The sequence below is a fragment of the Rhizobium sp. CFBP 8752 genome (assembly GCF_014842035.1).
GTDB classification, from domain to species: domain Bacteria; phylum Pseudomonadota; class Alphaproteobacteria; order Rhizobiales; family Rhizobiaceae; genus Neorhizobium; species Neorhizobium soli.
Map to the genome: position 1 here is coordinate 1 of NZ_JACYUZ010000006.1, position 57,671 is coordinate 57,671.

52 protein-coding genes (1 of these 52 running past the window's edge) are annotated in these 57,671 nt (G+C 60.8%); 27 read left to right on the plus strand and 25 right to left on the minus strand.

Annotated features, from left to right (window positions below; translation table 11 throughout):
* The first annotated feature begins 431 nt into the window (after positions 1-431).
* The 3 genes from hrpB (at position 432) to IFT59_RS22080 (ending at position 5,025) form a co-directional block, all read left to right on the plus strand.
* Positions 432-2,930, plus strand: coding sequence for an ATP-dependent helicase HrpB (gene hrpB / locus IFT59_RS22070; RefSeq protein ID WP_192088303.1), 2,499 nt, complete (start codon positions 432-434; stop codon positions 2,928-2,930).
* Between the two features lie 126 nt (positions 2,931-3,056).
* Positions 3,057-4,382, plus strand: a complete 1,326-nt coding sequence (locus tag IFT59_RS22075; protein WP_192088383.1) for an ActS/PrrB/RegB family redox-sensitive histidine kinase — start codon at positions 3,057-3,059, stop codon at positions 4,380-4,382.
* A gap of 67 nt (positions 4,383-4,449) precedes the next feature.
* On the plus strand, positions 4,450-5,025 hold the full coding sequence (locus IFT59_RS22080; protein WP_062463032.1) for an ActR/PrrA/RegA family redox response regulator transcription factor: 576 nt from the start codon (positions 4,450-4,452) through the stop codon (positions 5,023-5,025).
* Between the two features lie 10 nt (positions 5,026-5,035).
* Here the strand turns inward: IFT59_RS22080 and IFT59_RS22085 are convergent, their stop codons facing one another.
* A complete protein-coding gene (locus IFT59_RS22085; RefSeq protein WP_113109942.1) occupies positions 5,036-5,524 on the minus strand; it encodes an MmcB family DNA repair protein in 489 nt (162 codons plus the stop codon).
* A gap of 188 nt (positions 5,525-5,712) precedes the next feature.
* On the opposite strand from IFT59_RS22085, the gene IFT59_RS22090 reads away from it, so the two are divergent.
* Positions 5,713-6,396, plus strand: coding sequence for a L,D-transpeptidase (locus IFT59_RS22090; RefSeq protein WP_113167228.1), 684 nt, complete (start codon positions 5,713-5,715; stop codon positions 6,394-6,396).
* 75 nt (positions 6,397-6,471) lie between these two features.
* Here the strand turns inward: IFT59_RS22090 and IFT59_RS22095 are convergent, their stop codons facing one another.
* The 5 genes from IFT59_RS22095 to hslV all read right to left on the minus strand — a co-directional run bounded on the left by IFT59_RS22095 (position 6,472) and on the right by hslV (position 13,262).
* Entirely contained in the window at positions 6,472-8,646 is a 2,175-nt protein-coding gene (locus tag IFT59_RS22095; protein WP_192088304.1) for a malate synthase G, read from the minus strand.
* Positions 8,647-8,770: 124 nt separating this feature from the next.
* Positions 8,771-10,174, minus strand: coding sequence for a cytochrome P450 (locus IFT59_RS22100; protein ID WP_192088305.1), 1,404 nt, complete (start codon positions 10,172-10,174; stop codon positions 8,771-8,773).
* A gap of 43 nt (positions 10,175-10,217) precedes the next feature.
* A complete protein-coding gene (locus IFT59_RS22105; RefSeq protein WP_062463019.1) occupies positions 10,218-11,153 on the minus strand; it encodes a DUF1402 family protein in 936 nt (311 codons plus the stop codon).
* Between the two features lie 199 nt (positions 11,154-11,352).
* Positions 11,353-12,660, minus strand: coding sequence for an ATP-dependent protease ATPase subunit HslU (gene hslU / locus IFT59_RS22110; RefSeq protein ID WP_062577159.1), 1,308 nt, complete (start codon positions 12,658-12,660; stop codon positions 11,353-11,355).
* Between the two features lie 74 nt (positions 12,661-12,734).
* Positions 12,735-13,262, minus strand: coding sequence for an ATP-dependent protease subunit HslV (gene hslV, locus IFT59_RS22115; RefSeq protein ID WP_062463013.1), 528 nt, complete (start codon positions 13,260-13,262; stop codon positions 12,735-12,737).
* A 213-nt stretch (positions 13,263-13,475) separates the two neighbouring features.
* Here hslV and hisB point away from each other — a divergent pair, with 213 nt between their 5' ends.
* Genes hisB through coaA form a run of 7 tightly spaced genes read left to right on the plus strand, consistent with a single transcriptional unit; the run spans position 13,476 to position 18,107 of the window.
* Positions 13,476-14,084, plus strand: coding sequence for an imidazoleglycerol-phosphate dehydratase HisB (gene hisB, locus IFT59_RS22120; RefSeq protein WP_062577203.1), 609 nt, complete (start codon positions 13,476-13,478; stop codon positions 14,082-14,084).
* Positions 14,085-14,104: 20 nt separating this feature from the next.
* Positions 14,105-14,593: a DUF2628 domain-containing protein gene (locus tag IFT59_RS22125; protein WP_113167231.1), complete on the plus strand. Its 489-nt coding sequence runs from the start codon at positions 14,105-14,107 to the stop codon at positions 14,591-14,593.
* Positions 14,593-15,243 carry an imidazole glycerol phosphate synthase subunit HisH gene (gene hisH, locus IFT59_RS22130; RefSeq protein WP_113167232.1) on the plus strand — a complete coding sequence of 217 codons (651 nt, stop codon included), beginning with the start codon at positions 14,593-14,595 and terminating at the stop codon, positions 15,241-15,243. The genes IFT59_RS22125 and hisH overlap by 1 nt, the downstream gene beginning before the upstream one ends.
* Position 15,244: 1 nt before the next feature.
* Positions 15,245-15,988: a 1-(5-phosphoribosyl)-5-[(5-phosphoribosylamino)methylideneamino]imidazole-4-carboxamide isomerase gene (gene hisA, locus IFT59_RS22135; protein WP_192088306.1), complete on the plus strand. Its 744-nt coding sequence runs from the start codon at positions 15,245-15,247 to the stop codon at positions 15,986-15,988.
* The gene (hisF, locus tag IFT59_RS22140) at positions 15,985-16,761 is read left to right on the plus strand and encodes an imidazole glycerol phosphate synthase subunit HisF (RefSeq protein WP_062577152.1); all 777 of its coding nucleotides are present in this window, start codon (positions 15,985-15,987) and stop codon (positions 16,759-16,761) included. The genes hisA and hisF overlap by 4 nt, the downstream gene beginning before the upstream one ends.
* Positions 16,762-16,785: 24 nt before the next feature.
* Positions 16,786-17,109, plus strand: coding sequence for a phosphoribosyl-ATP diphosphatase (locus IFT59_RS22145; RefSeq protein WP_062577150.1), 324 nt, complete (start codon positions 16,786-16,788; stop codon positions 17,107-17,109).
* Entirely contained in the window at positions 17,106-18,107 is a 1,002-nt protein-coding gene (gene coaA, locus IFT59_RS22150) for a type I pantothenate kinase (RefSeq protein ID WP_192088307.1), read from the plus strand. Before IFT59_RS22145 ends, coaA begins: the two co-directional genes overlap by 4 nt.
* A gap of 40 nt (positions 18,108-18,147) precedes the next feature.
* Here the strand turns inward: coaA and IFT59_RS22155 are convergent, their stop codons facing one another.
* The 3 genes from IFT59_RS22155 to IFT59_RS22165 all read right to left on the minus strand — a co-directional run bounded on the left by IFT59_RS22155 (position 18,148) and on the right by IFT59_RS22165 (position 20,936).
* Positions 18,148-18,759 carry an alpha-ketoglutarate-dependent dioxygenase AlkB gene (locus IFT59_RS22155; RefSeq protein ID WP_192088308.1) on the minus strand — a complete coding sequence of 204 codons (612 nt, stop codon included), beginning with the start codon at positions 18,757-18,759 and terminating at the stop codon, positions 18,148-18,150.
* Between the two features lie 25 nt (positions 18,760-18,784).
* Entirely contained in the window at positions 18,785-19,219 is a 435-nt protein-coding gene (arfB, locus tag IFT59_RS22160; protein ID WP_062577144.1) for an alternative ribosome rescue aminoacyl-tRNA hydrolase ArfB, read from the minus strand.
* A gap of 106 nt (positions 19,220-19,325) precedes the next feature.
* Positions 19,326-20,936, minus strand: coding sequence for a phosphoenolpyruvate carboxykinase (locus tag IFT59_RS22165; protein WP_192088309.1), 1,611 nt, complete (start codon positions 20,934-20,936; stop codon positions 19,326-19,328).
* A 347-nt stretch (positions 20,937-21,283) separates the two neighbouring features.
* On the opposite strand from IFT59_RS22165, the gene IFT59_RS22170 reads away from it, so the two are divergent.
* The 12 genes from IFT59_RS22170 (at position 21,284) to trxA (ending at position 39,013) form a co-directional block, all read left to right on the plus strand.
* Entirely contained in the window at positions 21,284-22,009 is a 726-nt protein-coding gene (locus IFT59_RS22170; protein WP_092665285.1) for a response regulator transcription factor, read from the plus strand.
* A 112-nt stretch (positions 22,010-22,121) separates the two neighbouring features.
* Positions 22,122-23,912 (plus strand): stimulus-sensing domain-containing protein, encoded by a 1,791-nt coding sequence (locus IFT59_RS22175; RefSeq protein WP_425503250.1) that lies wholly within the window; start codon positions 22,122-22,124, stop codon positions 23,910-23,912.
* On the plus strand, positions 23,909-24,376 hold the full coding sequence (locus tag IFT59_RS22180) for an HPr kinase/phosphorylase (RefSeq protein WP_062577137.1): 468 nt from the start codon (positions 23,909-23,911) through the stop codon (positions 24,374-24,376). The genes IFT59_RS22175 and IFT59_RS22180 overlap by 4 nt, the downstream gene beginning before the upstream one ends.
* Positions 24,377-24,503: 127 nt before the next feature.
* Complete coding sequence (locus IFT59_RS22185) at positions 24,504-24,905, plus strand: PTS sugar transporter subunit IIA (protein WP_174197327.1); 402 nt, start codon at positions 24,504-24,506, stop codon at positions 24,903-24,905.
* A gap of 17 nt (positions 24,906-24,922) precedes the next feature.
* Positions 24,923-25,201, plus strand: a complete 279-nt coding sequence (locus tag IFT59_RS22190) for an HPr family phosphocarrier protein (RefSeq protein ID WP_062462974.1) — start codon at positions 24,923-24,925, stop codon at positions 25,199-25,201.
* A 160-nt stretch (positions 25,202-25,361) separates the two neighbouring features.
* On the plus strand, positions 25,362-26,762 hold the full coding sequence (ahcY, locus tag IFT59_RS22195) for an adenosylhomocysteinase (RefSeq protein WP_062462971.1): 1,401 nt from the start codon (positions 25,362-25,364) through the stop codon (positions 26,760-26,762).
* Between the two features lie 207 nt (positions 26,763-26,969).
* The gene (locus IFT59_RS22200) at positions 26,970-29,561 is read left to right on the plus strand and encodes a PAS domain-containing sensor histidine kinase (protein WP_192088310.1); all 2,592 of its coding nucleotides are present in this window, start codon (positions 26,970-26,972) and stop codon (positions 29,559-29,561) included.
* Complete coding sequence (gene tsaE / locus IFT59_RS22205) at positions 29,558-31,075, plus strand: tRNA (adenosine(37)-N6)-threonylcarbamoyltransferase complex ATPase subunit type 1 TsaE (RefSeq protein WP_192088311.1); 1,518 nt, start codon at positions 29,558-29,560, stop codon at positions 31,073-31,075. Before IFT59_RS22200 ends, tsaE begins: the two co-directional genes overlap by 4 nt.
* A gap of 16 nt (positions 31,076-31,091) precedes the next feature.
* The gene (locus IFT59_RS22210; RefSeq protein ID WP_192088312.1) at positions 31,092-31,832 is read left to right on the plus strand and encodes a nucleotidyltransferase family protein; all 741 of its coding nucleotides are present in this window, start codon (positions 31,092-31,094) and stop codon (positions 31,830-31,832) included.
* A gap of 4 nt (positions 31,833-31,836) precedes the next feature.
* Positions 31,837-35,040, plus strand: a complete 3,204-nt coding sequence (gene addB / locus IFT59_RS22215) for a double-strand break repair protein AddB (protein ID WP_192088313.1) — start codon at positions 31,837-31,839, stop codon at positions 35,038-35,040.
* Complete coding sequence (gene addA, locus IFT59_RS22220) at positions 35,033-38,623, plus strand: double-strand break repair helicase AddA (RefSeq protein ID WP_192088314.1); 3,591 nt, start codon at positions 35,033-35,035, stop codon at positions 38,621-38,623. Before addB ends, addA begins: the two co-directional genes overlap by 8 nt.
* Positions 38,624-38,692: 69 nt before the next feature.
* Positions 38,693-39,013: a thioredoxin gene (gene trxA / locus IFT59_RS22225; RefSeq protein WP_062462956.1), complete on the plus strand. Its 321-nt coding sequence runs from the start codon at positions 38,693-38,695 to the stop codon at positions 39,011-39,013.
* A gap of 85 nt (positions 39,014-39,098) precedes the next feature.
* Here the strand turns inward: trxA and IFT59_RS22230 are convergent, their stop codons facing one another.
* The 5 genes from IFT59_RS22230 to IFT59_RS22250 are packed head-to-tail and all read right to left on the minus strand — an operon-like array spanning position 39,099 to position 44,159.
* Positions 39,099-40,451 (minus strand): bifunctional folylpolyglutamate synthase/dihydrofolate synthase, encoded by a 1,353-nt coding sequence (locus IFT59_RS22230; protein WP_249407708.1) that lies wholly within the window; start codon positions 40,449-40,451, stop codon positions 39,099-39,101.
* A gap of 42 nt (positions 40,452-40,493) precedes the next feature.
* Positions 40,494-41,390, minus strand: a complete 897-nt coding sequence (gene accD / locus IFT59_RS22235) for an acetyl-CoA carboxylase, carboxyltransferase subunit beta (protein WP_062462950.1) — start codon at positions 41,388-41,390, stop codon at positions 40,494-40,496.
* 44 nt (positions 41,391-41,434) lie between these two features.
* Positions 41,435-42,274, minus strand: coding sequence for a tryptophan synthase subunit alpha (gene trpA, locus IFT59_RS22240; protein ID WP_192078916.1), 840 nt, complete (start codon positions 42,272-42,274; stop codon positions 41,435-41,437).
* Between the two features lie 2 nt (positions 42,275-42,276).
* Positions 42,277-43,497: a tryptophan synthase subunit beta gene (gene trpB, locus IFT59_RS22245; protein WP_192088315.1), complete on the minus strand. Its 1,221-nt coding sequence runs from the start codon at positions 43,495-43,497 to the stop codon at positions 42,277-42,279.
* Positions 43,498-43,508: 11 nt separating this feature from the next.
* Complete coding sequence (locus IFT59_RS22250) at positions 43,509-44,159, minus strand: phosphoribosylanthranilate isomerase (RefSeq protein ID WP_113167242.1); 651 nt, start codon at positions 44,157-44,159, stop codon at positions 43,509-43,511.
* A 306-nt stretch (positions 44,160-44,465) separates the two neighbouring features.
* Between IFT59_RS22250 and IFT59_RS22255 the strand changes: the two genes are divergently transcribed.
* Positions 44,466-45,443 carry a cell wall hydrolase gene (locus IFT59_RS22255; RefSeq protein WP_249407709.1) on the plus strand — a complete coding sequence of 326 codons (978 nt, stop codon included), beginning with the start codon at positions 44,466-44,468 and terminating at the stop codon, positions 45,441-45,443.
* 36 nt (positions 45,444-45,479) lie between these two features.
* On the opposite strand, the gene IFT59_RS22260 is transcribed toward IFT59_RS22255, so the two are convergent.
* The 4 genes from IFT59_RS22260 to IFT59_RS22275 all read right to left on the minus strand — a co-directional run bounded on the left by IFT59_RS22260 (position 45,480) and on the right by IFT59_RS22275 (position 49,251).
* Positions 45,480-46,241 carry a M48 family metallopeptidase gene (locus IFT59_RS22260; RefSeq protein WP_062577118.1) on the minus strand — a complete coding sequence of 254 codons (762 nt, stop codon included), beginning with the start codon at positions 46,239-46,241 and terminating at the stop codon, positions 45,480-45,482.
* Positions 46,242-46,339: 98 nt separating this feature from the next.
* Positions 46,340-46,780 carry a DUF2852 domain-containing protein gene (locus IFT59_RS22265; RefSeq protein ID WP_192088316.1) on the minus strand — a complete coding sequence of 147 codons (441 nt, stop codon included), beginning with the start codon at positions 46,778-46,780 and terminating at the stop codon, positions 46,340-46,342.
* 163 nt (positions 46,781-46,943) lie between these two features.
* Positions 46,944-48,236: a polyhydroxyalkanoate depolymerase gene (locus IFT59_RS22270; RefSeq protein WP_192088317.1), complete on the minus strand. Its 1,293-nt coding sequence runs from the start codon at positions 48,234-48,236 to the stop codon at positions 46,944-46,946.
* 172 nt (positions 48,237-48,408) lie between these two features.
* Positions 48,409-49,251: a fumarylacetoacetate hydrolase family protein gene (locus IFT59_RS22275; protein WP_192088318.1), complete on the minus strand. Its 843-nt coding sequence runs from the start codon at positions 49,249-49,251 to the stop codon at positions 48,409-48,411.
* Positions 49,252-49,391: 140 nt separating this feature from the next.
* Between IFT59_RS22275 and IFT59_RS22280 the strand changes: the two genes are divergently transcribed.
* Complete coding sequence (locus tag IFT59_RS22280; protein WP_092665198.1) at positions 49,392-49,991, plus strand: nitroreductase family protein; 600 nt, start codon at positions 49,392-49,394, stop codon at positions 49,989-49,991.
* A 112-nt stretch (positions 49,992-50,103) separates the two neighbouring features.
* Here IFT59_RS22280 and gyrB read toward each other — a convergent pair whose 3' ends face one another.
* From gyrB to IFT59_RS22305, 5 genes are all read right to left on the minus strand, one after another.
* Entirely contained in the window at positions 50,104-52,539 is a 2,436-nt protein-coding gene (gene gyrB, locus IFT59_RS22285) for a DNA topoisomerase (ATP-hydrolyzing) subunit B (protein WP_062577110.1), read from the minus strand.
* A 146-nt stretch (positions 52,540-52,685) separates the two neighbouring features.
* Positions 52,686-53,039, minus strand: a complete 354-nt coding sequence (locus IFT59_RS22290; RefSeq protein WP_092665195.1) for a helix-turn-helix domain-containing protein — start codon at positions 53,037-53,039, stop codon at positions 52,686-52,688.
* The gene (locus tag IFT59_RS22295) at positions 53,036-53,617 is read right to left on the minus strand and encodes a Smr/MutS family protein (RefSeq protein WP_082471708.1); all 582 of its coding nucleotides are present in this window, start codon (positions 53,615-53,617) and stop codon (positions 53,036-53,038) included. The genes IFT59_RS22290 and IFT59_RS22295 overlap by 4 nt, the downstream gene beginning before the upstream one ends.
* 10 nt (positions 53,618-53,627) lie before the next feature.
* Positions 53,628-54,764: a murein transglycosylase A gene (gene mltA, locus IFT59_RS22300; protein WP_192088319.1), complete on the minus strand. Its 1,137-nt coding sequence runs from the start codon at positions 54,762-54,764 to the stop codon at positions 53,628-53,630.
* Positions 54,761-55,459, minus strand: coding sequence for a Tim44/TimA family putative adaptor protein (locus tag IFT59_RS22305; protein ID WP_062462907.1), 699 nt, complete (start codon positions 55,457-55,459; stop codon positions 54,761-54,763). The genes mltA and IFT59_RS22305 overlap by 4 nt, the downstream gene beginning before the upstream one ends.
* A gap of 123 nt (positions 55,460-55,582) precedes the next feature.
* On the opposite strand from IFT59_RS22305, the gene IFT59_RS22310 reads away from it, so the two are divergent.
* Positions 55,583-56,122 carry an FxsA family protein gene (locus IFT59_RS22310; protein WP_092665268.1) on the plus strand — a complete coding sequence of 180 codons (540 nt, stop codon included), beginning with the start codon at positions 55,583-55,585 and terminating at the stop codon, positions 56,120-56,122.
* A 92-nt stretch (positions 56,123-56,214) separates the two neighbouring features.
* The gene (secB, locus tag IFT59_RS22315; RefSeq protein ID WP_062462904.1) at positions 56,215-56,691 is read left to right on the plus strand and encodes a protein-export chaperone SecB; all 477 of its coding nucleotides are present in this window, start codon (positions 56,215-56,217) and stop codon (positions 56,689-56,691) included.
* A gap of 71 nt (positions 56,692-56,762) precedes the next feature.
* Here the strand turns inward: secB and dnaQ are convergent, their stop codons facing one another.
* Complete coding sequence (gene dnaQ, locus IFT59_RS22320) at positions 56,763-57,467, minus strand: DNA polymerase III subunit epsilon (RefSeq protein ID WP_113109964.1); 705 nt, start codon at positions 57,465-57,467, stop codon at positions 56,763-56,765.
* A protein-coding gene (gene coaE, locus IFT59_RS22325) for a dephospho-CoA kinase (RefSeq protein ID WP_192088320.1) crosses the window boundary here: on the minus strand, positions 57,460-57,671 show its 3' portion. 397 nt of this gene lie beyond the right edge of the window; only the last 212 of its 609 coding nucleotides appear in the window; its start codon lies beyond the right edge, outside the window — the gene reads right to left on this strand; its stop codon occupies positions 57,460-57,462. Before coaE ends, dnaQ begins: the two co-directional genes overlap by 8 nt.

Genomic DNA, 57,671 nt, shown 5'->3' on the forward strand with positions numbered 1-57,671 from the left:
CTAAAACGTCACAAAACCCAAGAGCCAAACCGTAACCCGGCCCCAATCAGCATCCGCCAATCTTTTTAGGTTTTCACCGAAACGAAGAAGTCCGTCGCTAGCAGCGCCGCCGCCCTCATTCAGTGAGCGGGTTATAGATCCGAGGCCCCGAGCAAGTCAACAGGGGTTTTTCAAAAATGTCATTTTTCTTTCACAACCCCTCGGAAGCCACTGATGCGGCATAGAATTTGGGCAGTGATGACAAAGCGGGCAGTTGTGGTGGAGCATCCTCTCTTTGCGGAAGTGGCTATTCCTATGTCAGGACGGATTGCTAGAAGAGGTCCGTTCCAGCCCAACTTCCCTGGTTGCCCTATCCGGTCTTCGAGGGCTAGCTCCCGCGTCGTGGCGCGTATCTGTCTATATATAGAGAGCGTTCAAAAGCGAGTTCAGGAATGTCTGCGTCATCACCTTCTGCATCGTCAGGCGCGGCCCTCATCGCAGGGCTGCCGAAGCTTCCGGTATCGGATGTGCTTCCTCAGATCCTGTCGGCGCTCAGCAACGGCAACCGGGCTGTCATCTCCGCCCCGCCGGGCGCCGGCAAGACGACGCTGGTGCCGCTGGCACTTCTCTTTGAACCGTGGTGCGGGGGCAAGATCATCCTGCTTGAACCGCGGCGGCTTGCGGCGCGCGCCGCAGCAGCACGCATGGCGTCTCTTATAAGAGAAGAGGTGGGCGGTCGCGTCGGTTACCGGATGCGGCTCGACAACCGGGTGTCTTCGGCAACCCGGATCGAGGTAGTCACCGAAGGCGTGTTTGCACGCATGGTCCTCGACGATCCCGAACTTGCTGGCGTCTCCGCTGTCATCTTCGACGAATTCCACGAACGCTCGCTCGATGCGGATTTCGGGCTGGCGCTTGCGCTCGATGTCCAATCGGCGCTGCGGGAAGACCTTCGCATCCTCGTGATGTCGGCGACGCTAGATGTCGAGCGGGTCGCCGGGCTGCTTTCCGATCCGCCCGTTATAGTCAGCGAGGGACGAGGCCACCCGATCGAGATCCGCCATCAAGACAGGCCGGCGGGCGAGCGGATCGAGGATACGGTCTCGCGCGCGATCATTGAAGCGCACCGATCGGAAACCGGCTCCATCCTTGTCTTTCTGCCGGGCCAAGGGGAAATCCTGCGCACGGCTGAGCGGCTGCAGGGTCGCTTCGGCCCGGAAACGCTGGTCGTGCCGCTCTACGGCAATCTTTCTCAGCGCGATCAGGATCTGGCGATCCGGCCCTGCCCTGCCGGACAGCGCAAGATCGTGCTCGCGACCTCGATCGCCGAGACCTCGATCACCATCGACGGGGTGCGCCTCGTGATCGACAGCGGTTTGCAGCGGCTGCCGGTGTTCGAGCCCTCGACCGGCATTACCAGACTGGAGACCGTTCGGGCCTCGCGCGCTTCGGCCGATCAGCGTGCCGGGCGTGCGGGGCGAACCGAACCGGGTATCGCCATCCGTCTGTGGCATGCCGGCCAGACGGCGGCCCTGCCCGCATTCACACCACCGCAGATCCTTGCGAGCGATCTCTCTAGCCTCGTCCTCGACCTTGCCCATTGGGGCGTGGAGGATCCGGCATCGCTGGCGTTTCTCGATCCGCCGCCCGCCGCTGCCTTCAAGGAGGCGAAAAGCCTTCTCACTCAGCTTGGCGCCTTCAATGAGCAGGGGCGGCTGACGGCGCGGGGCAAGACCATGCGCGACATGGCGCTGCCGCCGCGGCTTGCGGCGATGACGATTTCGGCGGCAGACGACGGCCACGGAAGGCAGGCCTGCCTGCTTGCCGTGCTCCTGACCGAACAGGGTCTTGGCGGATCGGATGTGGATCTCGACGAGAGGCTGAGACGGTTTCGCAATGAAAAGGGCGAGCGCGCCGACGCCGCAAGGCGGCTTGCGGACCGGATCGCCTCAGGTCTCCCCCGCAAGGCGCAACCGGGTTTGCCAGCGACAGCCGGCCAGCTTCTGCTGCACGCCTATCCGGACCGGGTGGCGATCCAGCGCGGCGGGCGCGGGCGGTTCGTGATGGCAAACGGCCGCGGGGCGGAACTGCCCGAAACCGAGCGGCTTGCCGGTGCAACGATGCTTGTCATCGCCGATCTTTCGGGGCGGGCCGTCAAAGCGCGGATCCTTGCCGCGGCCGAAACCAGTCGTGCCGAGATCGAAGCCGAGCTCGACGATCTGATCGTTCGCCAGGACGAGACGGTGTTCGACCGCCAGAGCCTGAAGCTGCGGGCCCGAAAGGTGACCCGGCTTGGCGCCATCGTGTTCGAGGAAAAGCCCCTGCCCCGCAAAACGGGCGAAGCCGCTGCCTTGGCACTTGCCGAGGGTGTGCGGGAGCTTGGGCTTCAGGTCCTGCCGTTTTCCAAGGACGGCACGCAGCTGCGCGAGAGGCTGGGTTTCCTTTACCGGACGATCGGTGCGCCCTGGCCTGACATGGATGACGCAGCACTCCTTGATCGGCTTGCCGAATGGTTCGTTCCGTTTCAGGGCCAGGCCTCCGGCATCGACGCGATCCAGCCCGGCAGTCTTTCAGAAGGGCTGCGCTCGCTTGTTCCCTACGACATCCTGCAGGATATGGGACGCCTGGCGCCGACGCATTTCGAGGCGCCGACCGGACAGCGGCATCCGATCCGCTACGATGGAGACGAGCCGACCCTGTCGATCCGGGTTCAGGAACTGTTCGGGCTGAAGACCCATCCGGCTGTAGCGGGCGGGCGCCTGCCGCTGCTGCTCGAACTGACATCGCCCGCGCACCGGCCGATCCAGACGACAAGAGACCTCCCCGGTTTCTGGTCAGGATCGTGGAAGGATGTGCGCGCCGACATGCGAGGACGCTATCCGAAACATCCGTGGCCGGAAGATCCGGCAGAGGCTCTGCCCACGGCGCGGGCGAAACCGCGCGGGACATGATAGGCAGACGTGACAGAATGCCGCCTGCGACCACGAGATGCGGCGCGCTATGAAAAGCGTCGTGACAGTCGAAGCGGAAAGCGGGACATAGAAGAGATGGCGACCAGAGACATGTCCGGCGACGAGATGGCGACCAGCGAAAGCGGCGTCATCGCCCTTTCCGATGCGGTGCGCAGCCGATCCAGCCGGCGGATGCGCCTGCAGACGCTGGTGCGGCTGCGCTGGCTTGCGGTTGCCGGACAGACGGCAACGGTGGTGATCGTCGCGTTCGTGCTGCAGTTCCCGCTGCCCCTGATGGAGGCGGCAATCCTGATCGCGGCGCTTGCTGTGGCGAACCTTACCCTCTCGGCCTGGTTTCCAGCGACGCATCGGCTGGGACCGCGGTCCGTCATTGCGCTTCTGGGCTTCGATCTGCTGCAGATGGCCTCGCTGCTGTTTATCACCGGTGGCCTTGCCAATCCCTTCGCGCCGCTGATCTGCGTGCCGGTGATCATTTCGTTTGCCTCGCAACCCTTGCGCCATTCGATCATGCTGATCGTGTTTGCCCTGATCTGCACCACCACGATCGCCTTTTCGCCGTTCGATGTGCCCTGGTATGCGGGCCAGACGCTGGAGACGCAGCCGGTGATGCAGATCGGCGTCTGGTGCGCGATCGCCTCGATGATGATGTTTGCGGCCTTTTATGCCTATCGCGTCTCGAGCGAAGCGGCGCTGCTGGCGGATGCGCTGGCTGCAACCGAACTGGTGCTGGAGCGGGAAAAGCACCTGTCGCAGCTCGACGGACTGGCGGCAGCGGCAGCCCACGAGCTTGGAACGCCGCTTGCCACGATCAGCGTCGTTGCCAAGGAAATGCTGCGCGACCTTCGCGAAGACGACCGGTTTCGCGAAGACGTCCTTTTGCTGCGCAGCCAGAGCGAGCGCTGCCGCGATATCCTGCGCCGGCTCACATCGCTGTCGACCGAGAGCGAGGAGCATATGCGCCGTCTGCCGCTGTCGTCGCTGATCGAGGAGGTGATTGCGCCGCATCGGCAATTCGGCATCGATGTGGAACTCGTCGAAAAAAGCGATATTGCCGGCGAGCCGGTCGGCAACCGCAACCCGGCCATTCTCTATGGTCTCGGCAACCTCGTCGAGAATGCCGTCGATTATGCCAGGGACAAGGTCACGGTGACCACCGAACACACGGCGTCGCGGGTTGCCATCACCATCGAGGATGACGGGCCGGGCTATGCGCCTGACATTCTCGCCCATATCGGCGAGCCGTATATGACCACACGGTCGCGCGAAAACGAAAGTGCGGGCGGGCTCGGGCTCGGGCTCTTCATCGCCAAGACGCTGCTGGAGCGATCGGGGGCATCGCTCAAGTTCGGCAACCGCGATGCCGGCAAGGCAGGCGCCCGGATCCGGATCGAATGGCCGCGCAGCCTGATGGACCGGCCGGCGATAAAATGAGTGGCCGCTTTGCCAACGCGACCCATATTGAAGTGCAGCAACGGACCGTTGTCCGTGGAGACAGACGATGGATACGAATTCTGAAAACATGCCCGCCCTCGACGATGCCCAGCTCGGAGACGATCCTTTCCTGCTGCTCGTCGATGACGATGGCCCGTTCCTGCGGCGTCTGGCGCGCGCCATGGAAAGCCGCGGCTTTATCGTGGATGCAGCGGAATCGGTCGCCGAAGGGATCGCCAAGGCCGAAGCCCGGCCGCCGAAATATGCCGTGGTCGATTTGCGGCTGGGTGACGGCAACGGTCTCGACGTGATCGAAGCCATCCAGAAGTCCGGTTCGGACACCAAGATCGTGGTGCTGACCGGCTACGGCAATATCGCGACCGCGGTGACGGCTGTTAAGCTTGGAGCGCTCGACTATCTGTCCAAGCCTGCGGATGCGGACGATGTGTTCAACGCCTTGATGCAGCGCCCGGGCGAAAAGGCGGATGTGCCCGAGAACCCGATGTCTGCCGATCGGGTGCGCTGGGAACATATCCAGCGCGTCTACGAGGCATGCGAGCGCAATGTTTCGGAAACCGCAAGGCGGCTGAACATGCACCGGCGCACGCTGCAGCGGATACTTGCCAAGCGCGCACCGAAGTAAGTCTCGCCGGTCAGATGTCGTCGAAGCTTTTGCCGGTCGCCCATTCGGCCAGCATCAGCCTTCGCGCGGCGAGACGGGAGAAATTCAGCATGATCGATTTGCGCGATGCGGGCGCCAGCTTGTGTTCCGGTGCCTCGCGCATCTGGTGGGCGCCGTAGCCATCGGACAGGAACAGGCCGCAATCCTCCGGGAAGATATCGAGCGGAACGTCCTTGTGGGTGGCGAAGAACAGCCGGTCGCAGGAGGCGCGGTAATCTGGCCATTTGCGATCGACCCGGAAGTCCTCGATGGACGTCTTGATCTCGATGATCCAGATCTCGCCCTTCTCCGACACTGTAATCAGATCGGCGCGGCGACCATTTGAAAGCGCCATTTCCGGAAGAATGGCATGCCGCATGTCATGGAGCAGGATCTGCATGCCCCGGCGGACCATCATGGCCCGCGACGACTGACGGCCGTCGACCAGCGGGTTATTATTGGCAATATTCAATATCGTCATGCACTTGACCTGTCACAGCCCCTCCGGGGGGTTACGGATGTTGCAAAAAGGACATTGCCTTTTGCATTCGTGGAAGCGCGATCCCCTGGCTCACTGCTATCGCTTGCCAAGCGCTGCGCTATGGAAAATAACGGGTCCGAAGGCGCCTGAGCGCCCATTTCAATCGATTCGTACATCAAGAGACATCCATGCGCTTTCGCAACAGCATGCTCGCACTCGGCCTGTTGGCAACCTCTGCCCTGGCCGGCTGCTCCACTACGTCCGACACACCCCGGACGGTCGCCCAGGCCGAAGCTCCGGTCCGTATCGAGACGGCGCAGATCTTTACCGATTCGTATGGGTCGATCACCGATGCAGGTTACACCCTGCCGGCGATCCCGATCAACCGGGTGAAGCCGCAGTTCGTTCGCCAGGTCGTCAATTACGAGACGAATGAGCGGCCGGGAACGGTCATCGTCAACACCCGCGAGCGTCATCTCTATTTCATCCTGCCGGGTGGTCGTGCGATGCGCTATGGTATCGGCGTCGGCAAGCAGGGCTTCGCATGGTCGGGTACCGCCTATGTTGCCTGGAAGCAGGAATGGCCGAACTGGCATCCGCCGAAGGAAATGGCAGTGCGCAAGCCGGACATCGCCCGTTATGTCGAAAACGGCATGGGCCCCGGTCTGTCGAACCCGCTTGGTGCACGCGCCATGTATCTGTTCAACGAAAAGGGCCAGGACACACTGTTCCGCCTGCATGGAACGCCGGAATGGGCCTCGATTGGCACCGCCGCTTCGTCGGGCTGCATCCGTCTGATGAACCAGGACGTGATCGACCTCTACAGCCGCGTCCGTCCGGGCCGCAACACCAAGGTCGTCGTGATCCAGTAAGGGTTCAACGCCTGCAAATACAAAAGCCGCCGAGGATTTCCCGGCGCCTTTTTTGTGTCTGAGCGACGGGCTGGATCAGCCGGCTTGCGCTTTCAGTTCCAGTCTGCGGCGATGGAGCACCGGTTCGGTATAACCATTCGGCTGTTCGCGGCCCTTGAGGACCAGTTCGAGCGCTGCCTGGAAGGCGACCGAGGCGTCGAAGTTAGCTGCCATCGGTGTATAGAGCGGATCGCCTTCGTTCTGGCCATCGACCACAGCCGCCATCCGCTTCAGCGTCTCGACGATCTGCTCTTCGGTGACGAGCTTGTGGTGCAGCCAGTTGGCCATATGCTGCGACGAGATGCGCAATGTCGCCCGGTCTTCCATCAGCGCGATGTCGTTGATATCCGGCACCTTGGAGCAGCCGACGCCCTGGTCGATCCAGCGCACGACGTAGCCGAGAATGCCCTGCGCATTGTTGTCGAGTTCGCGCTGGATTTCTTCCGGCGTCCAATTCGGCCGCGAGGCGACCGGAACCGACAGGATATCGGAGAGCTTCGCACGGGTACGGGTCTTCAACCCCTTTTGGACCTCTGCCACATCAACCTTGTGATAGTGGGTGGCATGCAAAGTGGCGGCCGTCGGTGACGGGACCCAGGCGGTGTTGGCGCCCGCTTTCGGGTGACCGATCTTCTGCTCCAGCATCGCCGCCATCAGATCCGGCATCGCCCACATGCCCTTGCCGATCTGTGCATGGCCGGACAGCCCGCAGGCGAGACCGATATCGACATTCCAGTTCTCATAGGCCGCAATCCAGGCCGCCTGCTTCATGTCGCCCTTGCGGATCATCGGGCCGGCTTCCATCGAGGTGTGGATCTCGTCGCCGGTGCGGTCGAGGAAGCCGGTGTTGATAAACACGACGCGCTCCTTCGCGGCGCGGATCGCTTCCTTGAGGTTGATCGTGGTGCGGCGCTCTTCGTCCATGATGCCCATCTTCATGGCATTGTCGGCAAGGCCGAGCGCCTGTTCGACGCGCGTGAAGATCTCGGCTGCGAAGGCCACTTCTTCCGGCCCGTGCATCTTCGGCTTGACCACATACATGGAGCCGAGCTTCGAATTCTTGCGGCGGCCGGTGATGCCGCCATCCTTGCGACCGATGTCGTGGATGGCGATCAGCGCCGTGACGACAGCATCCATGATGCCTTCGGGCACTTCATGGCCGTCGCGGTCGAGAATGGCCGGGTTGGTCATGAGGTGGCCGACATTGCGGATCAGCGTCAGCGAGCGGGCTTTGACTTCGACGGTTGCGCCATTGGGCGCCGTATAGTCAAAATCCGGGTTGAGCGTGCGCAGGAAGTTCTTGCCACCCTTGGCAACCTCTTCCGCTAGATCGCCCTTCATCAGGCCGAGCCAGTTGCGATAGACGGCAACCTTATCCTCAGCGTCGACAGCCGCGACCGAATCTTCGCAGTCCATGATTGTGGTGATCGCCGATTCGATCCTGACATCGGAAATGTGAGCCGGATCGTCCTTGCCGATCGCGGTTGCCGGATCGATGACGATTTCGACATGTAGGTTGTTTCTGACGAGCAGGATCCGGTTCGGCTCGCCCAGATAGCCGGCAAACTGCGTCGGATCGGTCAGGCCTGTCACCTCGCCGTTCGACAGCGTCACGAACAGGGCCGAATCTTCCACCTTGAAGGAGGCTGCATCCTTCCAGCTGGCGCCGGAAAGCGGGGCCGACTGATCGAGGAAGTCGCGCACCCAGGCGATTACCTGTTTGCCGCGAACCGGATTGTAGCCCTTGCCCTTGTCGGCACCATCTGTTTCAGGGATGGCGTCCGTGCCGTAAAGCGCATCGTAGAGCGAACCCCAGCGCGCATTGGCTGCGTTCAGTGCATAGCGTGCATTCATCACGGGGACGACGAGCTGCGGGCCGGCGATGCCGGCAATTTCCGGATCGACGTTTTCCGTCGAGACCTGGAAATCGGGTCCTTCGGGAAGAAGATAGCCGATCTCGCGCAGGAATTCCTCGTAGGCAGCCAGGTCGTTCGGTGCACCGTGCTTGCGGTACCACTCGTCGATCTCGAGCTGAAACGCATCGCGCCTGGACAGAAGCGCCCGGTTCTTCGGCGCAAGGTCGTGAACGATCGCGGAAAACTCGGCGAAGAAATGGTCGGCATCAATACCGGTCTCGGGAAGCGCTTCCGTAACCAGAAAGTCGTGCAGCTTCTGATCGATCTGCAGTCCGTTTTTTTCGATGCGAGTCATGCCGCGCCTCCCGTATGATTTTTTGGTGACATGCAGATTGCCCGCAAGACCTTGTCTGTCAATCGCCGACGATGCCATCGACCATGAAATCATGGGCCGATATGGACCGCTTACAAGAGGTGTTTCACGTGGAGCGCCGCCGGGTGACCTTCATCGGTATTCCGTCCTGCGGCTGGGTGGTAAGCTTTTGAACCGGCCAGACTTTGGTGCCCGGCACCACATCGAACCGGTAACTCTTCATCAACACGGCAAGCGCGATCACCGCCTCCTGCATGGCAAAGACGGCACCGATGCAGGTCCGCGGCCCTGCCCCAAACGGCAGGTACTGGAAGCGATTGATATTGCCGCGGTTTTCCGGAAGGAAGCGTTCCGGCATGAAAGCACGCGGCTTTTCCCAATAGAGTTCATGCCGATGCAGCGTCCATGGCATGACGAGAACCGTCACGCCCGCATCGATGGTCACGGTCTCGCCCGTCGGGCTGGTCCAGCGATCGCCACGGATTGCCGCGCGGTTGATGGAGGGCGCCGGCGGATAGAGCCGCAGCGCTTCCTCGAAAGCGGCCCTCACCCAGGGCATTCTCTCCAGCCAGTCGACCGGTTCGGCCCCTTCGCTCAAGACCTGATCGATCTCCGTTTCCATCGCATCGCGCACATGCGGCGACTGGCCGACGCAATACAGCGTCCAGGCGAGCGCCCTCGCCGTCGTTTCGTGGCCGGCGCCGATGAAGGTCAGGATATTGTCTTCGATTTCCGCCATCGTCAGGCCGTCGGGCCCTTCGAGCTGCAGCAGCAATGTTAGAAAATCCTGCGGTACGGTATCCGGCGTCTCGCGGATCCGCTTCTGGCGCTGGATCATGGTATCGGCGACGACCTTGCGGAACTTGTCCAGCACGCGCTGGCCACCGATCCGCGTCACGCGCGGTACCCAAGGAGGGGCGCGCAGAAGATCCATCGGATCGACACGGCCCATGCGATGCAGCAGGCTGTCGACGTCATCGGAAAATTTCTCGCTCTCGGTGACGATCTCGCCGGAAAACAGTGTCTCGGAAAGGATGGCGAACGCAAGTTCCGTCATGTCGACCGAGATGTCGTGGACCGCGCCCGAAGGATGGTCGGCCGCATACTTCTCGACATACTCCTCCGACTTCGCCAGCATCTGGCCGGCAAAACCGCGGGAGTGGCGCGGCGTGAACACCGGTGCCATCGCCTTGCGCGAGCGCTTCCACACGGGCCCTTCCGCCGTCAGCAACCCGTCACGCAGGATCGGCCGCAGGATGAGCTGACGGATCTCCGACATCTCGTAATTGGCGGAATTATCGACAAGAATGTGCCGGATAAGGCCCGGATCGTTGACGATGAGGGTGCGTTCTTTCAGGAACTTCGTCTCGATCCAGGGAAGCGTGTAGGACGGCTTTCCCCACAGTTCGAGCGGATTGCGCATCACGGTGCGGATGACTTCCAGCCGCGACGGCGGGACGGTGCGCGGCTCCGGTGCCGGTGGCACGAAAGGTTCGGGGCGCATGTCCATATGAAGGGTCCTCATCTTTAAGAGATGAAGAACATATCAGAACTCAGAAGAGCGATTTCAACTCGGCGATCTTGTCGTTGACCAGCCAGCCGTAATAATTCTCTTCCGGCAAACCGCCGCGCGCCCTCAAGGCTGCCGCCCGTTGTGCCGAGCCGCCGGTGTTATAGAGAGTGGCTGTGATGCCGGGATTGCGGGAGATATCGACATTCGCAATCGTCTTGTAGTCGTCGATCGAACGGCGGATGTTCGCCGCCATGTAGGCGAGCGACTTGTCCGGGTCCATGATCGCGTCATAGACTTCCGATGCCTTGTTCTCGTCCAGCTTCGGGTAACCGGAAACGCGGGCGACGGTGTCTGAAAACATCATCGCCGTCAGCGGATTGAGCTGGCCGAGGCCGAAGGTCTGGCCGGCATAGAAGGGCTGGAAGAAGACCGCGCTGAAACGATTGTCCGGAAACGCCTTGCCATCGACCTTGCGGCCACGGAAAGCGTCTTCCCAGACATTTTCCCGGCAGGTCCAGAGACGGTAGGAGTCGAGCCCCGTGCTGCATTTTGCAAATTGCGGGCGGTCGAGAAAATCCTTGATCGATTCGTCGTCGTAGCCGAAGCGGAAACTGTTGCCGGCATAGGCGGCAGCCTTGATGTAATAGGTCTGCAACCGGTCATAGGCATCGACATTATAGGTGTGCTCGCCAACGATCGCGCCGACGATATGGATCGGATCGAAGCCGTAGGCCGCTGCCGCAGATCTGATCTTGCCGATCAGTTTCTTGTCGGTTGCGAGCAGATCGCGGATCTTTTCATACTTGTCGTCGAACGTGGTGCGGCCGGCGCGGGTTCGGCGCACGGAGGCACCCGGCACTTTCGGCTGCACCGTATTGCGGTTGCCTTCCGGCACGATGGTCACCGCGGCCGCGTAGGTCGTGGAAGCGGCCGTCCATGCGACGGTCATCAGAAATGCAAGCAGGAGGCGTTTCAAAATTGTCGTGTCCCAATTACGGTCTGCACTGATAACGCTCCAGACGCCGAAACAGTCAGGCGGGGGAGAGCGGCGCATCACGAAAGCGCGTCACCCTTACGTGAAGAGATGCTGTAATGTCGAGAGAGTGGCATTCAAAATAGCGTCACTGCCAAGGCGAGCAGCAGCCGGTCGTTGCCCGGCTGCCACGAATTCAAGGTCAGAGGATGTAACGCGACAGGTCGGTATCGTTGGCGAGATCGCCGACATGCTTGCGGACATATTCGGCATCGATCGTGATCGCCGTGCCGCCCTGATCGGGCGCGGTGAAGGAAATCTCGTCCAGCACGCGCTCCATCACCGTCTGCAACCGGCGAGCACCGATATTCTCGACGGTGGAGTTGAGATGCACCGCGACATCGGCCAGCGCGTCGAGCGCGTCATCGGTAAAGTCGAGCGCCAGATCTTCCGTGCCCATCAGCGCCTTGTACTGCCGGATCAGGCTTGCCTCGGTTTCCGTCAGGATGCGGCGGAAATCTTCCTTCGTCAGCGGCTTCAGTTCAACGCGGATCGGCAGGCGACCCTGAAGCTCCGGCAGAAGGTCAGACGGCTTCGACACGTGGAAGGCGCCGGAAGCGATGAACAGGATATGATCGGTCTTCACCGGTCCGTATTTGGTCGAGACCGTGGTGCCCTCGACAAGCGGCAACAGGTCGCGCTGCACGCCTTCACGTGAAACACCGGCGCCCATGCCGCCGTCACGGGCAGCGATCTTGTCGATCTCGTCGAGGAACACGATGCCGTCATTTTCGACCGAACGCACCGCTTCGCGCTGGATCACCTCGTTGTCGATCAGCTTGTCGGATTCGTCGCGCACCAGTTCGCCGTAGGACTTGGCAACGGTGGTCTTGACCTTCTTGGTGCGCCCACCCATCGCCTTACCGAACATGTCGGAGAGGTTGAGAACGCCGATATTGCCGCCCGGCATGCCGGGAATGTCGAAGCCGGGCATGCCCGAGCTGGTGTCGGCCACCTCGATCTCGATTTCCTTCTCGTCAAGCTCGCCGCTGCGCAGGCGCTTGCGGAAACTGTCGCGGGTGGCAGGAGAGGCCGTCGATCCGACGAGCGCATCGAGCACGCGCTCCTCGGCACTTGCCTGCGCCTTCGCCTGCACTTCGGTGCGTTTTTTCTCACGGATCAGGCCGATGCCGATCTCGACGAGATCGCGGATGATCTGTTCGACGTCACGCCCGACATAGCCGACCTCGGTGAACTTGGTGGCTTCCACCTTAATGAAGGGAGCGCCGGCTAGCTTTGCAAGGCGACGAGAGATCTCCGTCTTGCCGACGCCGGTCGGCCCGATCATCAGGATGTTCTTCGGCATGACTTCGTCACGCAGGCTTTCGTCCAGCTGATGACGGCGCCAACGGTTTCGAAGCGCAATGGCAACGGCGCGCTTGGCGTCGTGCTGGCCAATGATGTGGCGGTCGAGCTCGGAAACGATTTCCCGGGGAGAAAAATTGGTCATGAGTTCCTCTTGGCGTCCCTCGTCAACCGTCCTGTCAGGCCCGGCCCGTGAGAGATCCTCTGGCTTGGATGGCGTTATTCGGCGTCGAGCGTTTCGACGACGAGATTGTGATTGGTGTAGACGCAGATATCGGCCGCGATATCGAGCCCCTTGCGGGCAACCTCTTCGGCCGACATGTCCGTGTCCATCAGCGCGCGCGCCGCCGCATAGGCATAGTTTCCGCCAGAGCCGATGGCGATCGTGCCGTGTTCGGGCTCCAGCACATCGCCGTTGCCGGTGACGGCGAGCGTGATCGACTTGTCGGCAACCAGCATCATCGCTTCGAGATTGCGCAGATATTTGTCGGTGCGCCAGTCTTTGGCAAGTTCGACGGCGGCGCGCATCAGCTGGCCGGGATACTGTTCGAGCTTCTTTTCGAGGCGGTCGAGAAGCGTGAAGGCATCGGCCGTGGCGCCTGCGAAACCGGCAATCACATCGCCGGTCTTGCCGATGCGGCGCACCTTGCGGGCATTGCCCTTCATCACCGTCTGGCCGAGGCTCACCTGACCGTCACCGGCCATCACCACCTTGCCGCCCTTTCGGACCGTAATAATCGTTGTCATTCCATCTACCTCTAAAAGCCCCTGGAGGGCGCCTTCGATTGCGAGCCCCAGCGACGTTCATGGCGGCTCCGTTGTGACCTATGTAAGTGGGCATCCGCCGAATACAATCTTGCCGAAACAGCACAGCGTACCGGCCGCGCGTCGGCCGTGCTTTTGCTGGATATTTGATCTGCCGCCTGATATGGAGCGCGCAGAATAAGCATGGGTGACATGATGGTCGATACGACAGCCGCACGCACGGGAAGCGTTTCCCGCAAGACCAACGAGACCTCCGTTTCGGTTTCCGTCAATCTTGACGGCACCGGCACGTCAAAGATTTCGACGGGCGTCGGGTTTTTCGACCATATGCTGGACCAGCTTTCGCGCCATTCGTTGATCGACATGGAGATCGACGTGAAGGGCGACCTTCATGTCGACGATCACCATACGGTGGAAGATACAGGCATCGCGATTGGCCAGGCCATTTCCAAGGCGCTCGGCGACAGGCGCGGCATTGCCCGCTATGCCTCGCTCGATCTCGCCATGGACGAAACGATGACGAAGGCTGCGGTTGACGTGTCTGGCCGGCCTTTCCTGGTCTGGAACGTTTCGTTCTCGGCACCGAAGATCGGCACGTTCGATACGGAACTGGTGCGGGAATTCTTCAACGCGCTGGCCCAGAATGCCGGGATCACGCTGCATATCCTCAACCATTACGGCGCCAACAACCATCATATCGCCGAGACCTGCTTCAAATCCGTGGCGCGCGTGTTGCGCATCGCGACCGAAATCGATCCGCGGCAGGCCAATCGCGTTCCTTCGACCAAGGGTACGCTTGCCTGACGCTTCCAGGAGTTTCATCCTTGAGAAGCTATCTCGTTCTGACGCCGAAAAATGGCCCCGACAGGGAGCACCGTTCCACCATCATCATGCCGGACGGCTTTTCATGGCCGGCATTTCTGCTCTCCTGGATCTGGCTTTTCTGGCACCGGATGTGGATTGCCGGCGCGATTGCACTCGCCATCCAGATCGGCAGCGGCGTTCTTTCGACCATGCCGGGCTTTGCGATCGGTGGCTGGCTGCTCGGCTTTGCGATGAACCTCATCGTTGCGCTGGAAGGGCGGCATCTCTATTCGCAGTCCCTGCAGCGCCGCGGTTACACGCTTGAGACCGTCGTGTTTGCGCAGGACAGAAGCACGGCCGAGGAGATGTATTTCTCCAATCTGCCGCAGCCTGAACCGAGCGCCATGCCTACTCTTTCCGAATGGGCACCACAGACGAACACCCCTTCCCCCGCCGCTGCAGGATGGCAGAGTTCCGGCGCCGGACTTTTCGATCACGGAGGACGCTGATGCGCGTCGCAATCATCGACTACGGATCCGGCAATCTCCGATCCGCTACCAAAGCTTTCGAACGCGCCGCCCGCGAGGCCGGCATCGACGCTGAAATCGACCTCACCGACAAGCCCGATGCCGTGGCCACGGCCGATCGCATCGTTCTTCCAGGCGTCGGCGCCTATGCCGATTGCCGGGCGGGGCTCGATGCCGTTTCGGGGATGCACGAGGCGCTGATCGAGGCCGTCGAGACAAACGCACGCCCCTTCCTCGGGGTCTGCGTCGGCATGCAGCTGATGTCCTCGCGCGGACTTGAAAAGACCACGAGCGAAGGTTTCGGCTGGATCAAGGGCGACGTCGTCGAGATGACGCCGTCCGATCCAGGCCTGAAGATCCCGCAGATCGGCTGGAACACGCTGGAGCTCGCTAACCCGCATCCTTTGTTCGATGGCATTCCGACCGGGCCGGATGGGCTGCACGCCTATTTCGTGCATTCCTACCACCTTGCCGCCGCCAACCCTTCCGACGTCATCGCCACGACCGAATACGGTGGCGCCATGACTGCCTTCGTCGGACACGACAACATGGTGGGGGCACAATTCCATCCGGAAAAGAGCCAGACGCTCGGCCTCGCCCTGATTTCCAACTTCCTGCGCTGGAAGCCCTAACATGATTCTTTTCCCGGCTATCGACCTCAAGGACGGCCAGTGCGTGCGCCTCAAGCTTGGCGACATGGAACAGGCGACCGTCTACAATCCGGACCCGGCCGACCAGGCCAAGGCCTTTGAGGACCAGGGTTTCGAGTGGTTGCATGTGGTGGACCTCAACGGCGCCTTTGCCGGCGAAAGCGTCAACGGCGCGGCCGTCGATGCGATCCTGAAGGTAACGAAGAACCCGGTCCAGCTCGGCGGCGGCATCCGGACGCTCGAGCATATCGAGGCATGGCTTAGCCGCGGATTGGCGCGTGTCATTCTCGGGACCGTCGCGGTTCGAGATCCTGCTCTCGTCATCGAGGCATGCAAGAAGTTTCCGGGCCAGGTCGCCGTCGGCATCGATGCCAAGGGTGGCAAAGTGGCGGTGGAAGGCTGGGCGGAAGCGTCCGAGCTGGGCGTGATCGAGCTTGCCAAGAAATTTGAAGGCGCTGGTGTTTCGGCAATCATCTATACCGACATCGACCGCGACGGGATCCTCGCCGGCATCAACTGGGCCTCGACGCTGGAACTGGCGGATGCAGTTTCCATTCCCGTCATCGCGTCGGGCGGGCTTGCCTCGATGGACGATATCCACCGCATGCTGCAGCCGGATGCGGCCCGTCTCGAAGGCGCGATTTCCGGGCGAGCGCTCTATGACGGCCGGATCGATCCTGACGAAGCGCTTTCGCTGATTCGCGCCGCGAGAGGAGAAGCCGCATGACGCTCAAAGCCCGTGTCATTCCCTGCCTCGACGTGAAGGACGGCCGTGTCGTCAAGGGCGTCAATTTCGTGGACCTGATCGATGCCGGCGATCCGGTCGAGGCCGCAAAAGCCTATGACGCTGCCGGTGCCGACGAGCTCTGCTTCCTCGATATCACCGCGTCGTCCGATAATCGCGACACGATCTTCGATGTCGTGGCCCGCACCGCCGAACACTGCTTCATGCCGCTGACCGTTGGCGGCGGCGTTCGCGCCATTGCCGATATCCGCAAGCTGTTGCTGGCCGGGGCCGACAAGGTCTCGATCAACTCCGCTGCAGTGAACAATCCGGATTTCGTCTACGAAGCTGCCAACAAGTTCGGCAACCAGTGCATCGTCGTGTCGATCGATGCCAAGCGGGTGTCCGCATCAGGCGAGAGCGATCGCTGGGAGATCTTCACCCATGGCGGACGCACTGCGACCGGGATCGATGCTGTCGAGTTTGCGCGAAAGATGGTCGAGCGCGGCGCCGGCGAGTTGCTCGTGACCTCGATGGACCGCGACGGCACGAAGATCGGCTACGATCTGGCGCTGACCCGCACGATTGCCGATTCGGTTCGCGTTCCCGTCATCGCCTCGGGCGGCGTCGGCACGCTGGACGATCTCGTTGCGGGCGTGAAAGAGGGCCATGCGACCGCCGTTCTCGCCGCCTCGATTTTCCACTTCGGGACCTATTCGATTGGCGAGGCAAAGCGCTATATGGCCGACCATGGCATTGCCATGCGGCTCGACTGATATTCGGGACGGGAGGAGACGGTTTTGAGTGAATTCACCCTCGGCGATCTCGAGAGGATCGTTGCGCAGCGCGCGAAAGCCCCGCCTGAGGAATCCTGGACCGCCAAGCTCGTGGCGGCCGGGCAGACCAAGGCTGCCAAGAAGCTAGGCGAAGAGGCGGTGGAAACCGTGATCGCCGCGGTGGCGCAGGACCGGCACGATCTCGTGTCTGAAAGTGCGGACCTTCTCTATCATCTTATGGTCGTATTGAACATTGCCGACATCCCGTTGCAGGATGTGCTCGCCGAACTTCAGCGCAGGACAGGCCAGACAGGCCTGCAGGAAAAGGCGAGCCGAGCTCCTTCATGAACATCGTTTCGACGCCTGAAAAGCATGATGTGGATATCCCGGAGAGCGGTGTGAACGCGGAATACTACTCGCCCTACCACCACTTCACCGCCGAGGAATGGGCGAAGTTTCGGGCCGACACGCCACTGACGCTGAAGGCCGAGGAAATCGCCCGGCTGCGCTCGCTGGACGATCCGATCAACATCGACGAGGTCCGGCGCATCTATCTGTCGTTGTCGCGGCTTCTTTCGACCCATGTCGAAGCCTCGCAGCGGCTTTACCGGCAGCGCAACCGGTTTCTGACCCTTCCGGATGTATCAAAGACCCCGTTCATCATCGGCGTTGCCGGGTCGGTCGCGGTCGGCAAGTCGACCACCGCACGCGTGCTGAAGGAACTGCTTGCCCGCTGGCCAGCAAGCCCCAAGGTCGACCTGATCACGACCGACGGTTTTCTCTATCCAAATGCGGTTCTACAGCGTGAAAACCTGATGCAGCGCAAGGGTTTTCCCGAGAGCTACGATATCGGCCAGATCCTGCGGTTTCTTTCGGCGATCAAGGCCGGCGAGAAGAACGTCAAGGCGCCGCGCTACTCGCATCTGACCTATGACGTGCTTCCGGGCGAATATACGCTGGTGGACCGTCCCGACATCCTGATCTTCGAAGGCATCAATGTGCTGCAGTCGCGGGCACTGCCTGTTGACGGCAAGATCGTGCCGATCGTGTCTGACTTCTTCGACTTCTCGATCTATATCGACGCGGACGAGGAGCAGATCCACCAGTGGTACGTCCAGCGATTCATGAAACTGCGGCAGACGGCCTTTCGTGAGCCGACATCCTTCTTCAACAAGTATGCGGCAATCAGTGAGGCTGAGGCCCTTGCCGTTGCCGAAGGTCTCTGGGAAAACATCAACCTCAAGAACCTGCGCCAGAACATCATCCCGACGCGGCCGCGTGCGGATATCATTCTTCGCAAGGGTCGCGACCACTTCATCGAGACGGTGGCTTTGAGAAAACTGTAGGCTGTCCATCGAGACCCATCACACGATGGATCTTCGATCGTCAGCTATTGACCCTTCGCAGTGTCAGATTGATGCGACCGCCGTTCTTGAGAAGCGTCGACGTGCCGGGATAGATCCGGTCGACCCCGTGAAACGCCAGCCGCCCTTCCCCACCCAGGACCACGATATCGCCGCTCGAGAGCTTGAAGGAACCCGTCGGATCCTTCCGGTCGACCCCGCCGACCCGAAACAGGCAGGTATTGCCGAGCGAGATGGAAAGGACCGGCGCGTTCAGGTCTGATTCGTCCTTGTCCTGATGCAGGCCCATCTTTGCGTCGTCGGAATAGAAATTGACGAGGCAGGCCTCCGGCGGCTTGTCGTAGCCGGCAAGGGTTTCCCAGAGCTCCATCAGTTCCGAGGGAATGGCGGGCCACGGTCTGCCCGTCTGCGGATGGACCTCCTGGTAGCGGTAGCCGCGCTCCTTGTCCGTCACCCAGCCGAGCTTGCCGCAATTCGTCATCCGGACCGACATCGGTTTTCCGGTGCCCGGCATGGCTGGGACGTAGAGCGGGGCCTCGGCGACGATGGCGCGGATGACCTCGACCAGATGTTCCTGGGCGGCGCGGTTCAGATGGTCCGGCAGATGCCGGATGCCGTTTGCCAAAGTCGCCATATCGTTCCTCCCATCGACCTGCCCGTCAGTCGCCGTTCGGCTTGCCGCGCATCTTCTTGACATCAGAACGGCCGGATTTTGCCTTGAGCCGCCGCTCCACGGAGCCCTTGGTCGGCTTGGTCTTTCGGCGTGGCGGTGGTGGCGGTTCGGCAGCCTTGAGGATCAGTTCCTTCAGCCGGTCGCGCGCATCCTCGCGGTTGCGCTCCTGGCTTCGAAACCGGTTGGCCTCGATCATCAGCACGCCGTCCTTGGATACCTTCCGGCCGGCGAGCTTGATCGCGGCTTCCTTGATCCGTTCGGGCAGCGACGGCGAATTGACGAGATCGAAGAACAGCTGGACCGCCGTCGAGACCTTGTTGACGTTCTGGCCGCCCGGACCTCCTGCAAGCACGAACTGCTCGGTGAGCTCCCATCCGGCGATGGTGATGCGGGTGTTGATCTCGAGAGGATTGCTGGCCATGGCCGTATTTCCCACAAACCGAAGCAAAAGAAAACCGCCGGCTCAGAGGGAGCCGACGGTTGAAATGTTCCACGTGAATCCTTGAGGGCCGAAGTGGCCTTCAGAATTATTCGGCGGCGATCTTCAGGCCGGGCGCTGCGTCGCGGACCTTGCTGTCGACGTGGTCTTCGAACTTCTCGAAGCTCTTGATGAACATCGAGACCAGCTTGGCTGCCTGGTTGTCGTAGGCCTGTCCGTCGGACCAGGTCGAACGCGGATCGAGAATGGACGTTTCGACGCCATCGACGGCGACCGGAACGGCAAAGCCAAAATTGGCATCCGTGCGGAACTCGGCATCCTTGAGGCTACCGTTCAGGGCTGCGGAAAGAAGAGCGCGCGTCGCCTTGATCGGCATGCGGCGACCGGTGCCGTAGGCGCCGCCCGTCCAGCCCGTGTTGACCAGCCAGCAATCGACGCCATGCTTGGCGATCAGGTCCTTCAGGAGGTTGCCGTATTCAGCTGGATGGCGGGGCATGAATGGCGCGCCAAAGCAGGTCGAGAACGTCGCTTCCGGCTCCGTGACACCCTTTTCCGTGCCAGCCACCTTGGCGGTGTACCCGGACAGGAAGTGGTACATGGCCTGTTCCGGGGACAGCCTCGCGATCGGTGGCATCACGCCGAACGCATCTGCCGTCAGCATGATGATCGTCTTCGGGTGCGGCGCGAGACCGGTTTCCGATGCGTTCGGAATGAAATGCAGCGGATAGGCACTGCGGGTGTTTTCCGTCAGCGAATTGTCGTCGAAATCGGGAACGCGGTTGTCGTCGAGCACGACGTTTTCCAGGACCGTGCCGAAACGGCGGGTTGCCGCGTAGATTTCGGGTTCGGCTTCAGCGGAAAGCTTGATCGCCTTGGCGTAACAGCCGCCTTCGAAGTTGAAGACGCCGTTTTCGCCCCAGCCATGCTCGTCGTCACCGATCAGCGTGCGGGTCGGGTCGGCGGAAAGCGTGGTCTTGCCGGTGCCCGAGAGACCGAAGAACACGGCGGTATCGCCTTCGCTGCCAACATTGGCGGAGCAATGCATCGGCATCACGCCCTTGGCCGGCAGGAGATAGTTGAGAACGGTAAAGACCGACTTCTTGTTTTCGCCGGCATAGGACGTGCCGCCGATCAGCACGAGACCGTTTTCCAGATCGCAGGCGATCACGGTTTCGGAGCGGCAGCCGTGACGGGCCGGATCGGCCTTGAAGCTCGGCAGGTTGATGATCGTCAGCTTCTGTTCGAAACCTTCCAACGTATCGCGCTTGGGGCGGATGAGGAGGTTGCGGATGAACAGCGCATGCCAGGCAAGCTCTGTGACGACGCGGGTCGGAAGCGCGTTTGCTTCATCGGCGCCGCCGATCAGATCCTGGACGAACAGGGTCTTGCCGCTGGCATGGGCCAGCATGTCAGCCTTCAGCACGGCAAAGTGCTCGGGCGACATCGGCTTGTTGTTGTCCCACCAGATCTTGTCTTCGGTACCCGCGTCGCGGACGACGAATTTGTCCTTGGGCGACCGGCCGGTATGCTGTCCGGTGCGAGCCCTCAACGCGCCGTCGATCGTCAGATCGGCTTCGCCCCGGCGAATCGCTTCTTCGTAAAGCTCGACTTCGCTGAGATTGTAATTCACACGCGATGCATTGCCGAGACCGATGTCTGCGAGCCCGTTCGATGGGTTGTGAAGTCCAAACTGCTCCATACGCGCGCTCCTTTTTGTGGATTGAACCTGCGCGGAACCTAGAGCGGGTTTTTAAAAAGGGCAAGATAATTCTGAAATAGCGTAATAATATCAGTTATTTAATCGATTTAAAAAATTTTATTCTCGATTAAATCGGTTTACGAGGGTTTTCTGTTCGCCGTTTCTGAGGGTCTTTCACGACCTGCAGACTGTGTTTGGCTCATTGGGACAAAGGTCCCTACCGACCGTGCGCCTCTTGGCGTTGCCACAATTTGTTCCACCTTTATACTGAAGAAGCGCATGGCTTTCGCCAATTCTGGCTGGGGACATCCAGGAGATGCGCCTATATGACGATGGAGACGGAGAGAATGCAGACAATCGCGCTCGTAGATGACGACCGCAATATCCTGACTTCGGTGTCGATTGCACTGGAAGCCGAAGGGTATAAGGTCGAAACCTATACCGATGGCGCCTCCGCGCTCGACGGGCTGATCGCCCGCCCCCCGCACCTGGCCATCTTCGATATCAAAATGCCGCGCATGGACGGAATGGAGCTGTTGCGACGCCTGCGACAGAAATCCGATCTGCCTGTGATCTTCCTCACCTCCAAGGACGAAGAGATCGACGAGCTGTTCGGGCTCAAGATGGGCGCAGACGATTTCATCACCAAGCCGTTCTCGCAGCGATTGCTGGTCGAGCGCGTGAAGGCGATCCTGCGCCGCTCCAGCGCACGAGAAGCCCAGCAGGCAAGTGGCGGCGTCAAGCCGACCCCGGACCAGTTGGCGGCCCGCACACTGGAACGCGGCCAGCTGGCGATGGACCAGGAACGCCACACCTGCACCTGGAAGGGCGAAGCGGTAACCCTGACGGTGACGGAATTCCTGATCCTGCATTCGCTGGCGCAGCGTCCGGGCGTCGTGAAAAGCCGTGACGCGCTGATGGATGCCGCCTATGACGAACAGGTCTATGTGGACGACCGCACCATCGACAGCCACATCAAACGCCTGCGTAAGAAGTTCAAGATGGTTGACACGGATTTCGACATGATCGAGACGCTGTACGGCGTGGGCTACCGATTCCGCGAGGCTGCGTAACGGTTGCCAGCTCCGAGACCCGGGAGCCTCTAAGAATTCGATCGTGCGGATGCGTAACTTGAAGCCGCCGCGGCACAGGGCTTAGACTGTAAGCTCTCTGGAAGGACTGCACGTGGCAGACCGATTGCATGAAACCGGAACGACCAGACCCGCGAGTGCCGGAATACGCCGCGCCTCACGGCGCTTCTGGTCGCGACCGTTCACGCTCATTCGCCGGGTGTTCGGCCACGCGGTGTTTTCCAGCCTCACCCGCCGCATTCTGTTCTTCAACATCGCGGCGACCGTCGTTCTCGTCGCCGGCATCCTCTATCTCAACCAGTTTCGCGAGGGGTTGATCGATGCCCGCGTCGAGAGCCTGCTGACCCAGGGCGAAATCATTGCCGGCGCGATCTCCGCATCCGCCTCCGTCGATACCAATTCGATCACCATCGATCCGCAGAAGCTTCTCGAACTGCAGGCGGGCCAGAGCATCACGCCGGTGCCGAACGACGAGGACCTCGATTTCCCGATCGACCCCGAACGCGTGGCGCCCGTGCTGCGGCGGCTGATCTCGCCGACCCGCACCCGTGCCCGGCTATTCGATGCGGACGCAAATCTGCTGCTGGATTCCCGCCACCTCTATTCGCGCGGCCAGGTGCTGCGCTTCGATCTGCCGCCGGTTGAAGACCAGTCGCAGACCTGGAGCGAATGGGTTGCCGGCCTGTTCAACCGCATGCTGCAGCCCGGCAACCTGCCGACCTACAAGGAAGCGCCCGGCGGCGATGGCTCGATCTATCCGGAAGTGATGAACGCGCTCACCGGCGTTCGCGGCGCGGTGGTGCGCATTACCGATCGCGGCGAACTGATCGTTTCCGTCGCAGTCCCGGTCCAGAGGTTCCGTGCCGTGCTCGGCGTTCTGCTTCTGTCGACCCAAGCCGGCGACATTGACAAGATCGTGCATGCGGAGCGGCTGGCGATCATGCGCGTCTTCGGCGTCGCAACGCTTGTGAACATTCTGCTGTCGCTGCTTCTGTCGTCCACCATCGCCAATCCGCTGCGCCGGCTTGCGGCCGCTGCCGTTCGGGTGCGTCGCGGTGCCAAGCAGCGAGAAGAGATCCCGGATTTCTCATACCGCCAGGACGAGATCGGCAACCTCTCGATCGCCGTTCGCGACATGACCAACGCGCTCTACGACCGCATCGACGCGATCGAAAGTTTTGCAGCCGACGTGAGCCACGAGCTGAAGAACCCACTGACCTCGCTGCGCAGCGCCGTCGAGACACTGCCGCTCGCCAAGTCCGAGGCCTCGAAACAGAAGCTGACGGATATCATTTTCCACGACGTCCGCCGCCTCGACCGTCTGATCAGCGATATCTCCGATGCATCCCGGCTCGACGCGGAGCTTGCCCGGACCGATTCGGCACCTGTCGGCATGGATACCCTGCTCGGCAACCTCGTCGATATTTCCAGACAGATCCGCACCGGCCGCAAACCGGTCGAGATCGATCTGGTCATCGACGCGAAGGGCGGGCAGAAACCGAATTACCTCGTCAACGGCCACGACCTGCGGCTTGGCCAGATCATCACCAACCTTATCGAAAATGCCCGCTCCTTCGTGCCGGAAAAAGGTGGTCGCATTGCCATCCGCCTCGCCCGGGTCAAGGACAAGGTGGTCGTCACCGTGGATGACAACGGTCCGGGCATTCAGGCCGAAAACATCGATCGCATCTTCGAGCGGTTCTACACCGATCGCCCCGATGGCGAGAGCTTCGGCCAGAATTCGGGCCTGGGACTGTCGATCAGCCGTCAGATCGCCGTGGCGCATGGCGGCTCGCTACAGGCGGAAAACCTTGTCGATCCCCAGACGGAGACGCTCAAGGGTGCGCGCTTCACGCTGTCGCTTCCTTCGGGCGAAGAGCCATGAGCGATACGCAACGGGTCAATATCCATGCAACGGCGATCGTCGTCGGGACCCGCGGCATCCTCTTCACCGGTCCTTCCGGCAGCGGCAAATCCATGCTGGCGTTTGCCTGTCTGAGTGCCGCCAGACGCCAGGGCGTCTTTTCGGCGCTGGTGGCCGACGATCAGGTGTTCGTCTCGCGCGAGAATGATCGCCTCGTCGCACACCGGCCGCAGACGATCGCCGGCCTCATCGAATTGCGCGGCAGTGGCATTATCGAAGTAGACTCCGCCCCGTCAGCTGCCCTCGATCTTGCCGTGCGCGTCCTGTCGTCTCCGAACGACGAACGGTATCCGCCGGACAACGAACGCTTTGCGCTTTCGGGTCTCGGAGACATTCCACTGGTGAGATTATGGTCGCTCTTTCCGGAGCCACTTTCCGCGCTTTCCGGCCTTTTCCCGGCATTTCGAGGGGAGCGACCCTTCTGACCCAATCCGGCTCGCGATTTTTTAACTTGAACTTGATGCGGACATGGCGAAGATGGCTCCCCACCGCTGGACGCCTGTATTGCGTTGCGATATTGGCCGCAAGTTTCCATAGCAGGGGGCAGTTTTCATGATCGGAATTGTGCTTGTCACTCATGGCAAGCTGGCTGAGGAATTTCGACAGGCCGTCGAGCACGTCGTCGGACCTCAGAAATTCATCGAAACCATTTGCATCGGCCCCGAAGACGATATGGACCAGCGGAGGCAGGATATCGTCGATGCGGTCGCGAAGGCCGATGACGGATACGGCGTCATCATCCTCACCGACATGTTCGGCGGTACGCCGTCGAACCTTTCGATCTCGGTGATGGAAAGCGGCAAGACGGAGGTCATCGCTGGCATGAACCTGCCGATGCTGATCAAGCTTGCCGGCGTCCGAAGCGACAACAACATGGAGCGCTCGCTGATCGAGTCCTCCGAGGCCGGCCGCAAATATATCAACGTCGCAAGCCGCGTGCTCAGCGGAAAATAAGAAAGCACTGCAAACGCATGTCTCCCCTTGCCCCACGGCATTTCACAATCGTCAACAAGCGTGGTCTCCACGCGCGAGCATCAGCCAAGTTCGTGCAGATGGTGGAAAGTTTCGAAGCCGATGTGAAGGTTTCAAGGGATGGATCGACAGTCGGCGGCAATTCCATCATGGGCCTGATGATGCTAGCCGCCAGCACCGGCTGTTCGATCGAGGTTTCCGCAAGCGGCCCGCAGGCTGTTGAAGCGCTCGACGCTCTGGAGGCGCTCGTTGCCAACAAGTTCGGCGAAGAAGCTTGATAACCATAGCGACCGAACGGACATAAACATATAAAGACGTCTTTATGTGTTGGTTGCAAGTCGGCCCCAAGCCTGTTACACCGCTGGCGAGATTTTTCGTCGACGCCCGGATGAACGGAAATCCGTTCCCCTGCCATCGACACACCACGCGGAGAGCTTTATGAGCACTGACAAGGATTACATCGTCGCGGATATCGAACTTGCTGCCTACGGCCGAAAGGAGCTCGACATCGCCGAAACCGAAATGCCGGGCCTGATGTCGTGCCGCGAGGAATTCGGTGCATCGCAGCCGCTCAAGGGCGCCCGCATCTCCGGTTCGCTGCACATGACGATCCAGACGGCGGTTCTGATCGAGACGCTGAAGGAACTCGGCGCCGACATTCGCTGGGCCTCCTGCAACATCTTCTCGACCCAGGATCATGCCGCTGCTGCAATTGCAGCGTCCGGCATCCCGGTATTTGCCGTGAAGGGTGAATCGCTCACCGAGTACTGGGAATACACCGACAAGATCTTTCAGTGGACCGATGGCGGCTTCTCCAACATGATCCTCGATGATGGTGGCGACGCCACCATGTACATCCTGCTCGGCGCCCGCGCCGAAGCCGGTGAGGACGTTCTTTCCGTGCCCACATCGGAAGAAGAAGAGATCCTGTTCGCGCAGATCAAGAAGCGTCTTGCCGCTTCGCCAGGCTGGTTCACCAAGCAGCGCGATGCGATCAAGGGTGTGACCGAAGAGACCACCACAGGCGTTCACCGCCTTTATGATCTTTCCAAGAAGGGCCTCCTGCCCTTCCCGGCCATCAACGTCAACGACTCCGTCACCAAGTCGAAGTTCGACAACAAATACGGCTGCAAGGAATCGCTGGTCGACGGCATTCGCCGCGGCACCGACGTGATGATGGCCGGCAAGGTCGCCGTCGTCTGCGGTTACGGCGATGTCGGCAAGGGTTCGGCTGCTTCGCTTCAGGGCGCCGGTGCTCGCGTCAAGGTCACGGAAGTCGATCCGATCTGCGCCCTGCAGGCTGCCATGGACGGGTTTGAAGTCGTCGTGCTCGAAGACGTCGTTGCCTCGGCCGATATCTTCATCACCACGACGGGCAACAAGGACGTCATCCGCATCGAGCATATGCGCGAGATGAAGGATATGGCGATCGTCGGCAATATCGGCCATTTCGATAACGAGATCCAGGTTGCGGCGCTCAAGAACCTGAAGTGGACCAACGTGAAGCCGCAGGTCGACATGATCGAGTTCCCGAAGGGCAACCGGATGATCCTTCTGTCGGAGGGTCGCCTTCTCAACCTCGGAAATGCTACCGGCCATCCGTCCTTCGTCATGTCCGCCTCGTTCACCAACCAGACGCTGGCCCAGATCGAGTTGTTCACGAAGCAGGGCGAGTACAAGAACGAGGTCTATATCCTGCCCAAGCACCTCGACGAAAAAGTTGCCCGTCTTCACCTCGGAAGGCTCGGCGTGACGCTGACCAAACTTTCTGACGAACAGGCTGCTTATATCGGCGTCTCGTCGCAGGGTCCGTTCAAGGCTGAACACTACCGCTACTGATCCGTAGCCGAACAATCCACAACATCTTGTGGCCGCAGCCTTGACAAAGGCTGCGGCTTCTTTTTTGGCCCCGCGCCTTCCCGCTCTCTGCCGCGACAGGTATTGTTACAGCTCTTGATTCGTACTCGTTCGAGCCTCCGGCTTCGGGCAAGGTGCGATGTGGTATGTCTTGTCGATAAGCGGCAATTGGACGGAGACAGACCGGTCATGTCGGTAAGAAAAACGAGCCTGCGAAAGCAGGCCGATCTCATTTGTGGCGTGGCGATGAGCTGCGGCCTGGACGCTTGTAAAGAGGCGGCAAATGGGCGGTGGAAGAAAGACCTTGCCCGGCTTGCGCCGGTGAGCTTGGCACGTTCGGCTGCAGCGTTCCTGGCGGGGACGGTGCTCTCAGGCGTGGCTGGGATGGCGCATGCACAGGAGGCCGGCACGGTCGGTCCGCACATGTTCTCGTCGACCCAGGTGATCTGGTCGTCGCTGCTGCTTGGCGCGCTGGGGGCTGCCCTGCTGTCGGCCGTCTGGCTGGTTCGCCAACGCGGCAACATGGAAGCCGAAACCCAGGATATGCGCAGCGCGCTGTCGGATGCGCAGCAGCGGATTTCCAAGTACGAAGCGCTGATCGCCGACAAGAACCGCCGCATCGTGGTGTGGGAAAGCGGCTACTCCAAACCTGAGTTCCTGGGCCAGTTGCCGGCTGAAACCGGTGCGCCGCAGCAGGATCGCGATTTTCTCGCCTTCGGCCGCTGGCTGCGCTCTTCCTCGGCAATCGAGCTGGAAAAGGCGATCGACGCTCTGCGCGGCGAAGCCCGCAGCTTCGATCTGGTTCTTGAAACCAACCGCGACGAAATCCTTGAGGTGCAGGGCCGCGTTTCGGGCGGAAAGGCGTTTGTCCGCTTTATCGCGCTCAACAACCTGCGCGCCGAGCTTGCCGAACTGAAGATCGAACGCGAACGGCTAACCCACTCCATCTCGCTTTTCCACTCGCTGCTCGACACGATCGAACAGCCGGTCTGGCAGCGCGACGCACAGGGCAGGCTTGCCTGGGTCAACCACGCCTATAGCGATGCCGTCGAAGCCAAGGTTCCGACGCAGGCCGTTGACGAAAGCCGCGAATTCCTGGGCACGATCGCGCGTGAGAAAATCCGCGCCGTCGCAACAGCCAACTCGCCTTTCCACGACCGCATCTCCACTGTCGTGCGCGGCAATCGTACCGTGTTCGACGTTGTCGATGTCGTGGCAACGAACGGTTCCGTCGGCATTGCGATCGATGTGTCGGAAGCCGAATCGGTGCGCGAAGAGCTTAAGCGGACGCTCAACAGCCACGCCGAAACGCTGGACCATCTCGCGACACCCGTCGCGATCTTCGACGGCGAACGGCGGCTGCAATTCTACAACCAGGCTTTCGTCCAGCTGTGGGGCCTTTCCCTGCCCTTCCTCGAATCGCGGCCGGATAATTCCGAACTGCTCGACAAGCTGCGCGCCAACGGCAAGCTGCCGGAAGAGCTCAGCTGGCGCAACTGGAAGGAATCGGCGCTGTCGATCTACCAGGCGCTCGATACCAAGACCGATACCTGGCATCTGCCGAACGGCCAGACGCTGCGCGTCATCGCCACCGCCCACCCGCGCGGCGGTGCTACCTGGGTGTTCGAGAACCTGACCGAACAGGTCGATCTCGAAACCCGCTATAACACGCTGGTCAAGGTTCAGGGCGAAACGATCGACCATCTTACAGAAGGCGTGGCCGTGTTCGGTCCGGACGGCCGGATCACGCTGTCCAATCCCGCCTTCCGGGCGCTTTGGGGCGTGACCGCCGAAGAGACCAAGCCCGGAACCCATATCAAGGCGATCGAGAAAGCCTGTTCGCCGTCCTATGACGAGCCGGACGGCTGGCGCCTCTTTGGCCAGATGCTGACCAATTTCGACGACGAACGGGCGTCGATACAGGGAACGTTCGAACTCTATTCCGGCCTCATCCTCGATTATGCCGCGACGCCTTTGCCGAATGCCCAGACGATGTTCACCTTCGTCGACATGACGGCCAGCGCACGTGCCGAGCGGGCACTCAAGGAAAAGAACGAGGCGCTGCAGAAGGCGGACGAGCTGAAGAACGACTTCGTCCAGCACGTTTCCTACGAGCTGCGGTCGCCGCTGACCAACATCATCGGCTTCACCGATCTCCTGAAGACGCCGGGCATGGGCGAACTGAACGAGCGGCAGTCGGAATATATCGACCACATCTCGACGTCGTCCTCGGTTCTTCTCACCATCGTCAACGACATCCTCGATCTTGCGACCGTCGATGCCGGCATCATGCAGCTGAACTATTCGCAGCTCGCCGTGGACGAGCTTTTGGACGACGTGGCGATGCAGATCGCCGACCGGCTGCACGAAAATACCGTGACGCTGGAAATCATCGCGCCGAAGGCACTCGGAACCGTGTTTGCCGACGAGCAGCGGCTGAAGCAGATCCTGATCAAGCTTTTGATGAACGCCACCAATTTTGCGCCGGAGGGGTCCGCCATCTCGCTGAACTGCTGGCGCGACGAGAGCAACGTGTTCTTCTCCGTGACCGACAGAGGTCCCGGCATTCCGCCTGACATGCTGAAGACGGTGTTTGACCGGTTCGAGGCAAACGCCAAGGGCGGCAAGCGCAGCGGTGCGGGCCTTGGCCTTTCGATCGTCGAAAGCTTCGTGACCCTTCACAACGGCGACGTCTCGATCGACAGCCGGGCCGGACAGGGAACGGTTGTCACCTGCCGCATTCCGGTTGGAGCGCGGACCCGTTCGGTCGCGGCCGAATGATCGCTGCGCCTGGCGATAGCATTGTCGTGACACTGGCCGACGAGGCTGAGACAATTCTGTTCGGTGAGGATCTGGTGCTGGCGCTGAAGGCTGGCGACTGCCTGGCTCTTTCGGGCGATCTCGGCGCCGGCAAATCGACGCTGGCGCGCGCCTTCCTTCGGGCCATGGCAGACCAGGACGATCTGGAAGTACCGAGCCCCACTTTCACGCTGGTCCAGATCTATGACCTGCGCATTCCCGTGGCGCATTTCGATCTCTATCGGCTGGCCGATCCATCCGAGCTCGACGAGCTTGGTTTCGACGAAGCACTTTCCTCCGGCATCTGCCTTGTCGAATGGCCGGAAATGGGCGGCGACCTGCTGCCTCTCGACCGCATCACGCTAACGCTCGAGCATGAGACGATTGGCCGACGGGCGACGATTACGGCACCGGAAGCAGCCCTTGCCCGCATCCGCCGGGTGATCGCCATCCGCGAGTTTCTGCGCACTCACGGTTATACCGATGGCCGACGCCGGTTCCTGACCGGCGATGCCTCGATGCGGGCCTATGAAACGGTTCTGACTGCTTCAGCCGAAAAGGTGATCCTGATGGACTGGCCGAAGCGGCCCGAGGGTCCGCCGGTTCTTGATGGAAAACCCTATCCGAAAGTGGCGCATATTGCCGAGGACGCCTATCCGTTCGTGGCGATCTCAGACTATCTGCGCGGCATCGGCCTTTGCGCGCCTGAGGTGCTCGCCGCGGATTACGACCAAGGCATTCTTCTCATCGAGAACCTCGGCCATGACGGCGTGCTTGACGAAAACGGGCAGCCGATCGGCGAACGTTACCGCGAAAGCGTCGTAGCACTCGCCTATCTGCATGGCCATGAGATCCGCCAGGATCTTCCCGTCGACGGCTCCCAAACGCATCACATTCCGGATTTCGATCCGGTCGCGATGAAGATGGAAGCGCGGCTGCTTCTTGACTGGTACCTGCCGTGGAAGCGCGGCGGACAGCCTGGCGAGGACGAGCGAGAAGAGTATCTCTCGATCTGGGACGGGCTGATCGCAAAGCTCGGCAGCGCGGAGAAAAACCTGCTGCTACGTGATTTCCATTCGCCGAACATCATCTGGCGTTCAGAGGCGTCGGGCGTGCACCAGGTGGGCCTGATCGATTTCCAGGATGCGATGATTGGCCCGACGGCCTATGATCTTGCTTCGCTGGTCCAGGACGCCCGCGTCGATATTCCCAAGGTTCTTGCCGATCAGATGATGATCGACTACCTGACGCTGCGCCGCGCACTGGGCGGGTTTGACGAAACGGGCTTCCTGAAATCCTGGGCGATCATGGCGGCACAGCGCAACTGCAAGCTTGCCGGGCTCTGGGTTCGGCTGCGGGAACGCGACGGCAAGCCGCAATATATGAAGCATATGCCGCGAACATTGCGCCATCTTTCGACGGCACTCGCGCATGAAGCACTCGCGCCCTTGCGCGATTGGTGCCACAGGGCTGGTATAGAGCTTCCCGAATCATAAATACGGTTGCATGGACATGACCAACGCCCCGATCACGCAGGCTATGGTGCTGGCGGCAGGGCTCGGTACCCGGCTTCGCCCGATCACCGATACGATGCCGAAGCCACTGGTGCCCGTTGCAGGAAAGCCGATGATCGATTACGGGCTCGATGCCCTGGCCGACGTTGGCGTGACGCATGCGGTTGTCAACGTCCATCACTTCGCCGACCGGATGGAAGCGCATCTCGCCGCCTATCCGCACCTTGAGATCACCGTGTCCGACGAGCGGGCGCAGCTGATGAATTCGGGTGGCGGGTTGAAGCAGGGCCTGTCCCTGCTCGCGCCCGGCTTTGTCTTCGTCATGAATGCCGACCTGTTCTGGATTGGCGAAAAGCCAGGCGAGCCGAGCAATCTTGAGCGTCTGGCCGGGTTTTTCGACCCGCAGCGCATGGATATGGCACTGCTTTGCGTGCCGCTGGAGCGCACCACCGGACACAACGGCAAGAAGGATTTCCAGCTGTCCTCCGACGGCAGGCTTTCGCGCTACACCGAAGGAGATGGCAACCCGGTCGTCTATGCCGGCGCGATCGTGATGCACACGTCGCGTCTCGACGATGCGCCTGACGATGCCTTCAATCTCAACATCTATTTCGACCGTGCGATCGAAAACGATCGGCTGTTCGGGCTCGTGATGGATGGCGAGTGGATCACTGTCGGCACGCCGGAGGCGCTGCCTGAAGCCGAAGCCGTGATTGCCCGCCACAAAGCAGGGGCCTGATCCGATGTCGGATGCGTCGCCGAACCGCCTGTTCTCCATTCCCTCAGGCGCGCCTTTCCTGAAGACGCTGGCCGCAGCGCTCTGCGACGGACGGCTGAACAAGACGTTCCGCTACAACCCCGACAATCCGCTGTCGCTGGCCGATGTCACCATCTTTGTGCCGACGCGCCGTTCGGCCCGCGTGCTGCGCTCGGAATTTGTCGATCTTCTCGGCGGCCGCGCCGCGATCCTGCCGGTCATCCGGCCACTTGGCGAAACAGACGACGATCAGGGCTTTTTCGATCTCGTTGCGCCCGAGGAAATGGATCTGGCTCTGCCGATTGGTGGCACGGCCCGTCTGCTCGAACTTGGCCGGCTGATCCTTGCCTGGCGCAACCAGTTGCCGAAGATCGTGCTGGATGTGCATTCGGAATCGCCGCTGGTCGCGCCCGCAAGCCCGGCGGATGCGATCTGGCTTGCCCGGGCGCTGGCGGAACTGATCGATGCGATCGAGACCGAGGAACGCGACTGGAAGGATCTCGACAATCTCCAGACCGGCGAACATGCGCTCTGGTGGCAGCTGACCGCCGAATTCCTGAAGATCGCCAGCGGTTTCTGGCCGACCCGGCTGGAAGAGCTGAAACGCTCTTCGCCGGCAAAGCATCGGGCTTCGATCCTGCGCGGCGAAGCGCGACGGATTACCGAGCGGGAGCATAAGGGCCCCGTGATCGTTGCCGGTTCCACCGGGTCGGTGCCGGCCGCCGCCGAGTTGATCGCAGCGATCTCCAGGCTTCCAGAAGGCACTGTCGTCCTGCCGGGTCTCGACATGACGATGCCGCAGGACCAGTGGGACATGGTGGGCGAGGAAACCTTCGACGGCAAGCCCGACCCTTCGAGCCGCAGTCATCCGCAATTCGGTCTTTCCCGCCTGTTGAAGAAGATCGGTGCCACGCGGGACGATGTCACTGTCATCGGAGAGACGGAGGCCGATCTTGCCTTCCGCGCCGAGGCGATCTCGCAGGCGCTGGTGCCTGCCAAGGCGACCGATCGCTGGAATACGTGGCGCCAGGACGCCGATCCGGAAAAGCTGCGCGCGGCCTTTGCCGATGTCGCGCTGATCGAAGCCGCCAACGAGCGCGAGGAAGCGGTGGCGATTGCCATCGCCTTGCGGCTGGCGCTGGAGAAACCCGGACGCAACGGTGGCGAGGCCCAGGCGGCGCTGATCACGCCCGATCGTGCGCTCGGTCGCCGCGTCACCGCAGAGCTTGCCCGTTTCGGCATCCTCGCCGATGATTCGGCCGGTTCCGCCCTTTCCGGCACGCCGCAGGGCACGCTGACCCAGCTTCTGCTCGAAGCGACGCTTCGCCCCGGCGACCCTGTGGCGATCGTGGGTCTCCTGAAACACCCGCTAATACGGCTTGGCCTTCCGCCTGCCGAGCTACGCGCCTCAATCGATGCGCTCGAAGTACTGGCGCTGCGCGGTGGCGTCGGTGACATGGATATTTCAGCACTCGAGCCGCTTCTCGATGCGCAGCTGACCGCGATCCTTGAAGACCGGCACATGCCGCATTGGCGCAGCTCGTTGCCCGAAGGCGCTGTGGGTCAGGCAAAGGATATCACAAAGCGGATATCGGCAGCGGTCGAACCGCTGGTAAGCGCCTTTATCCGCCGCCGGGCGGATGGACGCGGGTTGACGGCAAGGCTGACTCTGTCCGATTGGGCGACACGCACCGGGCGCGCGCTCGAGGCGCTGTGCATCGATGAGCGCGGTGATCTCTCGGCACTCTGGTCCGGCGAGCCGGGCGAACGTCTCTCAGGTCTGCTCGGCGAAGTGATCGAGACGGAAGGCCAGATCGAGGCCGACGGGCCGCAGTGGATCGACATCGTCATGGCGCTGACGACAGGCGAAGCGGTGAAGCCGCGATCGCTTGCGCATCCGCGCGTGTTCATCTTCGGGACGCTGGAAGCGCGGCTGCAGAGCGTCGATACGATGATCCTCGGCGGCCTCAACGAAGGCTCCTGGCCGGGACAGACGGTCAACAATCCGTTCCTGTCGCGCTCGATGAAGACCGACATGGGACTGGAACCGCCAGAGCGGCGGATCGGCCAGCTGGCGCACGATTTCGAAATGGCCTGCGGCACCCGCAACCTGATCTTTTCCCGCTCCACACGACAGGGATCGACGCCGACAGTTGCTTCCCGCTGGCTGCAGAGATTGTTGGCGCTGGGTGGCAAAACCTTTGCCGACGAATTGAAGGCGCGCGGCAAGGATGTCCTTCACTGGGCATCACTGATCGATCGCGGCGACAACCAGCAGCAGGCCAGGCGCCCTGCCCCGAAACCGCCGGCGGAGCTGCAGCCGGTCAAATATTCATTCAGCGAAGTCGGAAGGCTGCGTCGCGACCCCTATTCGATCTATGCGCGGCGCATCCTGAAGCTTGATCCGCTGGCGCCGTTCAACGAGGATCCGGGTGCGGCACAGCGCGGCACGCTCTACCACGCCATTATCGACCGCTATACGCGGGAAGGACACAAGCCCGGCACGCCGGTTTCACGTGAAGCAATGCAGCGCATCACGCAGGAGCTTTTCGATGCCGAACAGTTGCCGCCGCATATCGACCGGGTCTGGCGGCCGCGCTTCGTCGAGGTGGCCCGGGCCTTTCTCGACTGGGAAGAGCGCCGCGCACCGGAGGTGCGCAGCAGCGTGACGGAAGCCGGTGCCGGTTTCGACGTTGAGAGCGCTGGCATTCGCGTCACCGGCATTGCCGACCGGATCGACATCAAGCGATCCGGCGAGGCGGATATTATCGACTACAAGACCGGCCTCAACCCCTCCATCCTGCAGGCCAGGTCGCTGCTCGACCCGCAACTTGCACTGGAGGCGGCAGCCCTGCAGGCAGGCGCCTTTAAGACGATGGGCATCCAGCGGCCCGGCGATCTTCTCTATGTGCGGCTTCGACCCGGCGACCGGTTCAAGGAAGACCGGATCAACAATGAGGGCGCAACCGCGAGTGCCAAGCGCCAGCCGAAATCGGCGATCGATCTGGCGCAGGACTCGATCGACCAGCTGACCAGGTTCGTCATCAAGTTGCGTCAGGGCGATGCGGGGTTCGCCTCTCGGCTGGTCCCGTTCGCGCAGGGTGATTTCGGAGGCGAATACGATCACCTCGCCCGCGTTGCCGAGTGGTCGACGGCCGATGACGATGGAGAGGCAGACGCCGATGAGTGATCTTTTCACCGACCTTCCGGATAACCCGGCTTCGGACCTGCCGGATGGTGACGACCCGCTTCATTGGATCGACTGGACGACGGTTCAGCAATCACGCGCATCGGACCCGGCAAGTTCCGCCTGGGTGTCGGCCAATGCCGGCTCTGGCAAGACGCATGTGCTGACCCAGCGGGTGATCCGGCTTCTGCTTGCCGGCTGCCGCCCCTCCGCCATTCTATGCCTCACCTATACCAAGGCCGCGGCTTCGGAAATGTCGAACCGCGTCTTCCAAAGGCTGTCTGAATGGACGGTTCTCTCCGACGCGGAGTTGCGGGCAAGGATTGCGGCTATCGAAGGTCGTGAGCCGGATTCCTCGACGATTTCCGAGGCGCGGCGCCTCTTTGCCAAGGCTCTGGAAACGCCGGGTGGTCTGAAGATCCAGACGATCCACGCCTTCTGCGAAGCACTGCTGCACCAGTTTCCGCTGGAGGCCAATGTGGCGGGCCACTTTTCCGTGCTCGACGACCGCGCTGCCACTGCCCTTCTCTCCGAAGCGCGGCGTTCTCTACTGACGGCCACGTCCGCCGAAGATGATCCGGATCTGGCGGAGGCCTTTGGGCATGTTCTCGATCTCGGCGACGAGTTCGGGCTGGAGGCGCTGCTGTCCGACATCGTTGCAAGACGCACGGCGATCCGCAAATTTACGGCGCAGGCGGAGAAGAACGGCGGCATCGGCCCGGAACTGAAGCGGGTTCTGGGGCTCGACCCTGCCGATAGTGAAGACAGTATTGCCGCCACCTATTGGCCACTGCCTCAGCTTTCCGGGATCACGCTCGACCTCTATCTGTCGCTTGCCGACCAGAAGGGCGGCTCGACCGTGCATGAGGTGGCCTATGGTTTGCGCCTGGTCGCCAAGGAGACGGATGTCTTCAAGCGTGCCGCCTATCTCGATTCCATCTTCCTCACGGCCAAGGGCACGGTGAAGGCGGATCGCAGCCTGATCGCCAGCGCCATGACCAAGATCGCGCCGGAGCTTGCCGGCGCGATCGATGCGGCGCGAGAGCATGTTCTGAGCTGCCGGAACCGTTTGCGGCTGTTTCGCCTGTTTGCCGCCACCAAGGCGGCGCTGACGCTCGCCGCACGTCTCACCGACGACTACGAGGACCTGAAACGGGGCCGCAGCCTTCTCGATTTCGAGGATCTGATTGCCCGCACCGCCGATCTCCTCACCCGCGATGGCGTCGGCGCCTGGGTGCACTACAAGCTCGACCAGGGCATCGACCACATCCTGGTCGACGAGGCGCAGGATACCAGCCCGATCCAGTGGACCGTGATCAAGTCGCTGGCGGAGGACTTTTATTCCGGCAACAGCGCGCGCGATACGCGCCGCACGATGTTTGCGGTCGGCGACGAGAAACAGTCGATCTATTCCTTCCAGGGCGCGCGGCCGGAGCGGTTTGCCGAGGAACGCAGCGCGACGAAGAGGCAGGTGGCTGCCAGCGGCCAGCCGTTCCATGCGATCCGCCTGCCGCTCTCCTTCCGGTCGACAGCCGACATTCTTTCTGCCGTCGATCAGGTGTTTTCGATCGAGGAAAATGCCAAGGGACTGTCTGCGATCGGTGATCCGGTGCAGCACCGTTCCAACCGCATGGGCCATCCCGGCCTAGTCGATCTGTGGGACGTGGTGGCGCCCGAAGTGTCCGAACAGGAAGACGACTGGACCGCGCCGTTCGATTCGACCCCGGACAAGGCACCGGCTGCCATTCTCGCCTCTCGCATCGCCGCCCGGATCGGCGAGATGATCGGCCGCGAGACGATCATCGAAAAGGGCGTGGAACGGCCAATCGAGCCTGGCGACATTCTCGTTCTCGTGAGAAAGCGCGACGCCTTCGTCAACGCGCTGACGCGGGCGCTGAAACGTCGCGACAACATTCCCGTAGCAGGCGCCGACCGGTTGAAGCTGACAAGCCATATCGCGGTGCAGGATCTGCTGGCGCTTGGCCGCTTTCTGCTTCTGCCGCAGGACGACCTGTCGCTTGCAGCGCTTCTCAAAAGCCCGCTATTCGATCTGTCCGAGGAGGATGTCTTCGAGGTTGCGGCGCTCAGAGCCGAAGACGACAGCGCCTGGGCGCAGCTGAAGCGTCTTGCCGAGGAACAGCCGCTGAGGTTTCGCGACGCAGCAGAGCGATTACAGCATCTGCTGACGCTGTCGCGCCTGCTCAGCCCGCATGATCTCTACGCCCGTATTCTCGGACAATATGGCGGACGGCGGAAGTTTCTCGGACGGCTCGGCACCGAGGCGGGCGATATTCTCGATGAATTGCTCACCTTCGCGCTCGATCACGAGACATCCGGCCTGCCTGGCCTGCAGGCTTTCGTATCCACGCTGGAGCTGGAAAGCCCCGAGGTGAAGCGCGAACAGGATGGTGGCCGCAACGAGGTGCGGATCATGACCGTACATGCTTCCAAGGGCCTCGAAGCGCCGGTCGTGTTCCTCGTCGACAGCAACTCAAAATCCTTCATTCCGTCGCATGTCCCGAAATTCCGGTTGCTGAAGACCGTCCATGGCGATGTTCCGGCCTGGCTTGCGGGCAAGACTTTGTCCAACCCGCTGACGGCGGCGGAGGACGAGCGGTTGAAGACATCTGCCGAAGAAGAGTACCGGCGACTTCTCTATGTGGGTATGACCCGCGCTGCCGATCATCTTGTGATTTGCGGCTATCGTGGCAGCCGCGACAACCCTGACAGCTGGCAGGCGATGATCGCGCGGGCCTTGTCGACGAGCGGTCAGCATTGCAGCCCGACTACATTCTCCGGACCCGAGGGCGAGTGGAACGGCCTGTCCTGGCGTTTGCCCCAGGCGCCCGGCAAGGCTGCTGCCAAAGCGGACCACGCAGGTTCAGGCGGCTCGGAACGGGAGGCATTCGCACCTACCCTGCCCATTGCCCTCTCCCGGCCGCTTCCCCCACGAAAAATCCTGCCGAGGCCACTTAGCCCGTCTGGTGCCGGCACGATGATCGATGACGACGATGATGATCTGATCGTCACATCGCCCCTGTTTGGAGACAAGGCGACCGGCAGCCTGGCACTGCAAAAAGGCAAGCTGGTGCATCGGATGCTGCAGATGCTGACCGACTTTCCGGACGGTGAGCGCGAGGGTGCAGCCCGGCGTTATGCCGACCGCGCCGCCCGCTTCTGGCCGCCGGCTGAGCGACAGAAGCTAGTTGAGAGCGTCATGTCTGTTCTGTCCCTTCCCGAGCTCGCGCCGGTATTTTCTGCGCGCAGCCAGTCGGAGGTCTCGATCATGGGAACGCTGACGCTGGAGGGCCAGGACTACGCGATCTCGGGCCGGATCGACCGGCTGGTCGAGATGGAAGACCGCGTCATCATCCTCGATTACAAGACCAACCGCTTTCCGCCGGGCACTGCGGAAGACGTGCCATTGACCCACAGGGCACAGCTCTCCATCTACCGCGAAATCCTCACGCCTCTTTATCCGGGCAAAGCGATCGACTGCGTGCTCGTCTACACCGAGACGGCAAAGGTAATCCCGCTGGGTGTGGAGCTGATGTCCCGTTCGCTTGCAGAACTTAAGACAAAGTGACATGACGGACATTGAAAATAGTGAGTGCCGATCTCACATCTGGGTCAACAAGAATCGAAGGAGAGCCCAATGGCTACCGTGAAAGTCGATACAAACAATTTTCAGGCTGAAGTTCTGGACGCCGTAGAGCCGGTCGTCGTCGATTTCTGGGCCGAATGGTGCGGCCCCTGCAAGATGATCGCTCCGAGCCTTGAAGAAATTTCGACGGAACTCGCTGGCAAGGTGAAAGTCGTCAAGCTGAACATCGACGAGAACCCGGAACTGGCTGCCCAGTTCGGCGTGCGCTCGATCCCGACCCTCGCCATGTTCAAGGGCGGCGAAGTGGCCGACATCAAGGTTGGCGCTGCGCCGAAGACGGCTCTCGCAGCCTGGATCTCCAGCGCCGCTTAAGCGTCTGTTTCACGTGAATCCAAAAACCCGGCTGAGCGATCAGCCGGGTTTTTTGTTATCTGCTGTTGATAGATCCTGTCCGTTATCAGACCGGTGGCGTGCCATTGTCGGCCAGCACATTGCCGGCGAAATAGAGCGAGCCGCCGATCAGGATACGGGGTGGGGGACTGCCGGGCAGCTGGCGGCGGGTGATTTCCTGCAAGGCTTCGATGGTGGAACCCGCGGGCTCGGCCACCAGACCAGCATCGAACGCCGCATTGGCCAGCACGACCGGATCGAGGCCTGCCTCGCTATCGCGGATGCGGACGGTAAAGACGTGTTCGCCGAGATCCGCAAAGGCCCGGAAATAGCCGACGGGATCCTTTGTATTGATCATGCCGGTGACGAGGTAGAGCGGCCGGGGCTGGCGTTCCTCAAAGGCGGCCATGGCTTCGGCAATCACTTCGCCTCCGGCCGGGTTATGCCCGCCGTCGAGCCAGATTTCTGAACCCGGGGGCGCGAATTCGAGCAGTTTGCCTTCGACCAGCTTTTGCAGGCGGGCCGGCCATTCAACCATGCCCATCGCCTTTTCCATGGTCGCATCCGTCACCGTGAAACCGGCGGCCTTGACGGCGCGGATGGCGGCCGCGGCGTTGGCGAACTGGTGGCGGCCAGGAAGGCGCGGCAGCGGCAGGTCCTGCAGGCCGTCTTCGTCCTGGTAGATCAGCCGGCCGAACTCCTCGTGAGCTGAGAAATCCTGGCCATAGATGGAGAGCGGACAGCCCAGCCGTTCGGCAGTCGCAACAAGAACCTCGCGGGCCGCGTCGAATTCCTGGGCGCCGACCACGACCGGGCAGCGGCGTTTCATGATGCCGGCTTTTTCCGCTGCGATCAGTTCGACCTTGTCGCCCAGATAAGCTTGGTGATCGAGCGCGATCGGCATGATCACCGAGACGGCGGGGTCGGTGATGACGTTGGTCGCATCGAAGCGACCGCCTAAGCCCACTTCCAGCACTACGGCATCGGCGGGCTGCTCGGAAAAGATCAGGAAGGTTGCCGCTGTCAGGATCTCGAACACGGTGATCATCTGGCCGGCATTGGCATCGCCGACGCGGCGCAGCGCATCCGCCAGCAGGGCATCGTCGACAAGCTGGCCCCGGCCGCCCTTGACGCCGATGCGAAAGCGTTCGTGCCAGCGCACCAGATGCGGCGATGTGTGGACGTGCACGGCATAGCCACCCGCTTCGAGAAGCGCGCGGCAAAAGGCGGTGCAGGACCCCTTGCCGTTGGTGCCGGCGACATGAATGACCGGCGGCAGTTTCAGATGTGGATTGCCGAGCACCTCAAGGAGGCGGGTAATGCGCTCGAGCGACAGATCGAAACCCTTCGGATGAAGGGTCATCAGCCGCTCGATTTCCTGTTCGGCCGCACTTGCCACGGGCTGGTTCATCGTCGTCATCCCGAAGCTCCGGCTCCGATCACGTTAGGTCAGAACCGATGTTCAGGCGCTGACGGCGACAGGGGCGGGAAGGAATTCCTGATCAGGCTGTCTCATCAGCATCTTCAGGATCCGCGCCAGCGTTGCCGGGATATCGTGGCGCTTGACGACCATATCCACCATGCCATGCTCAAGCAGGTATTCTGCGGTCTGGAAGCCTTCCGGCAGCTTTTCGCGCAGGGTCTGTTCGATCACGCGCTTGCCGGCAAAACCGATCTCGGCGCCCGGTTCGGCGATATGGACATCACCCAGCATGGCATAGGAAGCGGTCACGCCGCCGGTGGTCGGGTTGGTCAGCACGCAGATATAGGGAAGGCCTGCTTCCTTCAGCATGTCGACGGCAACCGTGGTGCGCGGTAGCTGCATCAGTGACAGGATGCCTTCCTGCATGCGGGCGCCGCCAGAAGCCGGGAAGATCACCAGCGGGCACTTTTCCTTCAGCGCACGCTCGGCCGCCTTGACGATCGCTTCGCCGGCCGCCATGCCGAGCGAACCACCGATGAAGTTGAATTCGTGCACGACGGCGACGAGTTTAACGCCATGGACGGAACCGAGACCGGCGAGGATCGTGTCCTCCTGATCGGTCTTGATACGGCTGTCCTTCAAGCGGTCAGCATATTTCTTGGAGTCGCGAAACTTGAGCGGATCCTGGGCGACCTTCGGCTGCACCAGCGATTCGAACTCGCCGTCGTCGAACATATCTCTCAGACGCGCCTTGGCCGGCATCTTCATGTGGAAGCCGGAGGCGGGAATGACCCACTTGTTCTCTTCGAGATCCTTGTGGAAGACCATTTCCCCGGTTTCCGGGCATTTGATCCAGAGATTTTCCGGCACATCCCGATCGGGACGGCCGAGCATGGAGTTGATGCGCGGCCGGACGTAATTGGTGATCCAGTTCACTGGGCGTACTCCGAGTTTGGACTTGTCAGGCCTATCTGGGCCAGTTATTCGGCGGCAACAAGGCGGGCGGAACGCACACCGGTGGCCAGGCCGCGGACGAAGGTGGAAACGGCAGATACCGTATCTGGCGTCGCAGCGCCATCCTTGGTGAGACTGCCGGCAACCTGCGCAACGATTGCACTGCCGACGACGACACCATCAGCCGCAGCACCGATGGCTTGCGCATGGTTGGCGGTCTTGACGCCGAAGCCGACGCAGACCGGCAGGTCGGTATGACCCTTGATGCGGGAGACAGCGCCCGAGATCAGCGACAGATCCGGCAGAGCGGATCCGGTAATGCCGTTCATCGAAACGTAATAGACGAAGCCCGACGTGTTGTGCAAAACCGTCGGAAGGCGCTTTTCGTCCGTGGTCGGCGTGGTCAGACGGATGAAGTTCAGCCCCTTGGCGATCGCCGGGATGCAAAGCTCGTCATCCATTTCAGGCGGCAGGTCGACGATGATCAGGCCGTCGATTCCGGCTTCCAGCGCGTCATCAACAAACCTGTCGACGCCGTAGATATAGATCGGATTGTAGTAGCCCATCATGACGATCGGCGTCGCGGCATCGGTCTTGCGGAATTCGCGGGCGAGATCCAGCGTCTTGGCGAGCGTCTGGCCGCCTTTCAGCGCGCGCTGCCCCGCCATCTGGATTGCCGGACCATCGGCCATCGGGTCGGAAAAGGGCATTCCGAGTTCGATCACGTCGGCGCCGGCATCCGGCAGAGCCTTCATGATGGCCAGCGACGTGGCGAAATCAGGATCGCCGCCCATGAAATAGGTGATCAGTGCCGGGCGGCCTTCGGCCTTCAGATCGGCAAAACGCTTGTCCATCCGTGCGGTCATGTTCAGAGCCCCATTCCAAGGATTTTGCCGACAGTGAAGATGTCCTTGTCGCCACGACCGCACAGGTTCATGACGATGATTTCGTCCTTGGACATCCTTGGTGCGCGCTTCATGACTTCGGCCAGTGCGTGCGAGGGTTCGAGCGCGGGGATGATGCCCTCGGTGCGCGTCAGGAACTGGAAGGCTTCGAGCGCTTCGGTATCCATGATCGGGACGTATTCGACACGTCCCATGTCTTTCAGCCAGGAATGCTCCGGGCCGATGCCGGGATAGTCGAGACCGGCCGAGATCGAATGACCTTCCTTGATCTGTCCGTCGCCATCCTGCAGCAGATAGGTGCGGTTGCCATGCAGAACGCCAGGCGAGCCTGCCGTCAGCGAGGCGCAGTGCTCCTCGCCGTTGAGGCCCTTGCCGCCGGCTTCGACGCCGACGATCCTTACGCTGTCATCATCGAGGAACGGATGGAACAGGCCGATCGCATTCGATCCACCGCCAACGGCTGCTACCAGCATGTCGGGCAGACGTCCCTCGGCTTCCAGCATCTGTTCCTTGGTTTCGCGACCGATGACCGACTGGAAGTCGCGGACCATTTCCGGATAGGGATGCGGACCGGCAGCGGTGCCGATCATGTAATAGGTGTCATCGACATTGGTGACCCAGTCGCGCAATGCCTCGTTCATGGCATCCTTGAGCGTGCCGTGGCCTGACGTGACCGGGATCACCTCGGCGCCCAAAAGCTTCATGCGGAAGACATTGGGTGCCTGGCGCTCGACATCTGTCGCGCCCATGTAGACGACGCAGGGCAGGCCGAAGCGGGCAGCGACCGTGGCCGAAGCGACGCCATGCTGGCCAGCACCGGTTTCAGCGATGATGCGGGTCTTGCCCATGCGCTTGGCAAGCAGGATCTGGCCAATGCAGTTGTTGATCTTGTGGGAGCCGGTATGATTGAGCTCGTCGCGCTTGAAATAGATCTTGGCGCCGCCGAGTTCTGCCGTCATGCGCTCGGCGAAATAGAGCGGGCTGGGCCGGCCGACATAGTGTTTGCCGAGATCGGTAAGCTGCTTTTGAAATGCGGGATCGGTCTTCGCCTTTTCCCATTCGCCCTGCAGATCGAGGATCAGGGGCATCAGGGTTTCCGCGACAAAGCGGCCGCCGAAAATACCGAAGAGGCCGTCCTCGTCGGGACCGGAACGGAACGAATTCAGTTTTGGGGTCTCGTTCACTTTCAACTCCTTCAGCGTTTCGTAGCGGCGTCTGCCGCATCGAAGAACGCATCGATCATGCCCAGATCCTTGGCGCCTGGCGCGCTTTCGACACCGGACGATACATCTATGCCGCTTGCCCGCGTCGATGAGAGCGCAGTCGCGACATTATCCTTGTTCAGGCCCCCGGAAAGCATGTAATCCACGCTCTGGTCAAGCGACGCCATGGCCTTCCAGTCGAAGGAAATGCCGTTGCCGCCCGGAAGATCGGAGCCAGCCGGTGCCTTCGCGTCGAACAGAAAACGGTCAGCCACACCTATATAGGCATCGACCCCTGCAAGATCATCCGCGGACTTGACAGAAAACGCTTTCATGACAGGCAGACCGTAGAGCGCCTTGACGTGCAAAATCCGTTCCGGGCTCTCGTGACCGTGGAGCTGAAGCATGTCCGGGCGAAGCAGCGAGACGATATCGTCCAGTTCCTCGTCATCGGCATCCACCGTGACCGCAACGATCTTAGCTCTACCACGCACCCGGTCCGCCAGGTCTCCGGCGATCTCGGGCGCGATGTTACGCGGGCTCTTGGGGAAGAAGATAAAGCCGATATGGGTTGCGCCACGCGTCACCGCGCGATCGACCGCTTCTTCAGTCTTGAGGCCGCAGATCTTGATATCCGGTTTCATGTGCGCGGATTGGCACGAAACGCGCCCGGAGTCGAGCCCTTCAGCGGTCTGGTGGCGTGACAGTTCGGCACGGACTCCTCTTCTCAAGACCTCAGGCAATCATCCAGGGCGTGATTCGGTTCTCCACCACGATCCTGCACGCGAAAGGACATGCTCGCCGACATCATCACAACCAGAACCTCGGTCAAAAGAGCAGGTTTTTCCGGGAAAATAGACGTTCTCGATTCAGGTTTGATTTATTAGGGTTTTGCCAGTAACTTATTCCACAGCAAATTGTTTCTTGAAATGTTTTCGCAGGGGGTAGTCATGGCGGCAAGAGGTGCGAACTTTGTGCGCGCTGCAATGTGCCTTGCCGCGGTGAGCGCTCTTTCAGCCTGCACTCAGACGACTGCGTCGCTCGATTCCAAGTCTTCGAAGACACGAACTGCCCAGGTCAATGTGGGTTCGGCAAAGCAGGTCTACACCTATTCGTCCAGCGACCGCGAATGCCTCAAGCGCGCGATGTATTTCGAATCAAGGCGCAGCAGCCCCGATGGTTTCATGGCTGTCGGCAGCGTCATCATGAACCGCCTGACCTCAGGTCTTTACCCTGAGACAATCTGTGGTGTCGTGGGGCAGGAAAAGCAGTTCGCGCCGGGGGTGATGACCCGCAAGATGGACGAAAACACTGCGCCGCAGCTGAATGAAGCAGCGGAAGCCGTGCTGAAGGGCAAGCGCCACCCCGATGTGAAGGAAGCGATGTTCTTCCACACGAAGGGCCTGCGCTTCCCCTACAAGAACATGCATTACGTGGCTGATGCCGGCGGCAACGTGTTTTACGAAAAGCGCGACGAGGACGGCAACTTGCAGACGCCAGAGCCGAAGCCTGCCGGGGCCTATGTCATGATGGCTGAAGGAACGATCGTACCAACGCCGGGAGCGATGAGCATGATCGCACGGGCCGAGCCTGTTCGTGAACAGACACCAAGCCCCGTTGCGGTTGCGTCCGCAGCAACGCAGCAGCCCTTGCCGGGCGTTGCCTCGGTCACAACGGTTGCCGACACATCTTCCGCCGCTGTCGCAACAGTGCAGCCTGTTGCCCATTCGCCCAGCATGATGCAGGCCTACCAGGCCGGCGCTGGCATGGATGCGGCAAGTGCCGCCATTCTTTCGACTGAAGCCTTGCCCAATAGCGGGCCTCTGCCGAAACGGCGCCCGGCGGGTGCCAAGACCGACACAGCCGGCGACATGGTAATGGTCGCGCCGACTCCGCGTCAGTTCCCGGCTCGCACAGCTACACCTTGATCTCTTTGTCCAGTTTCCGTTTGTTCTAGCCGGGCTTCAGCTGAAATCCAGCGCGTGAAGCTGTGAGCCATTCTGCTTCAGCCATTTGCGCGCCTCTTCCATCCTCGGGCAAAGCTGGTGGCAGAGAGCCCAGAACTTTGGCCCGTGGTTCATTTCCTTCAGATGTGCCACTTCGTGGGCTGCGAGGTAATCGATCACCAGCGGCGGCGCCATGACGATGCGCCAGGAAAAGCTCAGGTTTCCATCCCAGGAACAGGATCCCCACCGGCTTCTCGTGTCTTTCAGCGTGACTGATGCGACCGGCTTGCGGATCGATGCGGCATGGCGAAAGGCCAGCAGCTCCATATCTCGACGTGCTTCTTTTTTCAGAAATGTCGCGACCCGACGGCCGAGATGATCCTCCAGCCCGCTTACCCTTACCACCGGCACGCCATCGACCATGGCGATTTCCGTCAGGCCGCGAAGCGTTCCGGTATGGTCGATGCGGTGCTGAACGCCGCGAATCGGCACGAAGCCGCCTGAGCGGATGGGATTGTCGGTGGAGAATTTCGAGAGCTTCGTGAGCAGCCAACCCTGATGGCGCTCGAGAAATTCCTCGATCTCGCTTTTCCGAAGGCCTGCCGGCACAGTGAGATTAAGCGCGCGGCCGCCGGGCTCGATGCGCAGCGTGATACGAGTGGCGCGACTGTTTTCCTTGATCGTCAGCGGCAAAGCGCGGTTTCCAACTTCAAGCGTGCGCTTCACGGTTTCGAGCGGTTTCGAGCGGGCGCGAAGGGGCTTTTTGAGGAGCGCGAACATGTAGCCTTTCTAGCCGATTCGAGAGAACCGTTCTCATGAAAAAGCCGGCGTCGCAAGGACGCCGGCTCGTTACGTTTTCAGAAGATCCGTTTGACCGATCAGACGTCGACGACCGGGTTCTGGCCGGAAGCGTTGCTGTTACGGCGCTCGCGCATGAAACGATCGAACTCTTCCTGATCCTTGGCACGGCGAAGCTCGCGGGAATAGTTGTCGAACTCATCGCGCATCTCGTCAAGCTTGCGGCGTTCTTCATCCATGCGGTTGAGTTCGGCCTTGCGCCAATCGTCGAAGGCAACGTTGCCTGTCGAGAAATGCGTGTTGTAGCCAGCGGCGCGGCTTTTAGAAAACCACCGGCTGGTCTTGCCGGCCCATTCGTCGGCGCGATTATTGGCATCGCGCTTGAAGCCGCGAAGCCGATCCCCGAAGATGATATAGGCAAGCATGGCCAAGCCAAGAGGCCAGAAGACCACGAAACCGAGCACCATTAAACCAATGGTGGCCGGCGTCCATTCCGGACGAATCAATGCAGACTGGTTCATGGGTTACACCCTTCAGTTCAACGCGGAGTGGCCTGATGCCAGCCCGATGATATCCGATTTGGTGAGCCTCAGACCCGCCTTCAAGAAGACAGGTCGCTAAATCCAAGAACATGCTGAAATACCTTGGAGAAATCCAGATACCGGCATCGAACCGGATCCACTCTCAGGTCGGCGAATCACCCTTGGTATTACGCTTCCGGGATGCGGGCTTGGCAGTTTTGGTATCGGCAATGGCATGCTTGCGGGTGAATTCGATGATGCGGGGGGCGATTTCACTGCGGAAACGCGAGCCGTTGAAGACGCCGTAATGCCCGACATCGGGCTGCATGTAATGCTGGCGCTTGTCATCCGGGATATTCGGACAAATCGTGTGTGCCGCCTTTGTCTGGCCGACGCCGGAAATATCGTCGTTTTCGCCTTCTACCGTCAAAAGAGCGACGGAGCGGATCGCCTTCGTATCAACAGGCATCGCGCGATGCATCATCTCGCCCTTCGGCAAGGAATGACGGATAAAGACGGCATCGACGGTCTGCAGATAGAATTCTTCCGTCAGATCCATCACCGCGAGATATTCGTCGTAGAATTCGCGGTGTTTTTCGGCAGGCTCGCCATCGTTCTTGACGAGGTGCTCGTAGAACTCCTTGTGAGCGGTGACGTGGCGGTCAAGATTCATCGACATGAAGCCGGAAAGCTGCAGGAAGCCCGGATAGACACGCCGCATGAAGCCCGGCTGCGGAAACGGTACGCTCATGATGACATTGTCGCGAAACCATTCGAGTGGGTGATCTCCGGCGAGTTTGTTGACGGCCGTCGGATTGCTGCGGGTATCGATCGGTCCACCCATCAGCGTCATCGAGGCGGGCGCCATCCGATCACAGCGGGTCTCCATCACCGCAACGGCGGCAAGCACAGGCACCGACGGCTGGCAGACGCCGACCACGTGGGTGCCGGGACCGATCTGATGCAGCATCTCGATCAGGTAGTCGATGTAATCGTCGAGATCGAAGCTGCCCTCGGTGACCGGAACCATGCGGGCATCGATCCAGTCGGTGATGTAGAGATCCGCATGCGGAAGCAACGCCTCGACCGTGCCACGCAGCAAGGTGGCATAGTGACCGGACATCGGCGCGACGAGCAGGATCTTCTGGTCGGGCGGGCGCGCGGCGGGCAGATCGCGGCGAAAATGCAGGAGATTGCAAAAGGGCTTTGCCCAGACGATCTCTTCGGTGACCATGACCGGCTTACCGTCGACCACCGTTTCCGGAAGATTGAAGCTCGGCTTCCCATAGCGTCGCGTCATCCGCTCGAACACTTCGAGACTGGCCGACATGGAGCGGCCAAGTGCTGTCTGGGCGAACGGGTTCATCGGATTGTCGGACATGAAGCGCATGGCATCCGCGGCGGCCCGGAACGGCGCCATGGCGGCATGGTTCAACTCATAGAGCTGGTAGAACATGAAATCGGGCTCTCCTCATCCCTGGTCCGATATCCGTCAAAGCGGTGGCGGGCAAAACGTTCCGCCATCGGAATGCAGCAAGGCTAGCACTTGTGGAGGGAGTTATGAAAGGGCGGCGGTTTACCACCGCCCTTCCCTCGCCGCAGCACGCCTTGCCGATGCCAGCGATCGATCAGATATCGGCGACGAATGTCTGTTTCTGGGTGCCGAGACCATCGATGCCGAGTTCGACAACGTCGCCGGCTTTCAGGAAGCGCGGGGGCTTGAGGCCAAGGCCGACGCCCGGAGGCGTACCCGTGGAGATGACGTCTCCCGGATGCAGCGACATGAACTGGCTGAGATAGGAGACGAGGAAGGCGACGCCGTAGACCATCGTCTTGGATGAGCCGTTCTGCATCTTTTCGCCGTTGACCGTCAGCCACATTCCAAGGTTCTGCGGATCCGCGACCTCGTCCTTGGTGACAAGCCATGGGCCAATCGGTCCGAACGTGTCGCAGGACTTGCCCTTGGTCCACTGGCCCGCGCGTTCTGTCTGGAAGGCGCGCTCGGAGACGTCGTTGGTGAGGCAGTAACCGGCAACGTATTCCAGCGCCTCGGCTTCCGACACGTATTTCGCGGTCTTTCCAATCACGACACCGAGTTCAACTTCCCAGTCGGTCTTTTCCGATGTGCGCGGAATGACGACGTCGTCGTTGGGTCCGACGATGGCGGAGGTGGCCTTCATGAAGATGATCGGTTCCGGCGGCACGGTGGCGCCGGTTTCGGCCGCGTGGTCGGAATAGTTGAGGCCGATGCAGATGAACTTGCCGGTGCCCGTCACGCAGGCGCCGATCCGATCGGCAGACAGTTCCGGCAATGTCGACGCGTCGATCGCGGCAATCTTCGTCAAACCCTCGGGCGAAATCGCCTCCCCGCCGATATCCGCGACATGGCCAGACAGATCACGGATCTTGCCATCCTGATCGAGCAATGCCGGCTTCTCCTGGCCCACAGGTCCTACACGCATCAATTTCAAGGTCTTATTCCTCCAGTTGTCAGACAAGTGTTTATGCAAAAAAGAGGCGCGATTGTCACCCCTCTTTCTGCCATCTGCGGTTCATTGCAAAGCAGCCCTAACTGCCTAGATTGGGTAAGACCCAAACTTGAGAGGACACTATGACGACCAGCAACAGCCGGACTTCGGAATTTCCAATCGACGCTTTCTTTCTCGATCGCTGGTCGCCGCGGGCCTTCGAGAAGGAAGCCATCGATCGGGAAACGATGCTGACCATTCTGGATGCCGCGCATTGGGCGCCCTCTTCCGGCAACAGCCAACCTTGGCGCTTTGTCTACGCGTTACATGGTACCGAGGATTTCACCAGACTTGCGGATCTGCTCGTTCCGGGCAATCGGCGCTGGGCAGAAAACGCGGGTGCGCTGGTCTTCTTCGTGTCGAAAACCTATCGCGTTTCCAAGGATGGCGAACGTCGCGAGGGCTATACGCATTCTTTCGACACGGGCGCCGCGTGGTTCTCAATCATCTGCCAGGCGATGAAGCTTGGGTATCATGCGCATGGCATGGAAGGGTTCGACAAGGAAAAGGCTGTTGGCGAACTTGGTTTGCCTGAGGGTTTCAGGGTGGAAGCCGCAGCGGCGATCGGGCGCATGGCAGCCAAGGACACGCTGCCGGAGGACTTGCGCGAGCGTGAGGTTCCAAGCCAGCGCAAGCCTGTATCGGAAGTCGCTTTCGAAGGAAGGTTTGCCGGCGAAGAATAATTGTTTCACGTGAATCGTCCATCCACAGGTTAGATTCACGTGAAACAGATTTCTGCTGGACAAACAAAAATGGCGGCCGGGAGGCCGCCATTTTTGCACGATGAAAAGATTGCTAGATATCGAGGTTGGCGACGTTCAGCGCGTTCTCTTGGATGAACTCGCGCCGAGGCTCGACCTCGTCGCCCATCAAACGCGAGAACAGGCCGTCTGCATCCGTCGCATCGGGAACCTTGACCTGAAGCAGCGAGCGAACGTTGGGATCAAGCGTTGTTTCCCACAGCTGCTCGGCATTCATTTCACCAAGTCCCTTATAGCGCTGCATGGACAGTCCTTTGCGTCCCGCCGCAAAGATCGTGTCGAGAAGGGCGCGTGGACCTGAAATATCCTGCTCGCTATCCTTGCGGGCAAGAACTGGCGACGTGCTATAGATCTCCTGCAGACGCGACGACATCTGGTCGATATGGCGGGCATCGGCAGAGCCGATCAGGGCCACATCGATCACGGCGACTTCCTTTACGCCACGAACCATCCGCTCAAAGCGCATGCCGCCTTCGTCGGTGACGTGACCCGACCAGCCACGCTCGGTTTCCTCGGCGATCATATCGAGACGCTTGGCGACTTCGTTAGCCGTCTGCTGGGCCCGTTCAGGATTGTCCGTCAGATCTGGATGAAGCGCGCCGGCAATGGCTGCCTGCTCGATGATCGAGCGGTTGTAGCGAGAATGCAGTCCCTCGATGATCGAGCGGATGCGCAATGCATCCTGGATGACTTCGCGCATATCCTGGCCGGCACGGACTTCACCGGAGCCGAGGGTCAGGGTCGTATCTTCCAGCCCCATGCCGATCAGATACTCTTCCAGAGCCTGCTCGTTCTTCAGGTACTGGATCGACTTGCCGCGCGTCACCTTATAAAGCGGCGGCTGGGCAATGTAGATGTGGCCACGCTCGATCAGTTCCGGCATCTGACGGAAGAAGAAGGTCAGCAGCAGGGTTCTGATATGGGCGCCATCGACATCGGCGTCCGTCATGATGATGATCTTGTGATAACGCAGCTTGTCAGCGTTGAACTCATCCTTGCCGATCGATGTACCCAGAGCGGTAATCAGCGTGCCGATTTCCTGGCTGGACAGCATCTTGTCGAAACGGGCGCGCTCGACGTTCAGGATCTTGCCGCGGAGCGGTAGGATAGCCTGGGTATCACGCGAACGGCCCTGCTTGGCGGAACCGCCGGCGGAGTCACCCTCGACGAGGAAGACTTCGGACTTGGCCGGATCGCGTTCGGAGCAATCGGCGAGCTTGCCGGGAAGCGAGGCGATATCGAGCACGCCCTTGCGGCGGGTGAGTTCACGAGCCTTGCGGGCCGCTTCGCGGGCAACGGCAGCTTCCACCACCTTGCCGACCAGGATCTTCGCTTCTGCCGGATGTTCTTCAAGCCAGGAGCTCAGCGCTTCGTTGACGAGGCTTTCGACAACCGGGCGCACTTCCGAGGACACGAGTTTGTCCTTGGTCTGCGACGAGAACTTCGGATCCGGCACCTTTACCGAAAGAACTGCGGTCAGGCCTTCTCGGCAGTCGTCACCGGTGAGCGAAACCTTTTCCTTTTTCATGATGCCGGACGAATCCGCATAGGATGTGATCTGGCGAGTCAGCGCACCACGGAAGCCTGCCATATGCGTGCCGCCATCGCGCTGCGGAATGTTGTTGGTGAAGCAGAGAACGTTCTCGTGGTAGCTGTCATTCCACCACATCGCGACTTCAACCGTCATGCCATCCTTCTCGCCCTTGATGGCGACAGGCTTTTCGACGAGCGGCTTCTTGGAACGATCAAGATATTTGACGAAAGCCTCGAGGCCGCCGTCATACAGCATTTCCTCTTCCTTCACGTCGGGCTTGCGCCGATCCGTGAGCCGGATTCGAACGCCGGAGTTGAGGAAGGCGAGTTCGCGAAGGCGGTGCTCGAGTGTGCCGTAATCAAACTCGGTCATAGTGAAGGTTTCCGTGCTGGCGAGGAAGGTGACTTCCGTGCCGGAGCGACCTTCATAATCCCCGATGACCTTCAGCGGCGCATCGGCGACGCCGTGCGTGAACGAGATCTCGTGAACCTTGCCTGAGCGACGGATCTTCAGCTTGAGCCAGACCGAAAGCGCATTGACGACCGAGACGCCAACGCCGTGCAGGCCGCCCGAGACCTTGTAGGAATTTTGGTCGAACTTACCGCCGGCGTGGAGCTGGGTCATAATGACCTCGGCTGCCGAGACGCCTTCGCCGGTATGGATATCCGTCGGAATGCCGCGACCGTTGTCGGTGACGCTAACCGAGCCATCCGCATTGAGCGTGACCGTGACGATATCTGCATGGCCGGCCAAGGCTTCGTCGATCGCGTTGTCGACGACCTCGTAGACCATGTGATGCAGACCCGAGCCGTCGTCTGTGTCGCCGATATACATGCCTGGGCGCTTTCGCACCGCATCCAGGCCCTTTAGAACCTTGATGGAATCGGCACCGTATTCGGCACTCGCGCCGTGATCGCTGACGGGTGTGTCGGTCATTCAGTCTCTTCCAGTTGGTTAAAATACCGGCGAGCGAATCACCGGAGTCTCCGCCTTGAATATAGGGAATTCAGGGCGGTTTCTAAAGGTTGGTGCCTCGCAAAATGCCTGGAAAGGCGTGGATGCGCAGAGATTTCCAGGGCAATTCAAGCCTTTTGCAGAAGTCTTCGCATTTCCTCTAGCACGTCCGGCGGCAAAGAGCGAATCCGTGCCGCCAAGGCGTTGGCAAATGCGGTGTATGCAGGCGCCAGGCCTGTCGTGTCGAGGACCACTTTCGGGCGCGAGGCTTCTGCGACCCGAAACAATTCTTCCGCTTCATCCCAGATGATGTTGAAATAGCCGGTGATACGCTGGAGCAGCTCGAATGTGGGCCGGCCCCGTTTGCCATGTTCCAAGGCCGACAGATAGGCAGGCGTAACCCCGATCGCCTCTGCCAGTTGCCTCTGGGTAACTCCCTTTTTGGCGCGCAGCTGTCGAAGCGCTTCACCAAAGGGCGTCACAGGACCGATCCCCGATAATCCGCACGGCTCTTTGAAAGCCGCACGTACATGGCGCCCTCGCCACCATGGTTTTGGGCTGCCCATTCGTAGGACGAGATCAGGAAACGAAATTCGGCCTTCGAGAACCACAGCGGCACCGCACGGCGCAGAACCCCCTCGCCGCCCACCGAGCGGCCCTTGCCGGTGATGACGAGAACATGGCGCAGACCGCGATCATGGGCACTGTAGAGAAAATCGAGCAGCAGGTCGTGGGCGGCGTCCTGGTAGAGACCATGCAGATCGAGCCGAGCATCGATCGCAAGGCGACCCTTGGCGAGCTTCTTCCGGGTGGGTTTTTCCAGCGGATGATGGATGCCGGCAGGCTTTTTTACCTTCGGCGCGACTGCCGCGAAGGCATCGCTGACACGCTGGGTTGGCGGTACCGGGGGCTTAGAGACTTCATCCTCTGCCGCCAGTCGTGCCGCCATTTCCTCTTCGAAGGCAGCGATCTCTTTCATGCGCCCAGGCAGAGCACGGGCGGATTTCGCCACCTTGCCCCAAAGGATGCGTTCATCTGAACTGAGTTTTCGATCCTTCATGCGCCATATCCTACCCGGCATAACGGCCGGCGGCCGCGTTTGGGACGAGGATATAGAAATCCGCATCGTTTCGCACCGTGCCGGCAAGCTCGCCTGCGTGATAGCCGGAACCGGTGAAGATATCGCCCCTCGCAGGCCCAATAATGGCTGAACCCGTATCGAGCGCCAGCATCAGCCGCGCAAACGGCTTGCCGTCGTCGAGATGTGTCAGCCGTTCCGCATGGATGAAGAAGGGGTAGCCGAATGTGTGAATGGAGCGATCCACGGCGAGCGAGCGTCCCGCGATCAGCGGCACCTTGGCGGCAGCGATAGGACCGAGGTCAGGGTCGCTGACATCGGCCTCACGGAAGAAGATGTAGGACTTGTTGTGCCATAAGACTTCATCAACCTTAGCCGGATTCGACACCAGAGCTTCGGCAAGCCACGCCCGTATGCTCTGCATGGAAATATCTTCGCGAGCGATTTCGCCACGATCGATCAGAAGCTTGCCGATCGGCGAAAACGGATGGCCTGCCTTTGCTGCGTAGGTGATGCGACGGACGCGGCCATCGGGATAGACCAGCCGAGCTGCGCCCTGAACATGGGCAAAGAAAACGTCGATCCGCGACCGTGCGAAGGCTATCTCCAGCCCCCGCCCGTCGAGACAGCCGCGATCGATTTCACCGCGATCCGGATAAGCGACGATACCATCCGGCGTCTGACGGCCGAACATGTAGCCGGAGTCGAGATCCGCAGGGCGATTGCTTTCGTCGAGATCGACGAGATCGTCAGGCCGGAAATAGAAGGGATGGGTGAAAAGACCTTCGCTCACATCGGAGACGTCGACTTCCGGTTCGTAGAAGGCGGTGACGAATCCTTGTTCGTCATTGTGCTTCAGGATCCGGAAGGGTGTGCAGCGTTGTTCGAAGAAGGTGCGAGCTGCAGAGGCATCCGCAAATGGTGCGGCCTGCTCGAAGAGGTCCGCCAGTTCCATGGCCTCCAGGCCGAGAGAACCCTTGCGATAGGGCTTAACGTTTCGGATATGGGCCGCGCAAGCACGCATCGCCTCATACAGCGGGCTCGGATCGTCGGCAGCCCAACCGGGGAGATCCGCGAAGTCGACCCTCTCGAGGCGGAAGTCAGAGAGGGTCGGAGACGCGGAAATCATTGTTCGGATTCGGTGGCGACCAGCTTCCAGTTCGGGTCGCGGGAGCCGATGTCGCGGGCAAAGGTCCAGATGTCGATGACGTCGGCTACGGTTTCCTGATCGCCGTCGATCAGCGTGCCAGCCTTGTCGAAGGTTGCGGAGATCAACTGGCTGACAATGCGGACGGTAACCTGAGATTCGCCGTCCTTGATCGAAACCTGTGTCATGTCGCATTTGTCGATGCCGACAAATGTGGACTTGATCACCTCGCCCTTGGCCTCGCGCTCGGCGATCGCCGCTTCGAAGCCGTCATAGACCTCATTGGAGAGAAGCCCCTTCAAGGTCTTCCGATCACCGTCGGCAAAAGCCATGACGATCATTTCGTACGCCATCCGCACGCCGTTGAGGAATTCCTTCGGGCGGAACGACGGATCTTCCTTCACGAGGGCACGAAGCGATGCGTTGAGCGGCGTATCAGGCTTCGCGACGGCGTCGATATCGGCATTGCGTTGTTCCTCATCGACATTGTCGCGGCGAGGAAGCGTCACTACCTTGCTATCGTCCTCGACGGGACCGCGGGCAACATCGCGAGGGCTGACTGTCTCAGTCGGCGGCTTCTCATGTCCCGTGCGCCGGCCGAGGACGCTGCGCAATTGCAGGAATATCAGCACTGCTGCGACGAGGAAAAACAGTGTTATCAAGTCGTTCGAGCCCATTTTATCCCGCAATTGTCGTTTAAAAGTTCTATGCAGCTTTTCATATAGTCTCCTACCGCCCATCTTCAAATAGCAACGGCGTGAGATGAACCCATATCCGCCAATTAGATACAGGCAATGATTATGCGCTTACCATTCCTTCCGGTTGTTCTCCTGGCATGGCCGCTGGCCGAAATCGCTGGTTTTGTTCTGGTCGGAAGAGCGATCGGACTCTGGGGAACGCTTGGCCTCGTCCTCGGAACGGGCCTTCTGGGCGCATTGATGATCCGCGGCCAGGGGATGACTATGCTGCGGCGGCTTTCGACAGAAGGGCGCGAAGGTCGGATGCCTGCAGCCGAACTGGTAAGCGGAGCGATGGTCGTGGTGGCTGGCATCCTGCTGATGCTGCCCGGGTTTCTGACCGACATCATTGGTCTCGCGCTGCTTGTGCCCTTTATCCGCAAGCTGATCTGGTCGGCCATCGGCAGCCGCGTGGTTGTCGTGAATTCGGGCGATCGCAGAAGCCCGGGCGGTTTTCGCGCCGGTCCCGGCCCTGGCCCCGGCCCTGAGCCTGTTCATCCGGTTGGATCCGGCCCGGTGGTCGATCTCGATGACGACGATTATCGCCGCGAACCGAACCCGTCCTCGCCTTGGGCGGACAAGGATAAGCGGATCGAACCTTAAGGCTAAGATCTCGCAGGGTTGTAAGCCCCGGAGCGAAATGTTAAGTGCCCCCAACGCTTTTCAGCCACCCTTTCCAGCCTTGAGGAATTTTTATGGCAGACGATAACGAACAGGCTTCCGCACCCTCGCTCAATATCCTGGCGCAGTACACCAAGGATCTTTCGTTCGAAAACCCCGGCGCGCCACGCTCGCTGCAGTCGCGCGACAAGGCTCCAGCGATCAATATCAGCGTCAACGTCAACGCCAATCCGCTTTCCGAAAACGACTTCGACGTCGTTCTGTCGCTGAGTGCCGAAGCCCGTGAAGACGACAAGATCGTGTTTGCGGCCGAGCTGGTCTACGGCGGCGTTTTCCGCATCACCGGTTTCCCGCAGGAGCACATGCTGCCGCTTCTGTTTATCGAATGCCCGCGTCTCCTCTTCCCGTTCGCACGCCAGATCATTTCCGACGTGACCCGCAACGGTGGCTTCCCGCCGCTGATGATCGATCCGATCGATTTCGGTCAGATGTTCTCGCAGCGTATGGCCGAAGAACAGACCAAGTCGCAGGTTCAGCCGCTCAACAGCTGAGCGAGCAACGGATAGAATATAAAAAGCCCGGTCACAGCCGGGCTTTTTTCATGTCTGGACTTCAGCAGGAATCAGTCGGCTGCATATTTCAGCCAGACGGCCTTATCCTTCAGTCCACTCACCATCGCGGCATGGGCCGCGATGTCGTCTTCGCTAATGCGCGGCGGCAGAGGGCGTGGCCGTGCGGCGATCGCGGTGACCACCACATCCTCGATCTCGATGACGTTTCTCGGCTGATCGGCACCAACCAGACCGAGAGCCGCCTGCCGGCCGCCGGTCATTTCGATATAGACTTCCGCCAGGAGTTCGGAGTCGAGCAGCGCGCCGTGCTTGGTGCGATGGCCATTGTCGATGCCGTAGCGACGGCACAGTGCGTCGAGGGAGTTAGGACCCATCGGATGCTTTCGGCGGGCCATCGAAAGCGTATCGACCACGTTTTCCGGTGGGACCGGCGGCAGGCCTATGCGTTCAAATTCGGCATTGATAAAGCCGATATCGAAATTGGCATTGTGGGCGATCCACCGGGCGCCATCGAAGAAGTCGATGATCTGCTGCGCCACCTGGGCGAACAGCGGCTTGTCTTTCAGCGACTCATCGGTAATGCCATGGACAGCCAGCGCATCCGGATGAACCTTGCGATCGCCCGGGTTGATATAGAGGTGCAACGTTCTCCCCGTCGGGAAGTTGTTGATGAGCTCTATGCCGCCGATTTCGATAATCCGGTCGGCCTTGGATTCAAGGCCTGTGGTTTCGGTATCGAAGATGATTTCACGCATGGGTAATTCCGTTCCTGCTGCCGGCTTTGAGCTTGCCGATGATCTCGCGCACGCTTGATCTGGCTGTCTCCAGTCCGGCGCCGGTGTCGATGACGAAATCGGCACGCGCCCGCTTTTCGGCATCCGGAACCTGCCGGGCCAAGATCATCGACAACTTCTCCTCTGTCATGCCGGGCCGCGCAAGTACCCTCTGGCGCTGCACCT

Bases quoted from the DNA above. Each gene is read 5' to 3' on its own strand.
- IFT59_RS22270 (WP_192088317.1), bottom strand. From the start codon at position 48,236: ATGTTCTACCAGCTCTATGAGTTGAACCATGCCGCCATGGCGCCGTTC.
- hisF (WP_062577152.1), top strand. From the start codon at position 15,985: ATGACGCTCAAAGCCCGTGTCATTCCCTGCCTCGACGTGAAGGACGGC.
- IFT59_RS22180 (WP_062577137.1), top strand. From the start codon at position 23,909: ATGAGCGATACGCAACGGGTCAATATCCATGCAACGGCGATCGTCGTC.
- hrpB (WP_192088303.1), top strand. From the start codon at position 432: ATGTCTGCGTCATCACCTTCTGCATCGTCAGGCGCGGCCCTCATCGCA.
- IFT59_RS22250 (WP_113167242.1), bottom strand. From the start codon at position 44,159: ATGAAACCGGATATCAAGATCTGCGGCCTCAAGACTGAAGAAGCGGTC.
- IFT59_RS22185 (WP_174197327.1), top strand. From the start codon at position 24,504: ATGATCGGAATTGTGCTTGTCACTCATGGCAAGCTGGCTGAGGAATTT.
- IFT59_RS22230 (WP_249407708.1), bottom strand. From the start codon at position 40,451: ATGACGACGATGAACCAGCCCGTGGCAAGTGCGGCCGAACAGGAAATC.
- IFT59_RS22190 (WP_062462974.1), top strand. From the start codon at position 24,923: ATGTCTCCCCTTGCCCCACGGCATTTCACAATCGTCAACAAGCGTGGT.
- IFT59_RS22305 (WP_062462907.1), bottom strand. From the start codon at position 55,459: ATGGGCTCGAACGACTTGATAACACTGTTTTTCCTCGTCGCAGCAGTG.
- IFT59_RS22090 (WP_113167228.1), top strand. From the start codon at position 5,713: ATGCGCTTTCGCAACAGCATGCTCGCACTCGGCCTGTTGGCAACCTCT.
- hisB (WP_062577203.1), top strand. From the start codon at position 13,476: ATGGTCGATACGACAGCCGCACGCACGGGAAGCGTTTCCCGCAAGACC.
- IFT59_RS22080 (WP_062463032.1), top strand. From the start codon at position 4,450: ATGGATACGAATTCTGAAAACATGCCCGCCCTCGACGATGCCCAGCTC.
- addA (WP_192088314.1), top strand. From the start codon at position 35,033: ATGAGTGATCTTTTCACCGACCTTCCGGATAACCCGGCTTCGGACCTG.
- IFT59_RS22075 (WP_192088383.1), top strand. From the start codon at position 3,057: ATGGCGACCAGCGAAAGCGGCGTCATCGCCCTTTCCGATGCGGTGCGC.
- IFT59_RS22165 (WP_192088309.1), bottom strand. From the start codon at position 20,936: ATGGAGCAGTTTGGACTTCACAACCCATCGAACGGGCTCGCAGACATC.
- IFT59_RS22295 (WP_082471708.1), bottom strand. From the start codon at position 53,617: ATGAAGGATCGAAAACTCAGTTCAGATGAACGCATCCTTTGGGGCAAG.
- hisA (WP_192088306.1), top strand. From the start codon at position 15,245: ATGATTCTTTTCCCGGCTATCGACCTCAAGGACGGCCAGTGCGTGCGC.
- IFT59_RS22170 (WP_092665285.1), top strand. From the start codon at position 21,284: ATGCAGACAATCGCGCTCGTAGATGACGACCGCAATATCCTGACTTCG.
- IFT59_RS22085 (WP_113109942.1), bottom strand. From the start codon at position 5,524: ATGACGATATTGAATATTGCCAATAATAACCCGCTGGTCGACGGCCGT.
- IFT59_RS22155 (WP_192088308.1), bottom strand. From the start codon at position 18,759: ATGGCGACTTTGGCAAACGGCATCCGGCATCTGCCGGACCATCTGAAC.
- hslV (WP_062463013.1), bottom strand. From the start codon at position 13,262: ATGACAACGATTATTACGGTCCGAAAGGGCGGCAAGGTGGTGATGGCC.
- tsaE (WP_192088311.1), top strand. From the start codon at position 29,558: ATGATCGCTGCGCCTGGCGATAGCATTGTCGTGACACTGGCCGACGAG.
- mltA (WP_192088319.1), bottom strand. From the start codon at position 54,764: ATGATTTCCGCGTCTCCGACCCTCTCTGACTTCCGCCTCGAGAGGGTC.
- addB (WP_192088313.1), top strand. From the start codon at position 31,837: ATGTCGGATGCGTCGCCGAACCGCCTGTTCTCCATTCCCTCAGGCGCG.
- ahcY (WP_062462971.1), top strand. From the start codon at position 25,362: ATGAGCACTGACAAGGATTACATCGTCGCGGATATCGAACTTGCTGCC.
- IFT59_RS22265 (WP_192088316.1), bottom strand. From the start codon at position 46,780: ATGAACCAGTCTGCATTGATTCGTCCGGAATGGACGCCGGCCACCATT.
- IFT59_RS22095 (WP_192088304.1), bottom strand. From the start codon at position 8,646: ATGACTCGCATCGAAAAAAACGGACTGCAGATCGATCAGAAGCTGCAC.
- dnaQ (WP_113109964.1), bottom strand. From the start codon at position 57,467: ATGCGTGAAATCATCTTCGATACCGAAACCACAGGCCTTGAATCCAAG.
- hslU (WP_062577159.1), bottom strand. From the start codon at position 12,660: ATGACCAATTTTTCTCCCCGGGAAATCGTTTCCGAGCTCGACCGCCAC.
- arfB (WP_062577144.1), bottom strand. From the start codon at position 19,219: ATGGCCAGCAATCCTCTCGAGATCAACACCCGCATCACCATCGCCGGA.
- IFT59_RS22210 (WP_192088312.1), top strand. From the start codon at position 31,092: ATGACCAACGCCCCGATCACGCAGGCTATGGTGCTGGCGGCAGGGCTC.
- gyrB (WP_062577110.1), bottom strand. From the start codon at position 52,539: ATGACCGACACACCCGTCAGCGATCACGGCGCGAGTGCCGAATACGGT.
- secB (WP_062462904.1), top strand. From the start codon at position 56,215: ATGGCAGACGATAACGAACAGGCTTCCGCACCCTCGCTCAATATCCTG.
- coaA (WP_192088307.1), top strand. From the start codon at position 17,106: ATGAACATCGTTTCGACGCCTGAAAAGCATGATGTGGATATCCCGGAG.
- trpA (WP_192078916.1), bottom strand. From the start codon at position 42,274: ATGACCGCACGGATGGACAAGCGTTTTGCCGATCTGAAGGCCGAAGGC.
- IFT59_RS22310 (WP_092665268.1), top strand. From the start codon at position 55,583: ATGCGCTTACCATTCCTTCCGGTTGTTCTCCTGGCATGGCCGCTGGCC.
- trxA (WP_062462956.1), top strand. From the start codon at position 38,693: ATGGCTACCGTGAAAGTCGATACAAACAATTTTCAGGCTGAAGTTCTG.
- IFT59_RS22255 (WP_249407709.1), top strand. From the start codon at position 44,466: ATGGCGGCAAGAGGTGCGAACTTTGTGCGCGCTGCAATGTGCCTTGCC.
- hisH (WP_113167232.1), top strand. From the start codon at position 14,593: ATGCGCGTCGCAATCATCGACTACGGATCCGGCAATCTCCGATCCGCT.
- IFT59_RS22260 (WP_062577118.1), bottom strand. From the start codon at position 46,241: ATGTTCGCGCTCCTCAAAAAGCCCCTTCGCGCCCGCTCGAAACCGCTC.
- IFT59_RS22200 (WP_192088310.1), top strand. From the start codon at position 26,970: ATGTCGGTAAGAAAAACGAGCCTGCGAAAGCAGGCCGATCTCATTTGT.
- IFT59_RS22100 (WP_192088305.1), bottom strand. From the start codon at position 10,174: ATGGACATGCGCCCCGAACCTTTCGTGCCACCGGCACCGGAGCCGCGC.
- IFT59_RS22280 (WP_092665198.1), top strand. From the start codon at position 49,392: ATGACGACCAGCAACAGCCGGACTTCGGAATTTCCAATCGACGCTTTC.